Raw genomic sequence first — 53663 nt, 5'->3', positions numbered from 1 at the left:
CTTCGGCGGGGCGGGGATGGTCACCGGGGTCCCCGAGGGTGTCCTCGCGCCGGTCACCCGCGTCAGCTCGGCGTCGCCCGAGCGCACCTGCGCGGCTCCCTGACAGGCGGTCAGGGAGGAGCAGCGGCCCCGGGACGGACTGCGACTTCGCCGGGGTCGGCGGCCTGGGTCGGTGAAGGAGCTTGAGTGCTATTACGGCGTAATAGCCGTCGAGGACGTGCTGGCCGGAGGCGAGTCGGAGCGGTCCGGCCTTCGTGGGAGTGGCGCGGTAGTTATTACGGCGTAATAGCCGTGGGGGAGTGGGCAGCGCTTCGGCGGGCGGCCAGTGTGACGTGGGAGAAGGGTGATCGGCGGTCAGCAACTTGGGCTAACTAGCGCGTCGGTGACGACTCTGGCACCACGCGTTAGTAAGGTGTCTTCCATGACTTCGCCAGCCACTTCCAGCGACCGCGAGAAGGTCGTCTCCAAACTGCCGGGATGGCTCCGGCAGACCCTCAAGGTCCGGGCCGCCCAGCACCGCGTCGAGATCCAGGTCGCCGTGGAGCAGGGCATAGAGGCCTGGACCCGCCTCGCCTCCAACCCGCCCGCCATCGACACCTCCGGTGCCGACTCCTTCTCGACCTTCCTGCCGCAGGGGCAGTGGGACACCTTCCGGGCGACGGCCGCCGACCGTGGCGTCTCCCTCATCCAGGGCCTCGCGCAGTCCGTGCAGCTGTGGCTGGACACCAACCCCGCCCCGCACATCGAGCGCCCCGCCATCACGCAGCGCATCGTGGTCTGCAACCAGAAGGGCGGCGTCGGCAAGACGGCCATCACCGCCGGTGTCGGGGAGGCCTTCGCCGAGGACTCCGACACGCTGTATCCCGTACGTGTCGCCAAGCAGCTCACGAAGGCGCTGCGGGCCAGTGGCAACGCCGGGGACGATGTTCCCGGTGACGACCCGCTGGACGTGGAGAACCTGCCGGGGCTCGGGCTGCGCGTCCTCCTCGTCGACTTCGATCCGCAGTGCCACCTCACCAATCAGCTCGGCGCGACGCCGCTGCCGATGAACGGCGACAGCCTCACCAACCACATGGCGGGCGACCCCAAGGGCGACTTGCGGGACCTCATCGTCTCCATCGAGAAGGAGTCCTTCGACGGGCGCCTGGACCTGCTGCCGGCCTGCACCGACGCCTTCCTGCTCGATGTGCGGCTGTCGGCAGTACGGGCCAGGGAGGCCGCACTCGAACGGGCCCTGGCCCCGCTGGAGGACGACTACGACGTCATCCTCATCGACTGCCCGCCCAGCCTCGGGCTGAGCATGGACGCCGCGGCGTACTACGGGCGGCGGCGCGACGGTGAGCGTCCGGGCCGTTCCGGCGTGCTCATCGTCGTCCAGGCCGAGGACAGTTCCGCGGACGCGTACGGCCTCCTCACCGCACAGATCGACGACCTGGGCAACGACCTCGCCCTGGACATCGACTACCTCGGCATCGCCGTCAACCTGTACGACGGGCGCCGCGGCTACATCGCCACCTCCTCGCTCCAGGGGTGGGTGGACATCAAGGACCCGCGGGTCGTCGGCCTCATCGGAGACCTGAAGGAGCAGAAGGAGGCCGTGCGCATGAAGCGGCCCCTGCTGACCTACGCGCCCAAATCGCAGCAGGCCGTCGGCATGCGCGCACTGGCCCGGGAGATCGCATGAGCAAGGCCGACCAGCTCGGTGCCGGACGCTTCGGGACCGCCCGCGGCGTCAGCAGCCGACGAGCCGCGATCGGTGCCGCGACCGGCGTACCGACCGAGGGCGTCGCCCCGCCGACCACCCTTCCGGTCGGCCGGATCAGCCCCAACCCCGACAACCCGCGCACGAGCCTCGGCGACCTGACCGAGCTCGGCGGGAGCCTGAAGGAGCACGGGCAGAAGCAGGCCATCACGGTCATGAACCGCGATGCCTATGTGAAGGCCAACCCTGAACGTGAGGGTGAGCTTGAGCCCGACACGACCCATGTCGTCGTGGACGGCAGCAGCCGTCTGGCGGCCGCCAGGGAAGCGGGGCTCCCGCATCTGAAGGTCATGGTCGACGACGAGCAGGGCTCCGACGCGGACGAGATCCTCGAATCCGCCCTCGTCGCCAACGTGCACCGCCAGGCGCTGGAGCCCCTCGACGAGGCCCACGCGCTCCAGCGGCTGCTCGCCATCCACGGCACGCAGACCGCGTTGGCCAAGCGGTTGCACAAGTCCCAGGGCTGGGTGTCCCAGCGCCTCGCGCTGCTGAACCTGACGCCCGAGCTGAAGGAACGCATCGGGCGGGAGCCCGTCGACCTGCTGCGGGCCGTGGGCAACAAGCCCGCCGAACAGCAGGAGGCGGCCCTGGAGAAGCTGAAGCGGCAGCAGGCCAGGGACCAGGCCGAGAAGGCTGCGCGCCGGAGCGGGAGCGGGCAGGGGGGGCGCAGCGACGACAACCGGCCGCGGACCGCCGCCGTGCCCGCCGCCTCCGCGCCCGCCGCCTCCGGGAGTACGCAGCCTTCCGGCACGCAGCCTCCCACCACGCCGGCTTCCACCACGCCGGCTTCCAAGGTCTCCGGTACGGAGGTTTCCGGGACGCCGGGCCCGTCTCCGGTCGGCGAGGATTATTACGGCGTAATAGAGGAGCCGGAGAGGAAGGCGGCGGCCGAGGCGGTATCCGCGTCGGCGGGCGGGCGGGCCGCCGCGCCGGCTTCCGCCGAGGCCGTGCCCGAGCCGCGTGCCGGGGGGCAGCCCGATGCCGGAGCGCGGTCGGACGCCGAGGGACCGGCCGGCGCGGCGCCCGCCGCTTCCCCGCGGCTCCCTTATGACGACGGGTACTTCATCGCCCAGCACCTGATCCGCAAGATGCCGGCGCACGAGCTGGACAAGATGCTCGCGCTGCTCAACGAGCACCAGCAGCAGCGGAACAGCGCGAACGCCGAGGCCTAGCCGGGCCGCCCGGACGCGGTCGGTCGGCACCCGATCACTCCAGCCCGCTCCTCATGGCACGGGGAGCCGGCCGGACCGGTGCCGACGACCGGCGGCGACCACCTCGACCACCGCGGCGACCACGCGGTACCGCTCAGAGGCTGATCTCGATGTCCTGCACGTCCGTGAACTCCACCTGGAGGTCGTGCGCCCGGCGGCCGTTGTCGCGGAAGTAGTGTTCGCCGAGGCCCTGGGCGGCGATGTCCAGAAGTTGCCGTTCGTCGGCGCCCTCGTCGCGGGCCGCGAACAGGCGTTGGGCCCAGTGCGGGGCCAACGCCTGGGTGATGTCCCTGACGCGGGCGTCGTCGGTGGAACCGGGGGCCGCAGTATAGCCGAAGCGGGCCCGGGTGGAGACCACGATGCCGTCCGTGGAGGCCGCCTTCCGCTTCGCCCTGGCGCGGACCTGCGGCTGCCAGCGGCGCCTGACCTCGCGTTCCATGCGCGCGGCGAGATCCTTGCGGGGGCGTTTGAGCCTGCCGGTGACGTACCGCTCGACGGTTCGCTGTGAGACGCCGAGCACCTCCGCCGTGGCCTTCGTGCCCTTGAGCTGCTTGACCAGGTACTTCATCCGCGCCTGCGCGGACTTCGGGATCGGGCGGGTGAACGCCTGCTCCACCGCGCGGTCCAGGCCGTCCCCGAGCCGGTCCACCATCTGCTACTCCCCGTCGTCGGCGGCGCTGCCGCCGTCCTTGATGATGCGGGCGATGTTCACCAGGCCGTGCTTCTCGTACTGCTCCTCGGCCCACAGCGTGGTCTGGGTGCCCTCGTGCTTGACCATGCCGGGCGACACCCCGAGCCGGAAGCCGCCGGGCACCGGCTTGCCCTCCGGGGTGCGCGGCAGGAAGTCCAGCGGGGAGGGCCCGTCGGAGGGGTAGACGACGCAGTCCGTGCCGACCGCCACGGGGTAGAGGCCGGCGGCCGCCGCGACCTTCATCATCTTGCGGTGCATGTTGACGCGGGTCGTGGACAGGACGGCGGCCCGGATGTCGGGGCGCCACTCCTTGCGCTCCAGGGCCGGCCACGGCTCGAACAGCGGTGTGCCGCGCGGACGTTCGCGCAGCTTGCCGATGCCGCCCTTCGCGGTCGCCTTGATGGCCTTCAGTACGAGGGCCATCTCCGGGTCGACCTGCTTGTGCACGGCCATCGCCTCAAGGAACGCCTGTTCGTCCATGCCGGAGACGACGCCGAGGTCGGCCATCGTCGCCATGTAGGCGTCGCGCAGGCGCTGGTACCAGGCGTCCAGGTAGCCGCCGTGCTCCCGGCGTACGTACGCCTCGACGGGACGCACCTGGTGGCCGAGCTCCACCGCGTAGGCGACGGTGGGCGTGGCGTACCAGGCCGGGCCCTCCGGGCGCTCCCCGCGCGCCGTGAAGGGCGACGGCAGCCGCTCGTCCAGGTCGATGTGGGAGAGGTCCACGAGCCAGGAGCCCGGCAGCTTCGGGTCGAACTCCGGGTGGCGTACGTAGGTGGGGCCGCCGAGTCCCACGGTGAGGCGGTTCGCGGCGGCCGCGAACGCCATGTTGACGTCGATGCCGACGACGAAGGGCTTCATGCACTCCTCGTCCGTGAGCGGCCTGCACCAGTCGTAGGACTCCTCCATCAGCATCTCGGCGGGGGTGCGCTGGTGGTGTCGCGCGTACACGCCCTTCAGGAGAGGGTGCCCGTCGGGGACTTCGCACGGCACGTGCTCGTACACGGCCGTCAGCGCGCCCGGGGCCGGGGCGCCGCGCCACTCACCGGTCCTGTCGTCCTTCACCGCCATGGTGGGCGGGTGCAGGGCGGTCATCAGTTCCAGGCCCGTGACGGCGGTGGTGCCGCGCGGAGTCATCACGCGGTTCGCGTACGTGCCGAGGAACCGGGCGAGGTCGGCCGCGCCCATCGTGGGCAGCCTCGGGGCGTCCCTGTCGTCCCATTCGCGGACGTCGAGCGCGTTCCACGCCGGGACGCACAGCTGGACGCAGTTGCGCCTGGACCCGTCGGCGGGGCGGAAGATCCTGGCCCAGGGGCCGAAGCCGCGCCGGGTGAGCTGCCATTCGGCGCGCTCCAGCTGCTTGAGGACCTTGTGCCCGGCCGCCAGGCGTCCTGCGCGGCGTTCGTCCTCCGACAGGGCGGCGGGCAGGCCGTAGCGCTCCAGGGCGGACGGCGTCAGGACGAGGATGGGGTCGGCGTCCCTGCCGTTGCGGTGGAGCCTGGGCTGCCCGAGGCGGGCCTCGCGCAGAGTCCATTCCACCAGCGCGGGGAGCGACTTGGCGGGGACGTCGAGGACCAGGCCGTCGACGCAGTACGCCGATACGTGGCCGTCCTCGTCGCAGTCGACGACCGCGAGGGGGCCGTTCTCGAAGCGGGGGTCGACGGTCGCGGTCTTCGCGGTCGTCCTTGTCGCAGTCTTCGCGGTCGTCCTTGTCGCCGTCTTCGGCGTGGTCCTCGCCGTGGTCCTGGGCGCGGTCTCGGGTGCGGTCTCGGGTGCGGCGTTCCTCGTCGCCGGCTGCGGGCGCGCCTGCGGGACCGACGGCGGCGTCTGCGGGGCGGGTGGGGGTGCCTGGCTCGGCCGGGGCGCTTCCCGGAGCGCTTCCCGGGGGGCGGGGGGCGCCTCCGGGGCCGCAGGGGCTTCAGGGGCCGGGAAGCGGGCCGCGAGGCCTTCCAGGAGGCGGGCGTAGGCGGCCCGCTTCGGCGGGCGCGGCTCGGTCTTGCCGGTCTCCCAGTTGCCCACGGCCTCCCGGCGGGTGTCCAGCGCCTTGGCGATCTGCGTCTGGCTCAGCCCGGCGGCCTCGCGCAGGCGGCGCCGCTCGGCGGGTACGGGCAGCGGGTCCTGCGCGACCTGTTCGAGCAGCGCGTCCACCGCGCTGAACAGTGTGTATTCCTCGTCGGACACGGGCACCTCCGCGAGGGACGCTACATGAAACGAACAGTGAAACGCACGCGAAACGCGCACTGGTCCCCCGTGCTCAAGGGCTGTTCAAGGGCTACTCAAGGGCCGCTCAAGGGCCGCTCAAGGGAGCGCCCGCGGCACGTGCGGTCCGAGCCCTGTGCCCGTCATAGTCGCTGTCGGGTGCGCCGTATCCCTGTGGCCGTGAGGAGCGGCCGGTCGTCCTGCACCCACGGCTACACCGCCGCTGCCGTCCGATTGTGAGGCCATTCGTCCCATGCGGTGCGTCATGGATGAACTGAGCGTTCAAGATCCTCCTCCTCTGCCCTCGCAGGACAGGCGCGTGCCCTTCCCGCAGGGCCGCGCGTGTCCCTACCACCCGCCCGCGGGCTACGCCCCGCTGCGCGACTCCGCCCCCCTGGGCAAGGTGACCCTGTATGACGGCCGGTCGGCGTGGGCCGTCACCGGGCACGCGGTGGCGCGCGAACTGCTCGCCGATCCCCGTCTGTCCCGCGCGCGCACGCGGCCCGGGTTCCCGGAGCACGACGCCCGGCCGCTGCCGGCCCCGCACGTCACCTCCGGACGCGTCGCGTCCCTGCGTCCGCGCGTCGAGCGGATCGTGGACCGGCTGCTCGACACCGTGGTGGAGCAGGGCCCGCCGGCGGAGCTGGTCTCGGCCTTCGCCCTGCCGACAGCGGCGTCGGTGATCGGCGTGTTGCTGGGCGTGCCCGATGGCGACCACGGCTTCTTCGAGGCGTGCGCCCGACGGCTGCTGACCGCCCGGACGGCGGACGAAGTCGCCCGGGCCCGGGGTGAACTCGGCCGCTACATCGGCGAGTTGACTGACCGTGAGCGGCGGGAGCCGGGCGACGGCCTCCTCGACGAGCTGACGCACCCGGACGCCCCGGCCGGACCCCTGGGCCGGGACGAGCTCGTCGCGCTGTCGGGGGCGCTGCTGGCGGCGGGGCACGGGATCACGGCCGGCATGATCTCGCTCGGCGTGTTCACGTTGCTGGACCATCCCGGGCGGCCGGCGGCGCTGCGGGCCGGGGGGACGCCCATGCACGCCGTGGTGGAGGAGCTTTTGCGGTATGTGTCGGTGGCGGACGGTGTGGCGCGGGTCGCGGCCGAGGACATCGAGGTGGCGGGCCACACGATCCGCTCCGGAGAGGACGTCGTCTTCGTGACGCCGCTCATCAACCGCGACGGCTCGGTCTTCGCGCGGCCCGACGTGCTCGACTGGGAGCGTGCCGCGGGCCGTCACCTGGCGTTCGGTCTCGGCGCCCACCAGTGCCCGGCCCAGGATCTGGCGCGCCTGGGGCTGGAGACCGCCCTGCGAGGGCTGTTCGAACGGCTTCCGGGGCTGCGGCTCGCGGTCCCCGCCGCGGAGGTCCGCTCCGGGCCGGTGACCGCGGGGGTCGCGGGGCTGCTCGAACTGCCGGTCGCGTGGTGAGCCCGGTGAGGATCGAGGTGGATGGGGAGCGCTGCGTGGGCGCGGGCATGTGCGCGCTGACGGCACCTGCCGTGTTCACGCAGGACGACGACGGGCTCAGTGTGGTGCTCGCCGGGCAGGACGCGTCCGTCGCGGCACATCCGACGGTGAAGGACGCGGTACGGGCCTGTCCCGTCGGCGCGCTGTCCCTGCGGACCGAGGACTGATCCGTCCGCCGTGGTCACAGCGGGAGCGTTATGCCCAGCTCCTCCATCGCCGTGGAGGGCGGGCCGCCTTCGGAGCGCTCGGTCTTGTACCCCTTGACGCGGGGGCCGAGGGTGCGGGGGTCCACCGCTTCGGCGGGGGCGCCGGTGGTGTAGAGGCCCTCGGGCTGGCTGTCGCGGTCGTGGGGCAGCAGCCAGAAGACCCGCCGGCGGAAGGTTCCCGAGGCGCGTGAGGCCTTGGCGGTGGGGCCGAGCACCGCGTAGCCGACCATGCGTCCGTCGCGGTGGTAGGCGGGCTTGCCCTTGCGGGTGCGCAGGCGGTCCAGGCTCTGGCGGATGTAGTCGAGCCCGTCGATGTCCTCAAGCCAGATCAGGGTGGTCTCGTGGCTGATCTCATCCTCGGTGATCAGGGAGCTCATGAGGTGACGTCCCCTTCCTGGTCGGTGAGCAGGCCGATACCGGGATAGTGCTTGCGCTGGTTCGACAGGATCATCTCCTTGGGCGAACCCAGGCCCACGAGTTCGCGGGTCCGCGCGGCGAACGCGCGCGATGACATGACCGGTGCACCCTCATTGTGGCACCAGGCCTTGTACGCCGCGTACAGGGACGTCTGTTCGGCTCGCAGGTCCGCTCCGAGCACGCAGGCCTCTTCGTAGAAGCGGCCCGTGTGGTCCTCGGTCTCCGCGTACGCGGTGGTGGCGATGCGGACGCGTTCGGGGCCGGTGAGGTCGCGGTCCCCGGCGAGGTAGCGGCGGGCGCCGTCGATGAGCCAGCCGAGGATGCCCGGGCCCTCCTCGGTCACGAGGATGTCGGCGAGGTTGTCGATCTTCCGGTCGTCCGGGACGACGCGCTCGAAGGGGATCATGCGCATGCGGCGCCAGAAGGCGAACCCGCCGGTGCCCACCTCGGGGCGGTGGTTTCCCAGCAGCCACAGCTTGTGCGTGGGTTCGAAGCTGAAGAAGTCCTGCCGCATGCGGCGGGCCTTGATCCGGTCGCCGCCGGTGAGGAGCTTCACGCGGGCCTCGTCGAACTTGTCGCCGGGTTTGACCTCGGAGCAGACGATGACGCGCCGCCCGTGGAGTTCGGCGAGGTCGGTGGGGTGGCCTTCGTAGGGGCGGGCCATGAGGAAGCCGGGCGGCGCGGCGTCGGCGTAGTCGCCGAGCAGCTTCACCAGGACGTCGAGCAGGACGGACTTGCCGTTCTTGCCCGAGCCGAAGAGGAACGGCAGGATCTGCCCGCCGACGTCGCCGGTGACCGAGTAGCCGAGGAGCAGCTGGAGATAGCCGATCATCTCGCGGCCCTCGGGATCGTCGCCGAAGGTGTCGGTGAGGAACCGCTGCCAGCGCGGGGTGGCCTGCGCCCGGGGGCCCACCGAGGTGGAACGGGAGTGGAAGTCCTTGTTCGGGTCCGGGCTCTTGCTCAGCCCGGTGCGCAGATCGACGATCCCGTCCGGTGTGCACAGCGCGTACGCGTTGGCGTCCAGGCGGGCGGCGTTGAGGACCATGCCCGGTGCCGACTTGGCCTGGCTGAGCATGGCCGTGATGCCGGTCGTCGACAGTGCGCGCCTGCGGTGGGACTGCAGGGCGGTGGTGGTGAAGAGGCCGCGCGGGTCGTGCGAGGCGATGGTCTCGGCGAGGTCGCCCGCCGCCCACTGCACGCTGTCGTCCTCGTCGATCTGCCAGCGGGTGGTGTCCCACCGGTACCAGCCGATGCCGGGAACGTGCCGGTAGTCGTTGGCGTACAGCCTGACGAACAGTTTGGCGTTGCCGCGATCCGACAGGGTGTCGGGCAGGAGGCCGTTCGCGGTCGCCGTGCCGTCCGGGCCCTGGTGGGGGTCGGCGGGGGCCCGGGCCGGTGCGGGGACCGCCGTGCCGCCCTGGGCGCGGATCTGGGCGGCGACCGCCTCAGGATCGAACTCGAAGAGCGCTTCCGGCCGCGGGGAGGTCATGTCCGCCTCCCGCGGTCGTGGAGGGGCCGCTCGGTCCCTGCGGCGAGACCGCTGCGGATGATGGCGTTGATGCGCTGCTCCTGTCCGGGGCGTACCTGGTGCGCGGTGTCCCTCAGGAGTTGCTCGGCGTCCTGCCGTGGGAGCCGGCCCGCGGCCTGGAGCCCACCGAGGGTGTAGGCGGCGCGGTTGAGTGTGGCGGAGAACCCGGCGCCCTCGGCGGACCTGCCGCACGCCCGGACCGGGGCCAGGATCGTGGCGAGCAGTCCGGAGCCGCTCCCGGCGTCCGCGGCGGCGACGGCCTGGCGGGCGCGTGGAGGGATTCTGCGGGGCGCGGGGACGTCGGGGGGCAGGTGCCCGGTGCGCTCCAGTTCCCGGGCCAGCCAGGGGGCCAGTGGGGCGGGTTCCCGGACCGGGCCGAGCGGCGTGTAGGAGCCGTTCGGCAGGCGGGTGCCGGGAGCCACGATGTAGCTGCCGTGCGCGCGGACGTCGACCTGCCAGGCCAGGCTCCGGCCGGTGCCGGAACCGACGGAGGACTGCCAGCGGAGATCGGAGCGGTACCAGACGTGCATGCCGCCCGAGGGCGTGCGCACCCGCAGCGTGGAGGTGTCCCTGTCGGGGCTGGTGACCCCGCGCAGCGCCGCCAGGACAGCCAGCGTGTGGTAGCCGTTGGCCAGGCCGGTGAGGTCCACGCCGGCGCCGATGGGGATGCCGGGCAGGACGCGGTCGCGGGCGGGCGGCTCGGCGGCGTGGGCGTCGATGTCGATGACGACCAGCCCGGCCGGACCGCAGGACACCCCGATGCCGAAGTCGGGCCGCGCCGCCCACCACCGCCTGAGCCGGTCCTGGTCCAGCGTCGCCGCGTGGAAGCCGTGGCACCAGCGGCCGTGGTCCTGGCAGGGGCACTGCGCGGGGGAGTGGGCGCCGGTGCGGCAGGCGGGGCAGTTGCGCGCGGGAGTCTTGCGGCCGGGGGCGAGCGGAAGGACCGGCCAGCCGCGGCGGGCGCACCGGAGAGCGGCGGCGAGCGGCTCCCCGGACACCGGGGCCGCACCCGCGGGCTGTCGTGAGTCGCGGTGGGGGGACCGCGGCTCAAGAGGCATCCTCATCCCCAATCAGCGACTGAAGCGACTCAATGACGGACACAGACTAGCGAACGAGGCCACCCCGGCACGGCAACGCGGGTCGTCGTGAGTTGACGCCGGGGCGGTGGGGGAGACCTGCGGGCGGGCGGGCGCGCAGGGGTGAACAGGGCTCCCCGTACGGCTCCTTGACCGAACTCCCCGGAGGGCCGGGGCCCCTCGACACCTGCGGCGTCTTTGGTGACCGGACCATTCTGCTACGCCGCGCAGGTGCCCGGGGACCGGTTCCCGTTCCAGGAGGGGCCGAGCGCACCCGGAGCTTCGACGCTTGTCCCATTTGCTCGGGAATAGGCGCTAAAGAACAGCCTGCGGGCGGGCAGCGACTGAACGCGCGGGGCAGCTACTGGAGGCGTTCAGTAGCTGTTCAGTAGCTGCGAAAGTCTTCGCAGGTCAGAACTGGTCTGAGCGACCAAACAGCGACTGAAGCGACTGAAGGCCTCTATCTATGAGGCACACGCACATTCTCTAACGAGCTTATATATAGGACCCTTTGGTCGCTTCAGTCGCTGGTGGGTGTGAGGCACCCCTTCTGACCTGCGGTTTTTTCTGAGACTGAAGAAGCGACTGAAAGTCTGCCCAGTCGCTTCCTTTCAGTCGCTGCCGGGTGGACGGCCGTCGGCCGCCGGATCAGTGGTTGTGCGGCAGTCCGGGAGGGCGCCCGCTTGAGTAGCTGCGCCGTCGCGAGCGCGGTCGGGAGCCGGGTCAGGAGAGCCGCCCGGTCAGTTCCGTGCCGAAGACCTGGTGCCCGTCCTGCCACCCCGTGACGGCCACGCGGGCCGGTCTCCCGGCGGCACGGGGCGCGAGCGCGGCGTCTATCCGGCAGGGCGCGTCGTACTCCACGTACCGGTGGAACACCGTCGTGGCCCCGGTGGGGGCGAAGGTCCGGGGGGCCACCAGGGCGCAGGCCGCCTGCCGGGCTGCCTCGACGAGCACCATCCCCGGGACGTGGTCCCCGACGTGGTCGAACAGGACCGGATGGCGGGCGTCGGCGCTCAGCAGCCAGGAGCCGGGCCTGCCGCCCCGGGCGAGGACGACGTCGCGGGGGAGCGTGCGGCCCACCAGCCGCGGCGTGACGGGCCCTGGACGGGCCGCAGGCGGCCCCGAGGCCCTGCGTGCCTCCCCGCGCAGCCGGCGGTACGTGGCGGGCGCGACGCACGTGAAGCGGCCGCTCCCGGCCGCGGCGAGGTGCCCCTCCCGCCCGATCCGGACGTGCATGGCGAACCGGGCGAGGCGATTTCCCTTCCACACCAGGTCCGTGCAGTCCGCCTCCAGGTCGAGGTTGGTCGGCCCCCGGCCGACCAGGAGCCGGCCGGGGTCGGTGGAGTACTCCATGTCGTGGAGCAGGAACTGGTGGTCGAGCGGGACGCCGAACTGCGCGTGCGCCAGGAACAGCCCGACCTGGCGGATCGTTTCGGCTGCCTGCATGGGGTCATGGCTGAGCCCGTCCGCGCTGGTGAAGAAGGTGTGGGCGCGGGGCCATTGGCCGGTGAGGGCGAACCGCGTGCCGTCCGTCCGGCGGCACCCGGTGAGGAAGACCTCCGCCAGCGAGGCGCGGTGCACGTACTCGCGCGGCACGGTCGTGGTGAGCCGGGCCGGGAAGGCCTCGGGGCGGTCGGGGACCCCCGCCGTTGCCGCTGTCCGGTGGGTGAGCACTGTCATGGCATCTCCAGGGCGGCCGTCGAGAAGGGTGGGGCAGCAGGGGCAGGTGATGCGTCGGTCGCCGGGGCAGCCCGCCTGCTGTCGGCGACCACTAAGATACGGACCCACCGGTTTTGTTCAAGAGATTTCTGCCAACTGCGGGCGGAAGAAACCCGCTGGAATATGGGACTTCGGCACATCCTCCAGGGGCCCGCGTCGGCCCACGGCCAGGCGGATGGGGGCCGTACGTCTGGGTCCAGGCGGCCGCTCGGTGATAGCATACGGACCTGCCGGTTTTTTTGGGATGGAGCAAGAGGCTCCACCGAGCCAGTTCCTGGAGGTGAGGCGTGGCCCAGCAGGAGCGCGCGGTTCGAACGCGACAGGCGATTCTCGCGGCTGCCGCCCAGGTCTTCGACGAGGTCGGCTACGAAGCGGCCACCGTGTCCGAAATCCTCACGCGGTCAGGGGTGACGAAAGGTGCCCTCTACTTCCACTTCGCCTCCAAGGAACAGCTCGCGCAGGGAGTGCTGCAGGAGAACGCCCAGGTCGTTCCCCGGGTCCCCGCCCAGCGCCTGAAGCTCCAGGAGGCCATCGACCGCGGCATGCTGCTCGCCCACCAGATGGGCGTCGACCCCCTGCTGCGCGGCAGCGTGCGCCTGGCCCTCGAAAGGTCGGGCAACGACAGCCTCGACCGCAAGATCCCCTTCGAGGCCTGGACGCGCGAGAGCGAGCTGCTCCTGGAACAGGCGCGGCTGGCGGGCGAGCTCCAGCCGCACGTGGACACCGAAGAACTGGCCGGAGTGTTCGTCGGGGCGTTCGCCGGTGTCCAGCTGATGTCCCAGGCCCTGACCGACCGGCAGGACCTGTGCGAGCGGATCGCCGTGCTGTACCGCGTCCTGATGTCGGGCGTCGCCGTCCCCAGCGCCCTGGTCCAGCTCGACGTCACCGCGGGCCGCGGCGCCAAGGTGCAGGCGCTCATCGACCAGGGCCTCGACGAGCCGGCGGACCCGCACGGGGAACGGCCCTTTCTCGTAGGCCAGGGCTGACCGTGGGCCGTGCCGCGAGGCACGGCCCACGCGCATGTGCAGCGCACCCTCGCACACTCGGCCGGGGTGATGACCCAGGCTCTCAGAACCACAGCCGCGCACTCAGCACGTCACTTCCATGGACGGAGCGCACCACATGGCTACTTCTGTCTGCCCGTATGCGATAGACCTCTCCGGCAGCGACCTCGCCGGTGAGGCGGCCCTGCTGCAACGGGAGGGGCCGGCCGCGCGCGTCCTGCTCCCCGGGGGAGTGCGGGCCTGGGCCGTCACCCGGCACGACACCGCCAAACGCCTGCTGAGCGACCCGGACGTGTCCAAGGACGCGCCGCAGCACTGGCCCCCGCTGCGCGAAGGCCGCATCGACGACGACTGGCCGCTGTACCACTGGGTCACCGCCAAGAACATGCTCTCCGCCTACGGGGCGGAACACGCGCGCCTGCGGCGGCTCATCGCGGGAGCCTTCACGCACCGGCGCAGCGAGGGGCTCCGCCCACGGGTGGAGCAGTACGCGGCCGGGCTCCTGGAGTCCCTCGGGCGGCGCCCCGGCGGGGAGGCCGTGGACCTCATCGCGCACTTCGCGCTCGAACTCCCGATCCAGGTGATCTGCGAACTGTTCGGCGTCTCGGAGTCCGAACGCCCGCTGCTCAGGCACGGGCTCAGCGAGTCGTTCCGCACCTCCGCCACGGCCGAGGAGGTCCGCGCGGCCCAGGCCGGCCTCCACCAGGTGCTCGCCGAACTGATCGCGGCGAAGCGCCTGGCACCCACCGACGACCTCGCGTCCGCCCTCGTGTGGACACGCGACACCGACGGCGCGCGGCTGACCGAACAGGAACTGGTCGACACCCTCCTGCTGATGATCGGCGCGGGCCACGAGACGACCGTGAACCTGCTCGGCAACGCCATCGTCGAACTCCTGTCCCACCCCGCCCAGTTGCGGCAGGTCACCGACGGGACCATCGGCTGGGACGCCGTGATCGAGGAGACCCTCAGGGCCCGCGGCCCCGCCGGCTACGTGCCGATGAGGTTCGCCGTACGGGACATCACCCTGGAGGAGGGCCTCGTCATCCGCCAGGGCGATCCGATCCTCATCTCCTTCGCCGCGACCGGCCTCGACCCGCGGCAGCACGGCCCGGACGCCCACGCCTTCCGGGCCGGCCGCCAGGCCGGGAAGGACCACCTGGCCTTCGGGTTCGGCGTCCACCACTGCCCGGGGGCCTCCCTCGCCAGGCTGGAGGCCGCGGTGGCCCTGCCCGCCCTGTTCGCCCGCTTCCCCCGCATGCGTCTGGCACGGGCGCCGCACGCGCTCGAACCGACGCCGTCCTTCATCACCAACGGATACCGGGAGATCCCCGTCGTCCTCGGTCCGGAGAGCGCCGCGTGATCGTCGTGACGGGCGCCACCGGCACCGTGGGGGGCCACGTGGCCCGCCTGCTGGGCGCGCATCACCCCACCCGGGTCCTCGGCCGCTCCCCGAGCCGGTTACGGGCCGCCGCCCCCGGCGCCGATGCCGTCGGCGCCGACTTCACCGACCGCCGCTCGCTGGAGCGCGGCCTGGACGGTGCGCGGGCCCTGTTCGTGGTCACCACCGACCCCTCGCGGCCCGACCACGACACGAATCTGCTCGCCGCCGCCCGCACGGCGGGCGTGGAGCACGTGGTGAAGCTCTCCGCGCTCGCCGTCACCGACGACGGGGCCGACGACCTGATCACCACCTGGCAGCGCGAGAACGAGGAGCGCGTCCGCGCCTGCGGCCTTCCCTGGACGATCCTGCGCCCCCGCTCCTTCATGTCGAACACGCTCTCCTGGGCGGAGTCGATCCGGACCGGCGGCACCGTCCTGACGCCGCAACCGGACTCCCGCAACGCCTCGGTCGACCCGCGTGACATCGCCGCCACCGCCGTACTCGCCCTGACCTCCCCCGGCCACGAACAGCGGGAGTACGCCCTCACCGGCCCGGAGCCGATCTCGCCGGCCGAGCAGTGCGAGCACCTCGCCCAGGTCCTCGCGCGCCCCGTGCGCTGCGTCGGAATCCCCCTCGAACGTGCCTACTCCTCCTGGGCGCGGCGCTATCCCGAACCCATCGCCAAGGCCCTCCTGGACAGCGCCCGGCGCCAGGGCGACGGCGCCAAGCAGCATGTGGACCCCGCCGTCGAGAAGCTCCTGGGCCGCCCGGCGCGCGCCTACCGGGACTGGGCCGAGGACCACGCGGACCACTTCAGATGACCATGGCGGGCACGGGCGCGCAGCGACGGCCCGAACGCACCGGGGAAACCACCGCGAGCACCATCGAGCACCACCGAGCACACAAGGAGGGGGCGGACGTGCGGAGACGGCACGCCGAGGTTGTGATCGTCGGAGGGGGCCCCGTCGGCATGCTGCTCGCCGCCGACCTGGCGGCGTACGGCATCGGCGTCCGCGTCGTCGAGGCCAAGCCGCGGACCACCGACGAGCCCAGGGCGGGCACCCTGCACGCGCGCACCGTGCAGAGTCTCGCCCGCCGCGGCCTCCCGTACGGCGCGGCGGGACGCGCGGACCGCACGGGCGTCAACCAGGAGCCCTTCCACTTCGCCGGCCTGCCGGGGCTGAGCATCACCGCTCCGGCCACCGAACCCCCGGTCCTGGTCAAATGCCCGCAAGCCGAACTGGAGAGGCGGTTCGAGGCCGTCGCGCGGCGGCGCGGCGCCACGGTGCTGCGCGGCGGCGAGGCCGTGCGGATCGCCCAGGACCCGGACGGCGTCGAGGTGACGGTGCGGACCGCAGGGGGCCGGGAGCGGGTGCACGCCGCATACCTCGTAGGGGCGGACGGTGCGCGCAGCACCGTGCGGGAGCTCGGCGGATTCGTCGCGGACACCCATCCCGCGACGGTCTCCGCCCTGATGGGACAGGTACGGCTGACGGACCCGGCGGCGCTGCCCGCGGGCTGGCACCGCACCGAACGCGGCTGGACCGCCGCCAAGTTCGACGCGCGGGGGTACGGCAGGCTGATGACACTGGACTGCCGCGGCCCGCACCCCGACCGCGGCCGGCCGCTCACGCTGGAGGAACTGGGCGCGGAGGCCGCGCGCATCGTCGGCCACGCCGTCCCGCTGGCCGAACCGGCCCACCTGTCCCGGTTCAACGACTTCTCCCGCCTGGTCGGCAGCTACCGCCAGGGCAGGGTCTTCCTCGCCGGCGACAGCGCGCACGTGCACTTCCCCGTCGGGGGCCAGGGACTCAACACCGGCCTGCTCGACGCCGTGAACCTCGGGTGGAAGCTGGCACACGCCCTGCGCGGCACGGCCGGCAAGGACCTGCTCGACACCTACTCCCACGAGCGCAGGCCCGCGGGACAGCGGGTCGTCGACAACACACGGGCCCAACTGGCCCTCATGCGCCCCGACCCGCAGCTCGACCCGCTGCGCGAGCTGGTGGCCCGGCTGCTTCCGCTGCCGGACGTCGGCGCCCACCTCGGGGGCCTGCTCAGCGCTCAGGACACCTCCTACGGCCCGGCCGCGACGGGACCGGGCCGGCAGGGCACGTTTCTGCCGAACCTCGCGCTGGCCGGGCCGGGGGAGAAGGACCTCGTCGCACTGCTGGCCCGCGGCCGTGCCGTGCTGCTGCTCGGCGGCGGCACCGCCGACGCCCCCGGCGCGGTCCGGGGCTGGGCGCATGTCCTGACCACCGCGCGGGCGGCCGCCCGGCTCCCCGGTGGAACAATGGACTGCGCCGTCGTCCGCCCCGACGGCTATGTGCTGTGGGCGTCCGGTGACGGGGAGCCCGAGGGGGTGCTGCGGCAGTGGTTCGGCGATCCCCGCTGAGGCCGTCGCGGGTGGGGTGAGCGGGGCGCGAGGTGTCGTGCTGGGGTACGGCACTTTGCGCCAAATGAAATCCATGTGTCCATCGGACAGTACAAACCGCCTGTGCGGTTTGTTAGGGTGCTCCATAAGGGCGTCGGTCCTCCTTCGGGCGGGCCGATGACGGGGGTGTCGTCTCCGTCGTCCGCGTCATCTCGCGAGCGGCGGCCGCCTGGAGCGATGGAGCACCTCGATGGTCAAACAGGAACGCGCTGTACGCACCCGCAAGGCCCTGATCACCGCTGCCGCTGAGGTCTTCAGCCGGGAGGGGTACCGCACGTCCTCCCTCACGGTCATCAGCCGGCTCGCGGGAGTCAGCAGCGGGGCACTGCACTTCCACTTCCCGACCAAGTCGGCGCTCGCCCTCGCGGTGGAGGAAGCGGCCGCCGACCGCCTGCGCGCCATCATCGAACGCTGCGAGATGTTCGAACAGCCGCAGGGGCCCATCCAGCTCGTGGTCGACGCCAGCTACCGCGTGGTCGAGCAGCTGGAGGGCGATTGCGTGCTGCGGGCCGGCTTCGAGCTGGGAGGCCACACCGAGGGCCTGAGCAGCACCGGAAGGGTGTGCGACCTGTGGCAGGGCTGGGTCGCCTCCGCCCTCGAACAGGCCCACGGTGACGGGGGGCTGCGCGCGGAGGTCGTGCCCGGCCATGTGGCGGCGGTCGTGGTGGCGGTGACCGCGGGCCTGGAGGAACTGGGCCGGCGGGACTCCCGTTGGCTGTCGCACCCCACGCTCACGTCGTTCTGGCGCCTGGTGCTGCCGCAGGTCGCCCCCGCGGGGACGCACGTGCCGCTGTGACGCCGCGGGGGCCGGGGCGCCCCCGCCGCGCAGACGCCGCCTGACTGGTCATTCCATCCCCCCCGGTAAAGAACCAGTCAGGCGGTTTTTTTCATGGCCCTGTTGGGTCGGTCATCCCTGGAAAATGCCTATATGTGCAGTTCGGGCCCCGTCGTAGGCGAATCGTGGGTGGCTACGGTCTCTCTTGTGGAACCGCCAAGAAACCGACTATGCTGTTTTTATTCGGGGCCTCACGCCGGATCCCACACCCGGCGGCACGCGGCAGCAGCCCGTGCAGGCTCTGTGGACCGGGAGACGGACATGGACATTCAAGTGCTCGGCGGCTTTTCCGTACGACTGAACGGCGTGCCGGTGGTCCCGACGGCCCCCAAGCCACGCCAGGTCCTGGCCCTTCTGGCCCTCAACGCGGACCGGGCGGTGCCGTTGCGCACGCTGACCGAGGAACTGTGGGGCACGGAGCCGCCGCGCAGCGCGCGGGCCACGCTGCAGACCTACATCCTCCAACTGCGCGAACTGATCGGAGAGGCCCTCGCGCGCGAAGCGCCCGAGCGCCCCGGCGGCCGCACGGGCAAGGACGTCCTGGTCACCTCGCCGGGCGGCTACCGGCTCGAAACCGGCGGCGGCACCCGCGACTTCGGCGAGTTCGAGCGCCTGAGCAACGAGGGCTACCGGGCCATGGACAACGAGGACTACACCGGCGCGGCGCGGGCCCTGCGCGACGCCCTCGCCCTGTGGCAGGGGCCCGCGCTGGCCGACGTCAACGCGGGAATCCACCTCGACATGGAGGCACGCAGGCTGGAGGAGGCCCGCCTGTGCGCCCTCGACCAGCGGATCGAGGCGGACCTCGGCCTGGGACGCCACCGCGAACTGCTGTCGGAGCTCACCGTCCTGGTCGAGCGCCACAGCATGCACGAGAGCCTGCACAGCCAGTTCATGCTCGCGCTGTACCGCTCCGGCCGGGGCGGCGAGGCACTCCACGTCTACCAGCGGCTGCGCGGCACCCTCGTACGCAACCTCGGGCTCGAACCCAGCGCCCCGGTACGGCGCTTGCAGCGCTCCATCCTGAAGGCCTCCTCCGACGTCACGCAGGACGCGCTGTTCGACGGCCGCACGGCGCCGGCCGCGGTGAGCTGAGCACGAGCGCCGCACCGCACGCCCCGCATGCCCCTGCCCGCTCGAAGCGGAGCCGGAGGGAAGTCGAGGGAGAGCCGGGGAGAGAGCCGGGGATAGCTCGCGGGGCGGTCGAGGGATCTGCGGTTCTTTGCCGCCCCGCGAGAGACTCGCCTGACATGCCTTCGGCGCCGGGTCCACGCCTCGCGTGTCCAGCCGAGTAGCCGCCTCTCTAGTACGGCGGCAGGAAGGCTTCGAAACTCCGGACGCTCCTATGCGCAAGTTCGGCCTGGCAACCGAGAGGCCCCGCTCCAGAGGAGCGGGGCCCATCCGTGCCCCTGCGAAGCCGATCGCAGGGGTACCGTTCTGTTGTCGAAGCAGAACAGGAGCCAGTATGCACGCTCTGCCCGAAGACCACACTGGCGTGCGCATGGCGCGTCTGCGCCGCGAACGCCACCTCACACAACGAGCGGTCTCGGAGTTGTCCGGGATCCCCTACAGCACATACACGAAGACGGAGCAGGGTGTTATTGCTCCTACCCCGCACGTCGTCGCTGCTTTCGCCCGAGGCATGAACCTCGAGGTCGCCACGGTGATCGGCCAGCCCTACGTCGACGAACTGCGTGCTGACGAACTCGACATCTTGATACGGCCCATCCGGGAGGCCCTGGATGTCTACGACCTCGGAGCCGATCCCGATGTCCGGCCCCGCCGCCTGGAGGACCTGAAGGCCGACGCGGAGGGGCTACTCGTCTCCGTCCGAAGCGGTGACATCAAGCAGGCCGCCAGCAACGTCGCCGGCCTGATCGAGGAGGGCACCACTGCGGCGCACTCCCTGAACAGCACGGAGGGATGGCTGACGCTCGCAAGCTTCTACCGCACGGCGTACGACGTCGCCGCCAAGCTGGGATTTCCCGATCTCGCCCAGCTCGCGCTCGCCCGAGTGGACTGGGCGGCGCAACGCGGGTCCGATGCCGTCCTCGGCGGCCTCTACCAGTATCTGCGGGCTCTGAGCTACCTCCGGGAGGGCAAGTTCGCCATCGGGCAGCGTCTCATCGTTCGCGGGCTGGCTACGCTCGAACAGGCCGAAGCATCCCGCGAACGTGAGGTCGTCGCGGGGCAAATCCACCTCGGAGGAGCCGTGATGGCGGGCCGCGCCCATGACGAGGCTGGAGCCCTGTCCCACCTCACACAAGCCGAGGAGATTGCAGGGAGGACTGGGGAAGCGGTCAAGGTGCACTATCTGACCTTCGGGCCGACGAACGTGCACGTCCATCGGGTCTCTGTCCTCGCGGAACTCGACAAGTACGGCGAGGCAGTGGAGGCCACGGAATGCCTCGCCATTCCCGAGGACTGGCCGAAGTCCCGTATCAGCCACCACTACGCCGAATTGGCACGCGCGCAGATGTGGACCAACAATCTTGAGGACTCGTTCAAGAGCCTCCTCAAGGCGCGCAAGGCAGCTCCGCAGCAAGCCAAGTACCATCCGACCGTCCGGGAGACCTACGCCAGCCTTGAGGCAGCCCACCGGCGGCTGCCTGAGAACTTCCTGTCGTACGGATCTTGGCTCAGCGTCGCGGGCGGCCAGGTCACCTGACCTGTCATCACGCGCCATGAAACCTTGGCCCCAACTATCAGCAACTCGTGATAGTTGGGGCTCAGTTGTGGGCCCACCATGTCGTCACTGGCCATTTCGACATGGAGTCGACCATGACGATGAACCCCGCGGATCAGGAGCGCACCCGTCGACGCGTCCCCGCTTCCGCCGCTGATGTGCACAGCCCACCAGGCGCCTGTCCAGGGTTTGCTGTATCTATCGAACGCCGCCAGGGTGCGGCTCACGGCGACGCTCTGACGTCCGCAGACGCCGTCTGGCCGCGACGCCTTCGTCAGATAGTTCGCGCCCGCCTTACGTACAGCCGCCGCCCTGATCTGATCGAACTCACGGAACTACTGCTCACGGAGCTCAGTACTAACGCCCTCCGTCACAGCAGTGGCGACATCGACGTATGCGTCAGCACGCGAGGCCAGAGCCTGCGTATCGAGGTCAGCGACGGCTCCTCCGAGCGCCCGCAGCTCCGTCCCGCGGCGCCCACCGACGAGGGCGGCCGCGGCCTGTTCCTCGTTGAGGCATTGGCCGAGGAGTGGGGCGTGAGTGACGACGGCACCACCACCTGGTGCACCCTCCCCCTGACCGAAGGACCCCAAAGGCCGCTACGCACTCGTGATGCTGGGCTGGCCGGGAACGTCCACGCCACCGCCGACGTCACGGACCTCGATCCGACCTTCTGCGACTTCGACAAGGCGATCACCGGCGAGACCGGGGGCAGCCTGTGCGCAGGCGCAAGCCATCCTGACAGTTGCGGTCCGGGCCCAAGGCCCCATGAATCGAGCAGCAGTGATGACGAAGTCCCCGCTCCTTGGCGCCCTTGGCCTCAAGCTCTCCGCCGCCGTATGCGGGCTGCGGACAGTGTCCGGCCCCAGGCCCATGGCGCGTCTGCAGGAGATCGAGAGGCGGAACTTCAACGACCGATGCCGGAGAACGACTCATGCATGATCCTGCGGCTGACACGCATCCGACGCCCGAGCAGCGGAGAGACCAGACCCCCGGCGTGGGCCCTGCGTTCCCCCGCACGGCCCGCGCCGGGCCCCGTTCCATCCCGGAGCCGATCACACTGGAGGCCAACGGTCATGACCGATCTCGGATTGCCCGCCGTCCCCGCACCCCGGCACACAGCGATCGGAGGGGGCATCGGGTACGCCTTCACCGGTCAGCACTTCACCCTCGACGCGGACGCCGACGTCGCCACTGTGGCCGCGTCGCTCACCCATCCCCTGTCCGTGATCGTGCAGATCACGAAGCGCTGCAACTTCGGCTGCAGCTTCTGCTCCGAGGTCCTGGAGATCCCCGACCCGACGCTCGCCGAACTCGTCCTCATGCAGCAGAGCCTCGTCGGCGTGAACCGCGTGTTCCTCTCCGGCGGGGAGCCGCTCATGCGCAAGGACTTCGGCGACTGCATCGACATCTTCGCCGAGGGCGGGCACATCGTCGCCGTCCCGACGAACGCCGTCTACGCCAAGCAGCATGCCGCGCGCATGGCGGGGAAGGTCGCGTACGCCAACATCGGCCTTGAGGGGCCCCGCGCCGTCACCCACCGCATGCGCGGTGACTACGACGCGGTGATGGCGGGCGTACGGGTCTTCCAGGAGTACGGCATCCCGCTCGCGCTGTCCGCGGTCGTCTACCGCTCGAGTCTGTCCGCGCTCCCGTACACCGTGCAGATCGGCGATGTCATCGACGCCGGCAAGGTGAAGCTGATCCTGCCGCTGCGCAAGGGGAACGCGCTGGACCTGGAGGAGCACGAGTTCATCACCCACGACGAGGCGCAGGACGCGTTCACCCGGCTCAAGGCCGCCGCCGCGGAGATGCAGTGGTCGCCCGCGCTCCGCATGACGACGTGGACGCCGCAGAACGAGGGCCACATGATCGTCATCGAGCCGAATGGCACCGCCCGCGCGTGGCCGGTCTATGACGCCCCCGACCTCTGGGAGGACCTGGGCAACATCCGTGATGAGCCCATCACCGGAATCTGGAAGCGGTACCGCTTCAAGGAGAACCACGTCTCCAAGTACGTCGGGACGTCGATCCACACCACCACGCAGGGCGTCACCACCGGAAGGAAGTAGCCGTGCGGGACTACTGCAACTTCGTGCGCCCCGACACGCCGTTCGGGTCCGTCACCGACCCGTGGAAGAAGTCGCGGCAGTGGCTCACCGGCGTGTCCACGCTGTGGGCCGAGGCGGGAGGGGACGAACCCCCCGTCCTGATGGGCGCCGCCCTCGTGGTGCTCCCCATCCACCGCACGCGTGCCTGCACCGTGTCGGCTCCGCTGACCCAGTTCGGGTACCGCGCCATGGCCGCGGACACGGTCGGCGAGAACGAGGTGATCGTCAAGGTTCTCGACGACGCACTCGTGCAGGCCCGCCGCCAGGCGCAGGTCATCGCCTGGCACAACGGGACGGATGACCTGCACGTCCTGCAGCAGCTCCCCCGCCCCGCGACGGCGCCGCGCACACCCGGGATCGCCGCCCTCGCACAGGCGTGGCGCGACCGCAGGACTCCCGAGCGAGGAACTGCGCGCAACGTCGACACCGGCCTGGACATCGGCCCCACGGGTTTCATCAGCGACACCGCGGCGGCTCACGGCCTGGAGCCGAGGAAGGAGTTCGCCGGCGACAACCAGCAGACCGGCGCACAACTCGCCTGCGAGGCGCTGCTCGATGGTGAGGACTACCCGGCACCCCTCACCGCGACGAGCGTTCTGACGTCCGCCGTGATGACTGCCCTGGTGGGCGGCAAGGGCTCTGGACACCTGCTGTGGCAGCAGCCGCTCAGCGTCACCGACTACGTCGGGGCTGTCGCCTGGGACGTGGCACCGTTCCTGTTTTCCGGTGTTGCGCCGCCACTGAACGAGTAGCGTCCGGCGGGGCCGTGCGCACCCGGCGCGCGGCCCGTCCTACGGCAGGAACCACTTCCCCATGATCATCACGAGCAGCCGTGACGGTGCCCGCGCCCTGCAGCCCCCGACGCTGCGCTCAGGAGCCGTCCGGATCGCGTCCATCGACGTCGAGTGGACGAAGAACTACCGGGTCAAGAACGGACAACGGCCCTTCTGCTACAGCGTCGCCTGGCTCGACCTTCCCGCCGACCGCACACCGGACCTCGCGGACATGCCGTTCGAGTGGACCAGCGTGTACGTCGAGGAACCCGGCGAGATGGACGAGCTCGTCCGGCACGCGGCGGCAACCGTCACCGCGGCCGCGGACACGTCCAGCATCATCACCGGCCATCAGTTCTGCTCCGACCTCGCCGTCCTGGAGGCCAACGCGCCCACCGACGCGGCCCCCGCCCTGCGGTCCGCCCGCGCCCAGTGGAAGGAGCGCCGCGAGACCGACATCCGCGCAGGTCACTACGTCGACACCCGGTACGACGCCGGCCACCTCCTCACCGGAGCCTCACGCCGTCTCGTCGACGTGTGCACCGAGCTGGGCCTGGACGTCACCCAGCCCGAACTGCAGCGGATCACCATGCCCGCCTGGCACCGCCGATGGATCGACCACGGCGAGGAAGAGGGACGCGAACGCGTGAGCGTCCTCAACCTCCGGCACTCCCTGTCCACCGCGTACGTCGCCGCCCGCACCGCCGGACTCGCCAGGTGGTCGCCCACGGGCCTCAACGTCAACCGGGCCATCGCCCAGGCCGCGAAAGGCGCCTGGGCGTGGCTTGAGACCCCCACCTTCACCAGCCTTCTGGAGGACCCATGCCGATCCGAGAGTGCCGCGTCATCGCCGTCGAAGGCACCCAGGCCGCAGGGAAAACGACGTTCGTCCACGCGCTGACGCACGCCTGCGCGAACAGAGCATCAACGTCACCTGCACCGGGGAGCCCGCCCGGAACAGCCCCTTCATGGAGGACATCGTCATCCACGGCGAAGGGAACTTCGACCTCGTCGCCGAACTCGACCTGTTCGCCCAGCACTGCACCGTGCCCCTGCGTGCCGCGAGGCACCACCAGGTCCTCGTCACCGACAAGACACCCGCGAACGTCCTCGCCCTCGCCGGCCTGGTCCTGGACCCCACCGAGCGCGGCACCGCATCCGTCCTGACCGCCGCAGAGGCTCTGTGCCGCGCCTGGATGCCGATCGCCTACGACGCCATCGTGTACTGCCGCGACCGCTACGACCAAAAGGCAGGCGGCGACCGGATGCGGGAGAAGGTCCTCGCCCTGCAAGATGAAGCCGACACCGCCATCTACGACGTGTGCCGCGCCACGGGCGTGCCGATGCTCGAGCTGCCCACGGGCCTGAGCGTCGACGAACGTGTCCAGTGGACTCTGCAACGCGTTGAGAGCATGGGATTGCTGGCCGCCTGACCCGGCTGGAGTCCTCACCCGGCAAGCGCCCCACCGGTCGAAGGACTCAGCACAGTGCCACAGCAGCCCGTGAACGACGTGATGCTCATCCTGGAACGCGACGGTGCCGTATGCCTCGCCGAGAGACGAGGCACCGGATACGCCGACGGCCAGTTGAACCTGCCCTCCGGAAAGCTGGACGAGGGCGAAGACGTCTTCACCGCCGTGATCCGCGAGGCCCTGGAGGAGACCGGCCTCGTCATCGAGCACGAGGCCCTGCAGATCGTGCACGTCATGCACTTCCGCAACCCCGAAGAAGAACCCCGGGTCGGCTGGTTCTTCACCGCTCGGCACTGGGAGGGCGAGCCCCGCAACATGGAGCCGCACAAGTGCGCAGGCCTGACCTGGCACCCCGTTCACCACCTCCCCAGCACCACCGTGCCGTACAACGCGCTGGGCATCGCCCACTACCTCAAGGGCGAACCGTTCTCCGTGCACGGCTGGTAGCGCCGGCATGCGCAGCGAGCCCGGCTTCCTCCGAAGCGGCCGGGCTCGTGACGTACCCGCGCGAGCAGCGTGTAACAGAACCGGGCCGTTGACGTTCCGGCAGTGAAGGGGGCTGCGCTTCGCGTCAACCCCGTCTTGAACCGGAGGTACGCTGACGCCCGCAACAGCTCCTCTTACGGCCCCGCCCATCCGCTCGCACATGCAGCAGAGCCTCTTCGCCCGGCTCGAACCCGTGACAGCCGCGCCCACCGGCTCACAGACCAAGACGCTCAAGGAGTCCGACCTGCACGGCCCACCGGCCCCTCCCGAGCCGGAGAAGAAGCCGGACCTCTCCCACGTCTGGGTCGTCGCCGCCGAAGTCGACGTCACCCCGAAGACCGCGAGCCTCGCTCGTTCTGGGCCGGCCACCAACTCCTCGTACCGCCGGAGCGTGACACTGCCGACCTTGGTACTTGCGGGCATACGGCCCACCCCCTGCGGCCGGGGCGTCGGCTCTCCCTGCCGGCGACAAGCCCCGGCCCCTCTCCACGAGGTTCTCAGAGCCAGTGTGCATAACCCCGGCCGGGCGCGCGACGCCTGGCACACACTGCCCTGCACCTGAAGGGCGCGGGGGGACCCCATCGAGGACGTGCACGTGATCGACGGGCAAGAGGCGTACACGGACGGACCGAGCGGGGGCCGCGCGGTGGGCGATTAATTTCTCAAGGCCGCACATGGGAAATGCACGAACAGGCATGTGGAAACACCGTTCCGTATGGCAAACCGTGGCTGCTAGCTTCGGGACCGTCGGCGCCGGGCAGTCGGCTCGGTCTTTGCCTGGAAGGACGGTCTGTGTCACCTCTAGCAGTGAAAACAGATGCGCGTGCCTGGGAGGACGTGGCGAATTCGATCGAATTCGTTCCTGCCGCGTACTCCAGCAAGACCCGGCCGGAGTCAGCAGCGCAGGAAATGCTGAGGTGCGGCCCGGAGGACATCGAAACGCTGATCGCCGCGGGATTGCCGTTCGATGTGCGGTCAGGGGTGCGGCACTTCGACGTCAATGACCTGTACAACCTCGGAATGTATTCCGGCAGGTCGAACACGCAGCCGGAGCTGGCCTTCAGGATGCTCTTCCGCTTCGCGGGACGTCCGGTGGAGGACCTGCTGCGCCCGCGGACGTGGGACTTCCAGGTCCGGCTGGAGTGCGAGGACTGCCGCGGGGCCGCGCCCTGGCACTTCGAAGCGCCCGACGCGGGCCGGTTCGGCGGGGCCGTCACCGATGTGGTGGCGCCGGCGCGGGCGAGCGGGAAGACGGCCGCGTACACGGCGACCGTCACCACGACGGGCGTGCGCACCCCCCTGGTCTCCCCCGAACTGCGGCGCCTGACCCGCGACTACCTCGCCGCCGGCTACCGCTGGCAGATGGTCCCGGTCGCCATGCAGGCCGACTACCGGCTGGTGCACGACCTGGGGTCGACGAGCTGCATCGCGGCGAGCCTGCTGCTGGCCGAGCGCTTCCGCGAGGCCGGTCACCGCGCCGAGGCGAAACGCGGCTGGTTCTGCGGCGTCCTCGGCGGCGCGCTCGACCTGCCCCACGCCAGCGTGGAGGTCGAGGACGACGACGGCGTGCTCAAGACCGTGGACATCGCCAAGGCGCAGCTCGCCGCCCGCCTCTCGGCGGACACGGACGCCTTCCAGGAGCTCTGCCTCGGTTCGGTCTACAACAAGGTGATCCCCTCCACCGCGTCCGGAAACGCGGCCTTCGCCACCCACGACTGCGGGTCGCGGACGCCGGTGCATGTGCGCGCGGACATCCGCTCGCTGCGCTGACCCCGATTTCCCGCGCCACTCATTTCGGAAGGACGAGTGTCAATGGCGGTACGTGAGATAAAACCGGTCGTCCTCGACCTGGACCGGTTGGAGAATCTCGCCGAGTCCGGCTACTACAACCCGTACACGATGTTCGACTGGCCCGATTCCATCGAACCGGACCTGCCGTGGATGTCCGAGAACCTGACCACGCTCGCCGGCACCCCGATGTGGGACGAACTCACCCGGGAACAGCAGATAGCGCTCACCCGGTACGAGGCGATCAATTTCTTCAGTCTCAACATTCACGGTATCCGTGAACTGATGAGTGAAGTCGTGATGCGCATTCACGAGCGTACGTACGCGGACGTCTCGGAGTTCCTGCACCACTTCATCGGTGAAGAGAACGAGCACATGTGGTTCTTCGCGCAGTTCTGCCTGCGCTACGGCGGCAAGCTCTACCCGGCCCAGCCGACGCTGAAGGCCGACTCGGTGGACCACCTCTCCCCGGTGGCCCGCGAGCTGATCGTGTTCGCGCGCATCCTGATCTTCGAGGAGATCGTCGACTACTTCAACGCGCACATGGCCACGGACCAGTCGCTGCCGCCCATCGCCCGCGAGATCAACCGGGTGCACCACCAGGACGAGAGCCGGCACGTCGCGTTCGGCCGGATGATCTTCACCCATCTCCTCGGCCAGGTCGCCGAGCGGGACCCGGACGAGGTGCCGGTGGTCGCCGAGTACCTGGAGAACTACCTGCAGTACAGCATCGGCACCCTCTACAACCCGGCCGCCTACCGCGACGCGGGCATCCCCGACGCGCTGACCCTGCGGCGCAGGGCGCTGGCGCACCCCGCGCGGGTGGAGGCGCACGACCAGGTGCTCAAGCGCACGAGGAAGTTCCTCACCAAGGCCGGCGTGGGACGGGAGGCGATCAAGTGATGTCCGAAGCGATGCAGGCGGTCCGCGACTTCATCCAGGGCCGCAACCCCAAGGTCGGGCCGCTCACCGAGGAGCTCGACCTGATCGACAGCCGCGCCATCGACTCGCTCGCGTTCGTCGAGTTCATCTTCCTGCTGGAGGAGCTGAGCGGCGAGGCGATCGACCCCGAGGACCTGGACCTCGACGACTTCCGCACCCTCAAGGCACTCAAGAACCGATTCTTCGTGAAGGAAGCGGCATGCTGACGACGACCGACAACGGCCTCGGGGTTCTCGACGGCAGCCAGCTCAGGCTGCTGCGGGCCATCGACGCGACGTTCCTGCGCCTGGCCGGAGACTGGCGGGCCCCGGAGTTCCGGTTCCCGTTCCTGATGCGGTGCAAGGACCTCGACACCTTCGACTACTACGACAACTTCCCGCACCTGGGCCTCGCTGCGACCCGGCTCGACCCCGCGCTCCTGGCCGCCGAGCTGGCCACGACGGCGCGGCCGACCGAGCGGATACCGGCCCAGGTGATGGAGCCGACCGCCTTCGCCCTGCCCTCCGCGGCCTGCTACTCCATCTACGTCGACCTGGCCGGCTCCGTACTGCCCGACGAGGGAGTCCTGCGCACCACCGTCGGCACGTGCTTCCGCAACGAGGACCACTACGAGGGGCTGCAGCGCCTGCTGGGCTTCTCCATGCGCGAGATCGTGTGCGTCGGACCGGAGCAGGCGGCCAAGCACCACCTGGTCCGGGCGAAGGAAGCCGTGGTGGCCCTGTGCACCGAACTCGGCCTGGACCTGCGCATCGAGGCGGCCACCGACCCGTTCTTCGACAAGAACAGCGGCAAGGCCAAGATGCAGCGGCTCTTCCCGGTGAAGGAGGAGTTCGTCGTCGGCGGCCTGGCGATCGGCTCCGTCAACTACCACCGGAACTTCTTCGGCGACCGCTGCGACATCAGGGCCGGCGCCGAGACCGCGCACACGAGCTGCCTGGCCTTCGGCCTTGAGCGCTGGGTGCACACCCTGACGGACCGGTTCGGCGGGGCGGACGCCGCGGCGTCCGCCGTCGAGAGCCTGAGTTGATGCGTACCACCGCGGCCGGGGCGCTCGGCCTGGAGACGAGTCTGCTGCAGTCGGGCATGGGCGGCGTCGCGGGCACGGAACTGGCCTGCGCGGTGTCCGAGGCCGGGGCGGCCGGCTGCGTGGGCGGCTACAAGCTGGCCGGCGGCGCGCTGTCGGCCGTGCTGGAGCGGTTGACCGCGGGCACCGGCCGGCCCGTCGGGGTGAACCTGATCCCGGAGGTCGTCGGGTCCGCCGAGCTCGACCGGCAGGTGGCGCAGGTGCTCGACGAGACACCGCGGCGCGTGCACCTGTCCTTCTTCGGGATGCCGGAGGACGCGGTGCTCGCCCGGGTCGCCGCGGCGGGGCGCCGCTCGGTGGTCCAGGTGGGGACGGTCGACGACGGGGTGCGCGCCGCCGCGCTGGGCGCGGTGGTGGTGGCCCAGGGCACCGAGGCGGGCGGCCACCTGCTGGGCACGTCGCTCCGCGACGACCTGGTGGGCGCGCTGCGCACCCTGCTGCCCGACGCCTGCCTCGTCGCCTCGGGCGGCATCGGCTCCCCCGAGGAGGCCGCACGGGCACTGGCCGCGGGCGCCGACGGGGTGCTGCTGGGCACCGCCTTCGTCGTCGCCCGTGAGTCGCGGGCCCACGCCCGCTTCAAGTCGGCGGTGACCGGCGCCGCGGAGAGCGACACCGTCATCACCGACGTGTACGAGATCGGCTGGCCGGGCCGGCGGCACCGCGTGCTGGCCACAGCCGTCACCGCCGACCCGCACCAGCCCGCGAAGTTCATCGGCAGGACGGTGGTCGAGGGCAAGCCCTACCTGGTGCCGCGCTTCAGCGCGGCGGTGCCCACGGACGCGACCAGCGGCCGCATCGAGGAGATGGCGCTGTACTGCGGCAACTCCTGCGGGGCGATCACCGACGAAGTTCCGGCGGCCGACGTCGTCGCCGCCTACGCACGGGTCCTTCCGGGGGCCGAAGTGGTCAAGAATCGAGAGAGGGCGGAGAGCCATGCCGGCTGACGAAGCGCACGACGAGTACCACCACGACCTGAGCTACCGCGAGGGCGTACCGCCGGTACGCACCCGGGAGGGCGTCGAGCTGTACTGCGAGTCCACCGGCGAGGGCATCGCCGTCACGACGCTCAACAACTTCTTCTTCTCCGCCCCGTTCTGGCGGGACTACACCGACGAACTCGCCAGGCACTACCGCGTCGTCAGCTACGACCTCTGCAACCACGGCCGCTCCACGCGCCTGCCGCAGGAGCCGACCTGGGAGGAGCACACGGCGGACGTGATCGGGCTGCTCGACGGCCTGGAGATCGAGTCGACGTACCTGCTCGCCTCGTCGGCCTCCACCCAGCTCGCCCGCGACGTGGCCCTCGCCCACCCCGACCGCGTACGGGGCCTCGTGCTGGCCGGACCGGTCCTCGGCCCGCAGGGCATGCGGCGTCACCGCGGCCTTCAGCGCGCGTGGCTGCGCACACTGAACGACCATGACATCCCCACCCTGTTCAGCCACATGTACCCGGAGTTCATCAGCACGGAGATGAACGAGGAGTACGGCGCGGCGGGCTACCTCGGCCTCCGGGAGAGCTTCCTCGCCATGTCGACGCCCGAGGAGCTCAACAACGGCCTGACGCTGGCGCAGAAGGGCGACTCAAGCCCCGAGCTGCTGACCCGCATCCAGGCGCCGACGCTGATCGCCCTGGGCGACGACGACATCCTGCTCAGCCCCACGGGCGGCCACGAGCTGGCGGCGCTGTTCCCGAACGGCCGCTGCGAGATCATGCCGAAGGCCGGCCACGTGCCCTTCCTCGACGACCCCGCGGGCTTCCAGGAGCTCGTACGGAAGTTCATCGACGAAGCGGAAGCGCATGTCTGACACGGCGGTGGTGGAGGTGCGGCAGCGCATCCGTGAGCTGCTGGTCGACGTGTTCGGCGGCCCCTCCTTCGTCGGCGGAGTGCCCGACACCGTGTCGCTCCGCGAGGCCGGGGTCCCCTCCACCGCGCTGGTCGCCCTGCTGGTCGCGATGGAGGACGCGTTCGGCTTCGAGTGGGACGACGACGTCCGGCCGGAGGTGCTGCGGTCGATCGACTCGCTGGCGGGCCATGTCGTGGCGCTGCGCGGCTGAGGGCCTCGCCGTCCCCGGCGGGCGGGCCGTTCTCCGGGACGTGGCGCCGCGGACGTCGATGGCGACGTCTCCGGTGCCCGCCCCCCACGGGCCGGCCGAGCAGTTCGCGGCCGGCCGCCGCGCGGCCGCCGCGGCACTGGCCGCGGCCGGGTCGGCCGAGCGGGCCGTGCCGCGGGCCAGGGACGGCAGACCGCTCTTCCCCCCGGGGTTCACCGGTTCGATCTCCCACACCGGCCGGCTCGCCGCCGCCGTGGTGGTCCCCGGTGCCGAGGCGGTCGGCGTCGACATCGAGTCCGCGGTCATCCCCCCGCGTGTGGCCGCGTTCGTCCTGCGGGAACGGGAGCGGCGCCGGCTGCTCGCCCCGGCGGGCCCCTACACCGCGCGCGACCTGTTCGCCGCCAAGGAGGCCGCGTTCAAGGCGATGAACTGCATCGGCACGCTGGGGGAGTTCCTGTTCTGGCAGATCGGCCTCGGCGGGACCGGCGGCGAGCTGACCGCGACCCACCGGGGCGAGTCGGTGCCCCTGTGGGTCCGCTCGGAGGCGGATCTCTCGTTCGCCGTGGCGGTCCGGTACTGAAGCCCACGCGGGCAGGCAGCGCGACGCCCCGGTCCCCCCGCCCACCCGCCCTCGTACGAGCGTGATCCGCCGCTCGGCCCGGGCCGACGTCCTCATCTGGAGACCTTCGTGACCAGCACACCTCCATCCGAGGGGAGCGCACGCTTCCAGCGCACGCTGACCACCCCGAAGATCGTGTTCATCATCATCGCCGCGGCCGCCCCGCTGGCCGCGATGGTGTTCACCGTCCCGCTCGCCTTCGCCATCGGCACCGGTCCCGGCGTACCGGCCATGTTCCTCTTCGCGGGCCTGACCCTGCTGTGCTTCTCCGCCGGCTACGCCGCCATCGCCCGGCGGATCAGCCACATGGGCGGCTTCTACACCCACATCGCGCACGGCCTCGGCCGCCGCACGGCGGCCGGGTCGGGACTGCTCGCGGTGCTCGCCTACAACGCCGCCACGGTCGGGGTCCTCGGCGCCTTCGCCTACTTCACCCAGAACGTCGCCGCGGCCCACGGCCTGGACCTGCCCTGGCAGCTGTGGGCGGGCCTCGGCCTGCTCCTGGTCGGCATGCTCGGCTACCGGGAGGCCGACCTCAGCGCCCGGCTGCTGTCCCTCTGCATGGTGTGCGAGATCGCCATCCTGGTCGCCCTGGACATCGCCGTCCTCGTCCGCCACGGCGGCGCGGCGCTGCCCGCGGCCTCCTTCGCCCCCCACGAGATGCTGGCCCCCGGGCTCGGCGTCTCCGTGATGTTCGGCTTCGCCTCCTTCCTCGGCTTCGAATCGGCCGCGCTGTACGGCGAGGAGGCCAAGGCACCGCACCGCAGCGTGCCCCGCGCCACCGTCGTCGCCGTGCTCACGGTCGCCTCGTTCTACGCCCTGACCAGCTGGGCCGCCGTCGGCGCCCTGGGGTCGGAGCGGGTGCGCGCCCAGGCCGAGAGCCATCTCGGCGACCTCTTCTTCCTGCTCAGCGACGACTACCTGGGGCACCCGGCCACCGTCACCATGCAGATCCTGCTGTGCACCAGCCTGTTCGCCGCCTGGCTGGCGCTGCACAACGCCGCCAACCGGTACATGTACGCCCTGAGCCGCGACGGGCTGCTGCCGCGCGCGCTGCACGCCACCCGCGCCGGGCACGGCTCCGTGCACCGGGCCAGTGTGGTCCAGTCCGTCCTCAGCACGGCGGTGGTCACCCTGTTCGCGGTCGCGGGCCTCGACCCGTACGTGAACATGTCGACCAGCATGCTGGGCCTCGGCACCCTCGGCATCATCCTGCTGCAGGCCGTGGCCTCGGTGGCCGTCATCGGCTACTTCCGCCATCAGCGCGAGGGACGCTGGAAGACCGTCGTCGCGCCCGCGCTGGGAGCCATCGGGCTGATCTCCGCGGCGGTACTCGTGGTGTCCAACTTCGATGTGCTGACCGGTACCGACGAGCCGCTCGTCACCGCCCTGCCGTGGCTCCTGCTGCTGGTCGCGGGCGTCGGCGTCGCCCTCGCCTCCTGGCTGCGCTCGGCCCGGCCCGGCCGGTACGCGCGCCTGGGCGGCGTGTCCGCGCCGGCGTCGCCACCACCCCCCGTCCCGGTGCCCGCCGTCCCGGCCGGGGACCCCTCCGGCAGCCTCTCCCGAGCCGCGCCGTGACCGCGGGCCGCTCCGGGGACCGCGCAGTGAAAGGACCAGCCTCCATGGCTCGTGAAGCCGAAACGCACGCGGACATACCCTTCGGTCCCGAGGACACACCGTGGCAGAAGACCTTCAGCGGCCTGCGGGTCGTCGGCGGCCGGCCCTACGGCACCCCGCCGTCCTCCGACCCCAGGGAAGCCTACATCGGGGTGCCCGAAGTGCCCCACCACAAGGTGCAGTTGCCGCCCACCGGACTGGACGCGGACCAGTACACCGAGGCCGAGGCGCTCTTCCGCAGCCACATCGACACCCAGACGCGCAACTTCGCCGGCTACCAGGTCACCAGCGCCCTCGACTACGAGGGGCGCCTCGGGCACTACCTCAACCGGCACCTCAACAACGTCGGGGACCCCTACCAGTCCAGCTCGTACACGCTCAACTCCAAGGTCCTTGAGCGGGCCGTGCTCGACTACTTCGCCTCGCTGTGGCACGCCAAGTGGCCGCACGACCCGCAGGACCCCGAGTCGTACTGGGGCTACGTCCTGACCATGGGCTCCAGCGAGGGGAACCTGTACGGACTGTGGAACGCGCGGGACTACCTGTCGGGCAGGCCCCTGCGCACCGACCGCCAGCGGCCGGGCCCGGCGGCCGACGCCGGACGGGCGCCGCGCGGCGCGGGACCGCACGCCTTCCACCCGGTGGCGTTCTTCTCCGAGGACACCCACTACTCGCTGACCAAGGCGGTCCGGGCACTGGACATCGACACCTTCCACGCCCTGGGTTCCACGCGCTACCCCGACGAGAACCCCCTCGCGCCGGGCACCCCCTGGCCGCGGCAGGTGCCCTCCACCGAGCACGGTGCCATCGACGTCGACCAGCTCGCCGTCCTGGTCCGGTTCTTCGCGAGCCGCGGCCACCCGATCCTGGTCAGCCTCAACTACGGGTCCACCTTCAAGGGCGCCTACGACGACGTCGAGGCGGTCGCCCGTACGGTGCGCGGCATCTGCGCCGAGTATGGTCTCGACAGCCGGCGGGTCGCCGGCGGCCGGGGCGAGGACGGCGGCCCCGGCGAACGGTCGGGGTTCTGGGTCCACGTCGACGGGGCCCTCGGCGCCGGATACACGCCCTACCTGGAGATGGCCAGGGACGTCGGCATGGTGGAGCAGACACCGCCGGTCTTCGACTTCCGGCTCCCCGACGTGCACTCGCTGACCATGAGCGGCCACAAGTGGATGGGGACGCCGTGGGCGTGCGGGGTGTTCATGACCCGTACCGGACTGCAGATGGCCCCGCCCGGGTCGGCGGAGTACATCGGCGCCGCCGACACCACCTTCGCGGGCTCCCGCAACGGCTTCTCCTCGCTGCTGATGTGGGACTACCTGGCCCGTCACTCCTACGACGACCTGGTCGGGCTCGCGGCCCGGTGCGACGGCCTCGCCGCCTACACCCACGCGCGGCTGCTCGCGCTGCAGGAGCGGCTCGGCCGCGACCTGTGGGTGGCGCGCAGCCCGCAGTCGCTGACCGTGCGGTTCCGCCAGCCGCGGGCGGACATCGTGCGCCGCTACTCCCTCTCCGGCGAGACCGTGCACGTCGACGGCGCGGCCCGCGCCTACGTCCACCTCTACGCGATGCGCCACCTCACCAGGGAGCGCGTCGACGAACTCATCGGCGAGCTGCGCCGGCCCGGTGCCTTTCCCCGCTCGCCCTGACCGATGTGAACCCGCGACCGACGTCCACGACGTGACCCGGGGCCCCCGGCGGGGCCCCGGAACCGTCCCGAGCCATCACCGAGGAGAGACATGTCCGCTCGACAGCACGGCTTCCGGTTCACCGCCGAGGAACTGGCGGCGTTCCACCGGAACGGCTACGCGGGCCCCTTCACGCTCTACCGGCCCGACGAGATCGAGCGGAAGTGGGCCGAGGCCCGCCAGGCACTCGCGGACCGCAGCGCCGCGGTGTACCGGGACGAATCCGACGGCTCGGGGGCGGCGAACCTGTCCAACTACGACCGGCACCTCGACAACGCCTTCCTCGCCGAGCACATCACCCAGCCGGGCATCGTGGACCGGGTCGCCTCCGTGCTCGGCCCCGACGTGCTGTGCTGGCGCTCGGACTTCTTCCCCAAGTACCCGGGGAACGAGGGCACGGACTGGCACCAGGCGGCCACCTTCGCCAACGCCTGCGGCCGGCCCCAGATCCAGTGGCCGCGGGGCGCGGGCCAGGGCGGCTCCCTCACGGTGTGGTGCGCGTTCACCGACGCCACCGCCGACATGGGCGGCCTGCAGTTCATCCCGGGCACGCACCGCACCATGTACTACGACGAGACCAAGCGGATGCGCTACGACCCCGACCGGAACATCTCCGTGGAGAAGAACGGCGTCCGGCGCGGGTTCTTCGGCTACGACTACCGCGAGCTCCAGATCGACCCGGGCTGGCAGCCGGACGAGTCGAAGGCGGTGTCCCTGGACATGCGCGCCGGGCAGTTCGTCATCTTCTCCTCGCGTCTGCTGCACGCCTCGCACCCGCATGCCGGCCGGACCAGACGCATGCGCATGGGCTTCTCGGCGCGCTACGTCCCCACCTGCGTGCGGGTCTACCCCGGTGCCTCGGAGGTCGAGGAGTACGGCGGCAGGGCGAGCCTCGAACGGTACGGGACGGTCCTGGTCAGCGGCGCGGACCGCTTCGGCCACAACCGCGTCGCCACGAGCACCACCACCGGCCGCGCCTTCCGCCGCCGCGGCGGTGTGCCCGCCGGTTCCTGAGAGCCTGTGTCATCACCCCGGCCGGGCGTGCGACGCCTGGCACGCACGCTCGCGGCGTTGCCGAAACGCCCACGTGGCTCCGCCACGAGGACGCTCCGGCGCCTTGCGATCGCACGCACCAGACGCCGCACGCTGATCCGGCCGGGGTGATGACACAGGCTCTGAGACCCGGACGTGCGGGACGGGCGCGCGGTCCGCCGACGGCCGCCGCGCCCCCCGCACCCGTCACGCCGGCGCCGCGGCCGCGGGCACGCCGACGACGGGCAGGCCGCCGTCCTCATGGCGCCGCTTGCACGCCCGGCGCTGCACCTTGCCGCTGGAGGTCTTGGGCACGGTGCCGCGCCGGACGACGAGCACCTCGTCGGGGGTGATCCTGTTCCGCTCCCGTACGGCGTCGTGCACCCGGCGGCGCACCTCCTCGGCGCCCAGGGAGTTCAGGAGCCGGCCGTCGGCCTCGACGACCACCACGAGCCGCTCCCGCTCACCGTCCTCGGTGGAGAAGGCGGCGGCGCAGTTCGGGTGCGAGCCGGGCAGTGCCAGCTCGGCGGAGAGCTCGATGTCCTGCGGGTAGTGGTTGCGCCCCTTGCGGATGATGACGTCCTTCAGGCGCCCGGTGACGAACAGCTCGCCGTCGTGCAGGAACCCGAGGTCCCCGGTGCGCAACCGCGGTCCGCCGGACGGCTCCGGGCCCGCGACCTCGGCCCGGAAGATCTCCTCGCTCGCCTCGGCGCGCCCGTGGTAACCCCGGGCCACGCAGGGGCCGCTGATCCAGATCTCGCCCACCTGGCCGTCGAGCAGGAGGCGGTGCGTGGCGGGGTCGACGACGTCCACCCGGGTGCCGCCGACCGTGCCGCCGCTGCCGACCAGGGGGACGGCGTCGGCGGCGCGGTCGCCGACGGGCTGCGCGGTGCCGTTGCGCAGGGCCTCGGCGGACAGCCACAGGACCGTGGGCTCCCGGTCCTGGCGGGAGCCCGTGGCCTTCAGGGTGTTCTCCGCGAGGCCGTACCCGGGGCACATGGCGCGCGGGTCGAAGCCGTGCGGCGCGAAGGCGTCGGTGAAGGCGCGGACGGTGCTCCAGCGCACCGGTTCGGCGCCGTTGGCGGCCACGCGCCACCGGGAGAGGTCGCCGACGGCGCCGGCCTTGCCCTCCGCCGCCGCCCGTACGCACAGCTCGTAGGCGAAGCTGGGCGCGGCGGCGTGCGTGCCGCCGAAGCGGGCGATGGCCTCCAGCCAGCGGGCGGGGCGGCGGATGAAGGCCTCCGGCGCCATCAGGTAGGAGGGGATGCCCGCCCACAGCGGCATCACGACCCCGAAGAGCATGCCCATGTCATGAAAGAGCGGCAGCCAGTTGACGACCGCGCCGTCCGGCCGGCACGGCCACAGCTCGTCGGTCTCGACCACGTTGGCGAGGAAGTTGGCGTGGCTGACCATGACGCCCTTGGGGTCGCCGGTCGAGCCGGACGTGTACTGGAGCAGCGCGATGTCCTCGGGGCCGGGAAAGGCGGGCGCGACGGCGTCCGGGTCGTGGCGCGGCGTGTCGGTGGCGACGAACCTCAGCCCGGTCAGCTCCGGCATGTCACCGAAGCGGGCCCGCACGTCGTCCGCGACCTCCGCGGTGGTCAGGACGGTCGAGGTCCCCGCGTCGTCGGCGATCCGGCGCAGCCGCTCCACCTCCTCGCGGCGCCGCGGCACCTGGACGGGCGCGCCGGCCACCCGCGCGTACATGCACCCCAGCAGGGTGCGGACGAACTCCGGTCCCGCGGGGTAGAGCAGCACGGCGCCGTGCCCCGAGAGCCCCTCGGCGGCGAACGTGGCCGCCCGCGCGGTGGCGTCGCCGTGGAGGCCGCCGTAGGTGAGCGTCTCGCCGGGGTCCTCGCCGTCGCGCAGGAAGACGTAGGCGGTCTTGCCGGGCTGTGTCTCGCCGCGCAGCCGCAGGGCGTCCGCCAGGGTGCGCACGTCCACGGTCGCATTCGGTCCGGTGCTGGTCACGGGTCGGATCTCCTCAGGCATGCGGGACTTCGGGCGGGTGGGGGTCGGTGAGGTCTCGGGACTACTGCGCCGTGGGCATCGGGGCCAGCAGCTGTTCCACCGCCGTCAGCACCTTCCGCGTCGCCACCGCGGCGGCCGGGACGATGCCGGCCATGAGGAGGTATCCGTGCACCAGACCCGGAGCGGGCACGTGGTGCACCTCGACGCCGCCGGCCGCCAGGCGCACCGCGAGCCCGACACCCTCGTCGTGCAGCGGGTCGAACTCGGCCGTGCCGATCACCGTGGGCGGCAGCCCGCGGTGATCGGCGCCCAGCAGGTCGATCTCCCGGTCCGCGCGGCGAGCCGGGTCCGGTACGTACTGGTCGTAGTACCAGCGCAGGTCGTCGACCTCCGACAGGTACCCCGTGCCGTATCGGCGGACGGACTCCGACCGAAGGTACGGGTCGGCCGGCGGATACACCAGCAGTTGCGCGGCGAACCGGACGCCGCCGTGGTCACGGTGGTGCATCGCGGCCCCGACGGCCAGGGCCCCGCCCGCGCTGTCCCCGGCGATCACGTGGTGGCGGCCGGGGAAGGCGCGCTCCGCCCACTCCGAGGCGGCGATGCCGTCCCGCAGCGGGCCGGGGTGCGGGTGCTCCGGCGCACGCCGGTAGTCGACGGAGACGACGACCGCGCCGAGGAAGGAGGCGATGCGGCGGCAGACCGGGTCGTGCGTGTCGACGTCACCGACCACCCAGCCGCCCCCGTGCAGATACGTCACCAGACGCCCCCGGTCGGCGGGCGGCAGGTACGTCCGGACGCCGAACTCGCCGTCGACGGCGTCCAGCACGTGGTCCTTCGTCTCGATGCCCGCGTTCCGCGCGGCACCGCCGCGGGCGTGTGCCGCCTGCGCGGCGTAGCGGGCGCGCACCTGTGCCACGGGGAGGGTGCGCGCCGGTTCGGGTCGCCCGCCGGCCTGCCATTTGATCAAGGCGCGGACGAAACGGTCCATGGCCAAGGGGCTCTCCTTGCGTCACACCAGCGAAGGACTCAACGGTTTGAATCCGCGTAGCCGGCTGTACATGTGGTACGGGTACGGCGCGGTGACCGCACTGGCCTTGTCGAGCCGGGACAGCTGCTCGGCGTCCAACTGCCAGCCGACCGCGCCCAGGTTGTCCCGCAACTGCTGCTCGTCACGCGCACCGATGATGACCGTCGCCACTGTCGGCCGGGTCAGGAGCCAGTTCAGCGCCACTTGAGGCACGGTGCGGCCCGTCTCCGCGGCGATGTCGTCGAGCACGTCGACCAGGTCGTAGAGCCGTTCGTCGTCGATCGGCGGCGCGGCCGCGGCCGTCCGGTGCAGCCGGCTCGCCTCCGGCAGCGGCTGTCCGCGGCGGACCTTCCCGGTCAGGCGGCCCCAGCCGAGCGGGCTCCAGACCACCGCGCCGACGCCCTGGTCGTGGGCGAGCGGCATGAGCTCCCACTCGTAGTCACGGCCGGCGAGCGAGTAGTAGACCTGGTGGGCGACGTACCGGGTGAAGCCGTTCCGGTCGGCGGCCGCCAGGGACTTCATCAGCTGCCAGCCGGCGAAGTTCGACGCGCCCACGTAGCGGATCTTGCCCGAGCGGACCAGGTCGTCCAGGGCCGCGAGCGTCTCGTCGACCGGGGTGCCGGAGTCGAAGACGTGCAGCTGGAACAGGTCGATGTGCTCCACGCGCAGCCGGCGCAGCGACCCCTCGACCGCCTTGATCAGCCGCGCCCGGCCCGTGCCCATCTCGCCGGGCCCGGAACCGGTGGGGGTGCCCGTCTTGGTGGACAGCAGCACCCGGTCCCTGCGCCCGGCGATCGCCGCGCCGAGCAGCTCCTCCGACTTCCCCTCCGAGTAGACGTCGGCGGTGTCGAACATCGTCACACCGGCGTCCAGACAGATGTCGACCATGCCCCGCGCCTGCTGCTCGTCGGTGTTGCCCCAGGCGCTGAACAGGCTGCCGCGGCCGCCGAACGTGGCCGCGCCCAGACTCAGGACCGGGACGTGCAGACCGGAGGCTCCGAGCCGTCGGTATTCCATGACCGTCTCCTCTCCGGCGACTCCGTCACCAGTCGATCAGCGTCAGGGAGACGGCGAACCCGCCGCCCATGCCGAGCATCAGCACCCGGTCGCCCTCGCGCAGCTCCCCGGAGCGGGCCGCCTGGTCGAGCGTGAGCGGGACCGACGCCGAGCCGACGTTGCCGAACGCGCCGACGGTGCGGTGCAGCGTGGCGCTCGGCAGGTCGAGCTTGGCCCACAGGTCGTCGAGCATGACCCCGTTGGCCTGGTGCGGGATCAGGTGGTCGATGTCGGTGGGCAGCACCTCGCAGTCGTGCAGGAACTGCTTCACGAGTCCGGGCACCGTGTTGATGATGAAGTCCCGGATGGTGCGCCCCTCCATCGAGAAGTACTGCAGGCCGGCGGCGTGCGTCTGCGGGTCGTGCGGCAGCCTGCTGCCGCCCGCCGGCACGATGACGAGGTCGGACAGGTCGCTGTACATGTGGAACGCCGTCGTACGGATGCCATGGCCGGTGCCGCCCGCGCCGATGACCGCGGCGCCGGCGCCGTCACCGAAGAGGATCACGGTCTTCTTGTCCGTCGGGTCCAGGATCCGGGAGTACAGGTCGGCGCCGATGACCAGGCCGTAGCCGCCGGACTTGGCGATGATCCCGTGGGCGACGTCGAGGGCGAAGGTGAAGCCGGCGCAGACCGCGTTCACGTCGAACGCCGAGACGCCGGGCGCGGCCCCGCCCAGGTTCCGGTGCACGAACACCGCGGTGGCCGGCTGCTTGTGGTCGGGGGTCGAGGTGGCGACCACGATGGTGGACAGCTGGTCCGCCGTGATCCCCGCCGCGTCGAGGGCTCTGCGCGCGGCGCCGGTGGCGAGGTCGGAGGTGGCCTGCCCCGGTGCGGCCCAGCGGCGCTCCCGGATGGCGGTCTTCCGTACGATCCAGGCGTCGTCGACCCCGGCGGGCGCGCCGACCTCGGTGTTGGACACGACGCGGTCCGGGACGTAGGCCCCGGTGCCGAGTATCGCGACAGGTGCTGAGGGCACGGGCATGGGCGGCCTCATTCCGTGACGTCGGCGGGCAGGGCGAAGTCCGTGGTGGCCTCGGGCCACTCCGGAACCGACTCGATCTCCAGCACCGCCACGGTCAGCGAGTAACCGCCGCCGGCGCTGACCAGGAGCACCAGGTCGCCCTCGCGGATCAGCTTCTTCTCCACGACGCGGGCCACCCCCGCGAGCAGGTCGCCCGCGCCCAGGTGCCCCGTGTAGCGGCCCCAGTCCATCAGCGAGCGGTCGGCGGTGATGCCCAGCGGCTCCAGGAACTGGGCGGTCATCAGGCCGTGGCCCATGTTGGGCATCAGGATCTTGGCGAAGTCGTCGAGCTTGTGGCCGGTCTTGTCCAGCACCGAGCGGACGATGTCCTGCAGCGCCACCTCGGCGCGCTGCATCACCGACTCCTTGCCGACCTTGGCCAGGTAGGACTTCTTGGGCGCGCGCAGGTCGTCGACCTTCGGCTGCGGGGACGTGGTGAAGGGGTGGTTGCCGCGGTGCAGCGGCTCCAGCGAGGCGTCGGTGTACGACGCGATGGCGTGGATGCGGGCGAAGCCGCCCGCGGTGGAGAGCACCATGGCCGTGGCCCCGTCGCCGACGACGATGCCGTACGCGCCCCGCCACCGGTCCATGCCGGGCAAGCAGAACCGGTCCGAGGTGGTGACCAGGGCGCTCGTCCCGCGGCCGGCCTGGAGCTGGGACACGGCCAGGTCCATCGCGACCATGCCGCCGTTCGACAGCTGCTGCACGTTCACCGCGAAGGCGCCGGTGATGCCGAGCTCCCGCTGGATGTACGGGCCCGAGGTCCAGCAGTAGTCGCGGCCCTGGTGGTAGACGGACGCGTGCACGAGCGCGTCGAGTCTGCCGCCGACCACGTGCGCGGCACGGTCGAGCGCGCGCCGCGCCGCATAGGCCGCCATGTCCGGGACCGAGGTCTCGTCGGCGACGACCGGCAGGCAGAGCATTTTGTTGACTTCGAAATCCTCGGCAGCGTACTTGCCTTCGGCCACTGCTTCTCTGGCCGATTCGGCGGGCGGAATCCAGGCGGCTGCCGACGTGATGTAGACAGGAGCGGTCATTCTTCACTTCCTCCGAGTTCGATGCCCGCGGATAGAATTCCTCCGCCGGAATGGATTTCACGCTACCAGCGCCGCCCGGATGGTCCGCATATTAAATTCTCACGCCTTGCACTCAATAGTGCACAGGTGTGATGCGGCGGCCGGCCGCATTGTGCGGCGGGATCACAGGGGGATGTTGCCCCGGTGCGTCCGCGGCGCGGGGACCGCTTCGTTGCGCAGCGCGCGCAGGGCTCCGGCGACGTGCTCGCGGGTGTCCGAGGGAGTGATGACCCCGTCGATGTAGCCGAGCTCGGCCGCCACGTACGGCGTGCAGTAGCGGTCCTGGTACTCCCGCTCCAGTTCGGCCCGGACCGCCGCGACGTCCCCGCCCTCGTCGCGCACCTGCGCCAGCCGGCGGCGGTGCACGATGCTCGTCGCGCCCTGTGCCCCCATGATCGCGATCTCCGCGCTGGGCCAGGCCAGGTTGACGTCCGCGCCGAGGTGCTTGGAGCCCAGCACGTCGTACCCGGCGCCGTACGCCTTGCGCGTGATCACGGTGACCATGGGGACCGTCGCCTCGGCGTAGGCGTAGATGAGCTTCGCGCCGCGCCGGATGATGCCGCTCCACTCCTGGGTGGTGCCGGGCAGGAAGCCGGGCACGTCCACGAAGGTCAGGATCGGCACGTTGAACGCGTTGCAGGTCCGCACGAAGCGCGCCGCCTTCTCGGCGGCGTCGATGTCGAGGCAGCCGGCGAAGTGCAGCGGCTGGTTCGCGACGATGCCGACGCTGTGGCCCTCGACGCGGGCGAACCCCACGAGGATGTTCCGCGCGAACAGCTCCTGGACCTCCAGGAACTCGCCGTCGTCGACCACGCCCTCGATCGCCTCGTGCATGTCGTAGGGCTCGGTCGGCGAGTCCGGGATCAGCGAGTTCAGCTTCTTCTCCAGGTCCAGCGGGGCCCGGTCGACCAGCGGCCTGCCCGTCCAGTCCATGGCGTCGAAGACGGGGGCCTCGCCGGCGCTGTTGTCCGGCAGGTGCGAGAGCAGCACCCTGACGTAGGAGATGGCGTCCTCTTCGTCGGCGCCCAGGTAGTGCACGTTCCCCGACTTGGTGCTGTGCGTCCTGCCGCCGCCGAGGTCCTCGAAGCCGACGTCCTCGCCGGTGACCGTCTTGACCACGTCGGGGCCCGTGATGAACATGTGCGAGGTCTGGTCGACCATGACCACGAAGTCGGTGAGCGCGGGGGAGTACGAGGCACCGCCCGCGCAGTACCCCATGATCAGCGAGATCTGCGGGATCTGGCCCGACGCCTGTACGTTGCGCTGGAAGATCTCCCCGTACATCGCCTGGGACTCCACGCCCTCCTGGATGCGGGCGCCGCCCCCGTCGTTGATGCCGATGAGGGGCCGGCCCGTCTTCATCGCCAGTTCCATGATCTTGAGGATGCGGCGGCCGTGCACCTTGCCGAGCGATCCTCCCTTGTAGCTCGCGTCCTGGCTGAAGACGCAGACGGTGCGGCCGTCGATGTCCCCGTATCCGGTGATGACGCCGTCGCCGTACTCGCCGCCCGCTTCCGCTTCGGACTCGGGGCGCGCGAACCGGTCGATCTCGACGAAGGAACCGGGGTCCAGAAGGAGATCTATGCGTTCCTGCGCGGTCAGCCTGCCTTTTGCGTGCTGCTTCTCGGCCATCCGGACCGTACGTGCGTCAATGGCTTCACGGCGTCGATGCAGGTCGTCGATCGCATCCCGCATGGTGCCCATTCTGCCTCCTCAACCGGGTCATCAATGCCCCAGTCATGACGGGGATTCGGATGATATATCCCGGAGGCGGTGATGGTGCGTGAAAATGAATGACGAATATGGACGCCTGAGAAATTCATAAAAGGCTGTGCGGAATTCACGCAGGCGTATGCGGATGAAATCGAGTCCGGCCCGCGGGCCCGTCCGGCCGCCCGGCCGTTCAACTGCCCGGGCGAGACGGTTGAACGGTCAGGCCGGTTCCGGGGGCTGGGCGAGCAGGCCGTCGACGAACGCGCGGAGCCCCTGGGCGAAGGTGTCCTGCCCGGCCAGCGTCCCCCACCGGCCGGCGACGGCGGCCAGGTGCGGGAGCCGGGCCCGGCCGCCGTCGGCGTTGCCGAAGTAGGCGTTGAGGCGGGTGGGGTCGCGCTCGTCCATCTCGCGGTGGCGGGTGTGGGTGCGTACGAGGATCTCGCCGACCGTGTAGTACCAGATGCTGCGGAAGATCCGGACGGAGTCGTCCGGCGTGCGGCCCGCGTCGACGACGCCGCTCAGGACCGTCTCCACCAGCGACAGGAACGAGTCGCCGAGCCGGGCGATGAACCCGTCCGTGGTGAGGACCTCCGCCGCCCAGGGCCACGCCGCGAGGCCGTCGTGGATCGCGACGACGGCCGCGACGATCCGGTCCCGCGGCATGCTCGGCAGCTCGGGGTGCGGGATCTGCTCCGCGTACTCGTGGATGAGCAGGAACAGCAGGTCTTCCTTGCCCGACACATGCGTGTACAGCGTCGTCGATCCGAGGCCCATCTCCGCCGCGAGCCTGCGGATCGTGAGCTTCTCCCAGCCGTGCTCGTCGATGAGCACGCGGGCCGCGGCCAGGATCTGCTTGCGGGAGGTCACGGGGGGCCGTCCGACGGGCCGGCGCGATGTGTTCGATCGGGGCATCGCTCCATCATGCCCCCTGGTGAGAGCCCGGGTACGAGCGGTCCGGTCGACACCTCGCCGCCTCCGCTGCTAATTTCTGAGCACTGTCCGGAAATTCGACCGGTCGACAGACACAGAGAGGCTGGGTGCGGTGGCAAGCACGCAATTGACGAGTCGGAAGACGGCCGCCGCGAGCGGCGCCCGGCCGGGGACCACCCTCGCCGCGGTCTCCGTGGTGCAGTTCATGGTGTCGCTGGACCTGACGGTGGTGAACGTCGGACTTCCCCGCATCGCCGACGGGCTCGGCTTCAGCGAGGTGGGCCTGACGTGGGTGATCCACGCCTACGCTCTCACCTTCGGCGGCCTGCTCCTGCTGGGCGGCAAGATCGCCGACCGGTACGGGCACAAGCGCGTGATGCTGATCGGGCTCGGCCTGTTCGGGCTCGCCTCGCTCGTCGGCGGCCTCGCGCAGGCACCGGGGCAACTGGTGGCCGCCCGTGCCGCCCAGGGCGTCGGCGCCGCCGCGCTGGCACCGGCCGCGCTGGCCCTGCTCGCCTCGACCTTCCCCGGCGGCAAGGAGCGGGTGCGGGCCTTCGGCATCTGGAGCGGGGTGAACGCCGCGGGCGGCGCCGTCGGCGTCCTGGCCGGCGGCCTCCTCACCCAGTACGCGGGCTGGCAGTGGGTGATGTACATCAACCTGCCGATGGCCGCCCTGGCGCTGGCCCTCGCCTGGCGCGGCATCGTCCGGGACGGCCCCTCGGCCCGGCGCGGCAGCCCGGATGTCCTGGGCGCCGTGCTCGCCACGGCCGGCGCTGCCCTGCTCGTGTTCGGTGTGGTGCGCACCGAACAGCACCCGTGGACCTCCTCGACGACCCTGACCACCCTGGCGGTCGCCGTCGTCCTGCTGGCCGCGTTCGTCCAGGTCGAGCGGACCACCAAGCGCGACCCGCTGATCCGCCTCGGCCTGCTGGCCAACCGCTCGCTCGCGGGCGCCAACCTCTTCGCGCTCCTGTTCGGCGGCGCCATGGCCTCGCTCCTGTACTTCGTCTCCCTCTACCTCCAGCGGGTGCTCGACAGCAGCCCCGCCCGCACCGGAGTGGAGTTCCTGCCGTTCACGGTGGGCGTCATCGCCGGCTCCACCCTCGCCGTCCGGCTGGGCTACAAGTTCGCCCCCCGGACCGTCCTGATCACCGGCGGCACGCTGGCCGCGCTCGGCTTCGCCTGGTTCGGCCTCATCCGCGCCGACGGCTCCTACCTGGTCGACGCGCTCGGCCCGTCGGTCGTCGCCAGCGTCGGCATCGGGCTCTGCCTCGCGCCGACCGTCTCCATCGCCACCGGGGGCGTCGCACCCCACGAGGCGGGCGCCGCGTCCGGCGTGCTCAACAGCACGCGCCAGATCGGTGCCGCGCTCGGGCTCGCCGCCCTCGGCACCGCCGCCAACGACCGCACCGGCGAGACGGTCACGCCCGGCAGCCTCACCGACGGGTACGCGCTCGGCATGCTCGCCGGCGCCGGCCTCCTCGTCTGCGCCGTGCTCATCGTGGTCCTCGTCCTGCCCCGCCCCGAGCGGGCCGCCACCGACGGAGCGCGGAAGCCGTGAGGTGACGGCTCGCGCGGCCGGCGGCGGTCCCGGTGCGCACCCGGTGCATTCCTTTCCCGGAAACATGGTGCAAGCGGCCTCTGTGGAGCGGGTTCCCCTCACCCCGTTCCCGTACAGGGGCCGCTTTTCGTGTGCCGCCGACCGTCGGGGCCCGGTCTCCTACCGCGAACGGAAACGGGTCCTCTCAAGACGCGGTCACGCGTCGCGCGGCGGGAATCCAGTCGCTTCTATAGACGGCATACAGAGTTCGCCCAGTCACCCTGCCCACAATGACGAGTTGTCCGAGGAACTAGTCAGGGGGCATGCATGGGAATCGATGTCCTGGTCTCTGATGACCTGCATCTGTCCGGCTTCGCGCTGGCCGCACTTCTCGACCGGCACGAGGAAGTCCGCGTCGTCGGCCCCGTGGAAAGCACCTATGCCGCGCTGCGGTCCGCCGAGACCTACCGGCCCGATGTGGCGGTCATCAGCTTCGAGGGTGAGGACAGCGACGCGATCTCCGTCGCCGAGAAAATCGCGCAACTCGGCTGCCGGAGCATGCTGCTGGCCACCGCGGTGACGCGTTCGGTGGTGCGCCAGGCGTTCGCGGGCGGCATCGCCGGCATCGTGGAACGCAGCGTGTCACCCCGTCAGTTCGTCGAGGCCATCCACCGTGTGCACCAGGGTGAGAGGGTCTTCGACCCGGAGCTGACCGTGGCGGCGCTGAACAACAGCGACTGCCCGCTCAGTCCGCGCGAGTTCTCCGTGCTCGAACACGTCGCCCGGGGCGACACGGTGCCCGAGATAGCGGCCCGCATGCATCTCTCCCAGGGCACCGTGCGCAACTACCTCTCTTCCATGGTGACAAAGCTGGGTGCGCGCAACCGAATAGACGCGCTGCGCCTCGCGCGGGATTCGCGCTGGATCTGAACAGCCTCGCCGTGACCGGAACCGGCTACCCGGAAGGGAACACGGTCCGGGAGTCGCTGACAACTCCGTATGCGCTTCAACAGTCTTTCGCGGGCGTTCAACCATTCAGTGGGGAGCAGTTGAACATCCGCCTCCGTAGGGCCGGTGCGAGAGGGCTGGAGAAGCCATGACGGGTGTGCGTCTAATGGGGGCGGACTCGGCCGGGAAACGCGCCGGCCACCCATGTCACGAATAACGCTGCGTACGGTCCGAAAGGGCGTGCGCGCCCCAGGGCGTCCTCTCCGGTATTCACGGCGCCCCGGTGAAGCGCGTCGCACGGTTGCCCGGCCCTCCGCCACGCGCCCGTGATCGGCGTGCCCGCGCACGCGCCCCGGCCACCTCATCGCCAAGGAGAGCCCATCGCGAACCGTCACGTCCGGCACGTCTCAGGAGGTGGTGATCCATGGCGACCACGGGAGCGGTCCTGCGCATTCAGCTCCTCGGGCCGGTGCGTGCCTGGCGCGACGGGGCGGAGACGGCGCTCGGCCCGCCCAAGCAGCGGGCGGTGCTCAGTCTGCTGGCGAGCAGGCCGGGCGACATCATGGGCGTGGAGAACATCGTGGACGCGGTGTGGGGCAGCGACGTCCCGCGCACGGCCGCGAACGGGGTGCACACCTATGTGGCCGGGCTGCGCCGCGCGCTGGAGCCCGGACGGGCCGGCCGCTCGTCCGGCGCGGTGCTCACCTCCGAGTCCGGCGGCTACTGCCTGCGGGTGGACCCCGCCGACGTGGACGTCACGCTCTTCCACCGGGCCCTGCACGCCGCGCGCGGGTCACGGGGCCGGGGCGACGCCGGTGCCGCGCTGCGGCTGTACGGGCAGGCCCTGTCGTACTGGCGCGGCGAGGCGCTGTCCGGGGTCCCCGGGCCCTTCGCCGCGATGGAGCGCGACCGGCTGCGGGACCTGCGGCTGACCGTGGTGGAGGAGTGGGCCGCCGACATGCTGGCGGCGGGCCACCACGCCGAGCTGGTCACCGAACTCCCCGCGGCCATCTCCGAGGAGCCGCTGCGCGAGAAGCTGCGCTGGCTGCTGATCCTCGCGCTCTACCGCAGCGGACGCCGGGCCCACGCGCTGTGGATGTACGAGGAGACCCGCGACCTGCTGGTCCGGGAACTCGGCATAGAGCCGGGCGCCGACCTGCGCACGCTCCACGAGCACATCCTGACCGGCCATCCGGAACTCCTCGCCCCCGCGGCCGGCGCCGGCGCACCGCTCCCCGTCTACCCCGGCGGCCTCCCGCCGGGTACGCAGGGACCGGTCCGGCTGCCGCCCGTGGCCCGCGACTTCGTGGGCCGGACCGAGGAGCTGGCCCGGCTGGAGGAGGTGATGCGGGGCGAGAGCGCCCGCGGCGGCCCGGCGACGCCGGTCGTCGTGGTCGGCGGCACGGCGGGCGTCGGCAAGACGGCGCTCGTGCTGCAGCTGGCGCACCGCCTCGTCGACCGTTTCCCCGACGGCCAGTTGTACGCCGACCTGCGCGGCGCCGACCCGGAGCGGGGCCCGGCGAGCGCCGCCCACGCCCTGGAGCAGCTCCTGGGCGGCCTGGGCGTGGACGGCGCACGGGTGCCCGCGGACTCCGCCGCCCGGACGGCCCTCTACCGGAGCCTGCTGCACGGGCGGCGGGTCCTCGTGGTGCTCGACGACGCGCACAGCGCCGAGCAGGTGCGCCCGCTCATCCCGCGGGGCCCCTCCGGCGTCCTCGCGACGAGCCGGCGGTACCTCGGCGAGCTCGCGGCGCGCGACGGGGCGCGCCTGGAGACGGTCGGGCCGCTGACCGCGAGGGAGGGGACCCGTCTGCTGGCGATGCTCGGCGGGCGGCGGCTGGACGAGCGGAGCCCGGCCGCCGAGCGGGTGGTGGCGCTCTGCGGAGGGCTTCCGCTGCCGCTGCGCGTCGTCGCCCAGTGGCTGGCGGCCAACCCCGACGCGCCGCTGAGCGCACTGATCGAGCAGCACCCGGCCGTACGGACCCGGTTCGGGCCGGCCGAGGGCGCGGACGGCGTGCCGACGGCCCGGTTCCGCGTCATCGAGGCCTCGTGACCAGGCCGTAAGACGAAGTAGACGAATTCCGCTCCAGCGCCGCTTGAGCCCGGCTAGTATAAACAGGGCGGTCGGTTTCTTTATGGGTATCGTCTTGCCCCGTGAATCCGGAACGGGAGATGCCCCAGGAGGCGCTCATGCTCGACGTGTTGACGGCAGCAGCCCAGCCCGCGTCACCGGTGTCCGGTGCCACGCGTCCGCCGATGACGGAACGGGTGCCCATCGAAGCACTGGTCACCTCGGACTCGCCACGCGTCGCGGGGGAGAACGCGGAACACGTCGACCTGCTGGCGCAGACGGAGAAACCACTGCCGCCCGTGGTGGTCCACCGCCCCACCATGCGGCTGGTCGACGGTCTGCACCGGCTCCGGGCGGCCGTGCAGCGCGGTGAGGACCACATCGAGGTCCGCTACGTGGAGGGGTCGAGGGAGGACGCCTTCGTGCTGGCCGTCCGGCTCAACGCCGAGCACGGCATGCCCCTGTCGCGCAGGGACAGGACGGCCGCCGCCGAGCGCATCATCGGCAGCCACGCCTGCTGGTCGGACCGGCGCATCGCGGAGGTGACCGGCCTCTCGCCGACCACGGTCGCCGCCCTGCGCAGACGTTCAACCGGCCAAGGCGACCAATTGAACGCACGCACCGGACGCGACGGCCGCTCCCGCCCGGTCAACAGCGCGGTCGGCCGGCAGCGCGCGGGGCAGATCATCGCCGAGCGCCCGGACGCCTCGCTGCGCGAGATCGCGCACGAGGCGGGCATCGCCCTGGCGACCGCGCGGGACGTGCGGCTGCGCGTCCGGGACGGCAAGGACCCCGTCCCGCCGAGACTCCGCGACGTCGCCAAGGACGTCGTGCTCCGGGACCGGCGCACCGTGCGCGGGCGCGTGGAGGCGGACACGGCCGGGCGTGGCGGCCGTGCCCGGCCGGAGAGCGCCGAGGTCTCCGACGCGGACCGGTTCGCCAATCTCCGCAAGGACCCCTCCCTGCGCTTCTCCGAGGCGGGCAGGACGCTCCTGCAGCTCCTGTCGAGCAACGTGCTCGACGACGAGAAGTGGCGGTGGCTGATGAGCGCGGTGCCGGAACACCGGCACGCCGACATCGCCCGTGCCGCCCGGCGCTGCGGGGAGCGGTGGCTCAGCTTCGCCGACGGGCTCGAACACGGCGGCGGCGTACGCGACGGCCGGGCGGTGTGAGCCGGCCGGTTCCGGCGCACGCCCTGCCGCTCGACCGCCCGCGACGGTACACCGTGGCTGTTAGCATACGAACTTGACGGTTTGTTTGGGTAAGGCGGGGGTCTTCGACGAAGGAGAGCTTGTCTTGGTGCAACAGGAGCGGGCGCTCCGTACCCGACGCGTGATCCTGACGGCGGCGGCCCAACTCTTCGACGACTTCGGGTACGAGGCCGCGACCATGTCGGAGATCCTGCGGCGCGCCGGGGTCACCAAGGGCGCGCTGTACTTCCACTTCACCTCCAAGGAGCAGCTCGCGCGCGAGGTGCTCCAGGAGAACGCCCGGGTGCCGGCCGTTCCGCCGCAGCGGCTGAAGCTCCAGGAGGCCGTCGATCAGGGCCTGCTGCTCGCCCATCTCCTGGTGCGCGACCCGGTGCTGCGCGGCGGTGTCCGGCTCGCCCTGGAGAGGGTCGGGCAGGACCAGCTGGACCGCAGCGTGCCGTTCCAGGACTGGGCCGAGGAGAGCCTGAGCCTGCTCGTGCAGGCCAGGGAGGCGGGGGAGTTGCAGCCCCACATTGATCCCCGCGAGCTCTCCGACGTGTTCGTCGGGGCGTTCGCCGGCACGCAGCTCATGTCCCACGCCATGTCGGGCCGCACGGACCTCAACGCGCGTGTCGTCGCCCTCTACCGCGTCCTGCTGGCGGGAATCGCCGTCCCCGGCGTCCTGGTCGAACTGGACGTCACCGAGGACCGGGGCGCCCGCGTGTACGAGGCGACCGGGCTGGCGGACCGTGCGACGGCGCGCAGGCAGCCCGCGTAGGGAGTTCCCCGGCACTCGGGCACTCCTTCCCGCTTTCCCCTGCTTCGCATAGAAAACCGCCGGTGCGGTTTGTACTGTGGAGTACGTAGTGGCGAGCGAGTTCTCCCGTTCCCGGACGGAGCCGCTGCGCCAGGGAGCGGCACGGAGCTTGGGAGAGCGCCCGATGGTCAAGCAGGAACGTGCCGTGCGCACCCGCAAGGCGTTGCTCACCGCCGCGGCCGACGGCTTCAGCCGTGCGGGCTACGCCCCCGCCTCGCTGCTCGACATCAGCCGGCGGGCCGGCGTGACCAGCGGGGCGCTGCACTTCCACTTCCCCACCAAGGCGGCGCTCGCCTCCGCGGTCATGGCGGCCGCGGCGCAGCGGCTGCGCGAGGTGGTCCAGCGCTGCGAGACGCGGACGCGCTCCGGTGACGCGCTGCAACTGCTCGTCGACGTCGGCCACGAACTGACCCTCGCCATGCGGGAGGACGCGGTCCTGCGGGCCGGGTTCGACCTCGACGGCGACCCCGGGTGCCCCCAGGGCGTCGGAGACATCAGCTCCTTCCTGAGCCGGTGGATCAGTACGACGCTGCAGAAGGCGGAGACGGCGGGGGAGTTGCGGCACGGGGTGCCGGCCGACCAGGTGGCGCGGGCCGTGTTCGCGTGCACGGTGGGGTTCCAGATGCTCGGCAGGCGGGACCCGGCGTGGGTCTCCCGGCGCATGCAGACCCGGTTCTGGGCCCTGGTGCTCCCGCAGATCGCGGCCGGTCGGAGGGGTTTGAGCGCCGCGGGCTCCTGAACGCGGGCGCGTCCGGCGTCGAGTGTTCAACTTCTATGTGTCGGAAAAGAAACCGGTGGACCCGTATATTTTGTGGCACCCTTTCGCACCACGCTCATCCATCGTTGAACTGCTGCCGGGAAGAGGGAAACCCATGACCCTGCTCGTTCACCAGCAAGGGCACACCGCCGCCCCCGCACCGCGGGCCCCACAGGGCCTGCCGCGGCTCACCACCACGGTTCCCCGGGAGTACGTGCACCGCGCCGGACACGCCGAGGTGTTCCTCACCGGCTGCCGGCGCCTGGAAGGAGACCGGTTCGCCCTCACCGGGCAGTGGCCGCGCGCCCACACCTTCTTCACCGACGCCGACGGCACGCGGCACGACCCCACGCAGGCGGCGGAGACGATCCGTCAGGTGGGGCTGCTGCTCGCCCACTCGGAGTTCGGGGTGCCCCTGGGGCACCAGTTCCTGCTGCGCGACATGGAGTACTCCGTCTCCCTGGACGAGCTGGAGATAGGCGCCGGTCCCAGCGAGCTGACCCTCCAGGCCGTCTGCACCGACGTGAAGTGGCGGGGCGACCGGGTCACGCAGTTCGCCATGGCGATCACCATCGAGCGCGACGGACGGCACGTGGCCGACGGCAGCGGGCACTTCTCCTGCATCGCCCCCGCCGCCTACCGCCGGCTGCGCGGGGCGGAGCGCGTCACCGCGGGGGCCGCGCACAAGCCCCGCTTCCTCACCATGGACCCGCGGCGCGTGGGCCGCTCCGGCCACGCCGACGTCGTCCTCGCGCCGACCGGCCGGCCCGGCCACTGGCTGCTCAGCCCGGACCGCGGCCACCCCGTCCTCTTCGAGCACGGCGGCGACCACGTACCGGGCATGGTGCTGATCGAGGCGGCGCGGCAGGCGGCCTGCGGTCTGCAGGGCGACGTGTTCGTGCCGGTGCGGGTCGCCACCGAGTTCCACCGCTACACCGAGTTCGACACCCCGTGCTGGATCGACGCGGTGACGGTGCCGTCCCCGCTGCCGGGCCTGCTCGGCGTCCACGTCACCGGGCACCAGGAGGGGGAGGAGGTCTTCAGCGCCCGGCTGGCGGGGCACTGCGGCGTGAGCACCGGATTCCGCGCGGCGTCATGACGGCGGGGCCCGGGGCGGCGCGGCTCCAGAGCCTGTCTTTGAACCCTCGCCTGCGCAGCGGCGCCCGGCACGCCCGCTCGCCGCACGGCGCCCCCGGACAGGTGGCTCCGCCACATGACCGGGGACGCCGCACGCCGATCGCACGCACCGACCGCC

Annotated in this window: 47 protein-coding genes and 1 pseudogene; 35 read left to right on the top strand and 13 right to left on the bottom strand. The window is 71.5% G+C overall.

Translation table 11 applies throughout. From position 1 onward, the window contains the following. Positions 1–421: 421 nt before the first annotated feature. Positions 422–1684 (top strand): AAA family ATPase, encoded by a 1263-nt coding sequence (locus AB0I16_RS30190; RefSeq protein WP_363252800.1) that lies wholly within the window; start codon positions 422–424, stop codon positions 1682–1684. Beyond that, the gene (locus tag AB0I16_RS30185; RefSeq protein WP_363252799.1) at positions 1681–2934 is read left to right on the top strand and encodes a ParB/RepB/Spo0J family partition protein; all 1254 of its coding nucleotides are present in this window, start codon (positions 1681–1683) and stop codon (positions 2932–2934) included. Before AB0I16_RS30190 ends, AB0I16_RS30185 begins: the two co-directional genes overlap by 4 nt. Before the next feature lie 133 nt (positions 2935–3067). Here the strand turns inward: AB0I16_RS30185 and AB0I16_RS30180 are convergent, their stop codons facing one another. Both AB0I16_RS30180 and AB0I16_RS30175 read right to left on the bottom strand, forming a co-directional pair. Continuing rightward, positions 3068–3625 carry an XRE family transcriptional regulator gene (locus AB0I16_RS30180; RefSeq protein ID WP_363252798.1) on the bottom strand — a complete coding sequence of 186 codons (558 nt, stop codon included), beginning with the start codon at positions 3623–3625 and terminating at the stop codon, positions 3068–3070. A 3-nt stretch (positions 3626–3628) separates the two neighbouring features. Continuing rightward, entirely contained in the window at positions 3629–5845 is a 2217-nt protein-coding gene (locus AB0I16_RS30175; RefSeq protein ID WP_363252797.1) for a helix-turn-helix transcriptional regulator, read from the bottom strand. 283 nt (positions 5846–6128) lie between these two features. On the opposite strand from AB0I16_RS30175, the gene AB0I16_RS30170 reads away from it, so the two are divergent. Further along, positions 6129–7292: a cytochrome P450 gene (locus AB0I16_RS30170; RefSeq protein WP_363252796.1), complete on the top strand. Its 1164-nt coding sequence runs from the start codon at positions 6129–6131 to the stop codon at positions 7290–7292. Continuing rightward, complete coding sequence (locus AB0I16_RS30165; RefSeq protein WP_363252794.1) at positions 7289–7498, top strand: ferredoxin; 210 nt, start codon at positions 7289–7291, stop codon at positions 7496–7498. Before AB0I16_RS30170 ends, AB0I16_RS30165 begins: the two co-directional genes overlap by 4 nt. Before the next feature lie 14 nt (positions 7499–7512). Here the strand turns inward: AB0I16_RS30165 and AB0I16_RS30160 are convergent, their stop codons facing one another. The 4 genes from AB0I16_RS30160 to AB0I16_RS30145 form a co-directional block, all read right to left on the bottom strand. Next, the gene (locus AB0I16_RS30160; RefSeq protein WP_363252793.1) at positions 7513–7914 is read right to left on the bottom strand and encodes a DUF6009 family protein; all 402 of its coding nucleotides are present in this window, start codon (positions 7912–7914) and stop codon (positions 7513–7515) included. Beyond that, positions 7911–9443, bottom strand: a complete 1533-nt coding sequence (locus AB0I16_RS30155) for a phage/plasmid primase, P4 family (protein WP_363252792.1) — start codon at positions 9441–9443, stop codon at positions 7911–7913. Before AB0I16_RS30155 ends, AB0I16_RS30160 begins: the two co-directional genes overlap by 4 nt. Beyond that, positions 9440–10480: a bifunctional DNA primase/polymerase gene (locus AB0I16_RS30150; protein ID WP_363252790.1), complete on the bottom strand. Its 1041-nt coding sequence runs from the start codon at positions 10478–10480 to the stop codon at positions 9440–9442. Before AB0I16_RS30150 ends, AB0I16_RS30155 begins: the two co-directional genes overlap by 4 nt. Positions 10481–11281: 801 nt before the next feature. Next, on the bottom strand, positions 11282–12238 hold the full coding sequence (locus tag AB0I16_RS30145) for a ScbA/BarX family gamma-butyrolactone biosynthesis protein (protein ID WP_363252789.1): 957 nt from the start codon (positions 12236–12238) through the stop codon (positions 11282–11284). Between the two features lie 326 nt (positions 12239–12564). Between AB0I16_RS30145 and AB0I16_RS30140 the strand changes: the two genes are divergently transcribed. From AB0I16_RS30140 to AB0I16_RS30025, 24 genes and pseudogenes are all read left to right on the top strand, one after another. Then, the gene (locus AB0I16_RS30140) at positions 12565–13263 is read left to right on the top strand and encodes a ScbR family autoregulator-binding transcription factor (protein ID WP_363252788.1); all 699 of its coding nucleotides are present in this window, start codon (positions 12565–12567) and stop codon (positions 13261–13263) included. Positions 13264–13399: 136 nt separating this feature from the next. Then, on the top strand, positions 13400–14644 hold the full coding sequence (locus AB0I16_RS30135; RefSeq protein WP_363252787.1) for a cytochrome P450: 1245 nt from the start codon (positions 13400–13402) through the stop codon (positions 14642–14644). Next, on the top strand, positions 14641–15486 hold the full coding sequence (locus tag AB0I16_RS30130) for an NAD(P)H-binding protein (protein ID WP_363252786.1): 846 nt from the start codon (positions 14641–14643) through the stop codon (positions 15484–15486). The genes AB0I16_RS30135 and AB0I16_RS30130 overlap by 4 nt, the downstream gene beginning before the upstream one ends. Before the next feature lie 98 nt (positions 15487–15584). Continuing rightward, positions 15585–17060 carry an FAD-dependent monooxygenase gene (locus tag AB0I16_RS30125; RefSeq protein ID WP_363252785.1) on the top strand — a complete coding sequence of 492 codons (1476 nt, stop codon included), beginning with the start codon at positions 15585–15587 and terminating at the stop codon, positions 17058–17060. A gap of 229 nt (positions 17061–17289) precedes the next feature. Next, the gene (locus tag AB0I16_RS30120; protein ID WP_363252784.1) at positions 17290–17895 is read left to right on the top strand and encodes a ScbR family autoregulator-binding transcription factor; all 606 of its coding nucleotides are present in this window, start codon (positions 17290–17292) and stop codon (positions 17893–17895) included. Positions 17896–18195: 300 nt separating this feature from the next. After that, entirely contained in the window at positions 18196–19029 is an 834-nt protein-coding gene (locus AB0I16_RS30115; RefSeq protein WP_363252783.1) for an AfsR/SARP family transcriptional regulator, read from the top strand. Positions 19030–19399: 370 nt separating this feature from the next. After that, complete coding sequence (locus AB0I16_RS30110) at positions 19400–20602, top strand: helix-turn-helix transcriptional regulator (protein WP_363252782.1); 1203 nt, start codon at positions 19400–19402, stop codon at positions 20600–20602. A 101-nt stretch (positions 20603–20703) separates the two neighbouring features. Further along, positions 20704–21189: pseudogene (locus AB0I16_RS30105) on the top strand (ATP-binding protein); the annotation flags it as partial. A gap of 507 nt (positions 21190–21696) precedes the next feature. Next, on the top strand, positions 21697–22692 hold the full coding sequence (locus tag AB0I16_RS30100) for a radical SAM protein (protein ID WP_363252803.1): 996 nt from the start codon (positions 21697–21699) through the stop codon (positions 22690–22692). A 2-nt stretch (positions 22693–22694) separates the two neighbouring features. Further along, positions 22695–23483, top strand: a complete 789-nt coding sequence (locus tag AB0I16_RS30095) for a hypothetical protein (protein ID WP_363252781.1) — start codon at positions 22695–22697, stop codon at positions 23481–23483. A 61-nt stretch (positions 23484–23544) separates the two neighbouring features. Further along, the gene (locus AB0I16_RS30090) at positions 23545–24405 is read left to right on the top strand and encodes a hypothetical protein (RefSeq protein ID WP_363252780.1); all 861 of its coding nucleotides are present in this window, start codon (positions 23545–23547) and stop codon (positions 24403–24405) included. Between the two features lie 67 nt (positions 24406–24472). After that, on the top strand, positions 24473–24937 hold the full coding sequence (locus AB0I16_RS30085) for a hypothetical protein (RefSeq protein WP_363252779.1): 465 nt from the start codon (positions 24473–24475) through the stop codon (positions 24935–24937). Positions 24938–24991: 54 nt separating this feature from the next. Beyond that, complete coding sequence (locus AB0I16_RS30080) at positions 24992–25423, top strand: NUDIX domain-containing protein (RefSeq protein WP_363252778.1); 432 nt, start codon at positions 24992–24994, stop codon at positions 25421–25423. A gap of 1059 nt (positions 25424–26482) precedes the next feature. Continuing rightward, entirely contained in the window at positions 26483–27232 is a 750-nt protein-coding gene (locus AB0I16_RS30075) for a hypothetical protein (protein ID WP_363252777.1), read from the top strand. Between the two features lie 42 nt (positions 27233–27274). Continuing rightward, positions 27275–28153: a diiron oxygenase gene (locus AB0I16_RS30070; protein ID WP_363252776.1), complete on the top strand. Its 879-nt coding sequence runs from the start codon at positions 27275–27277 to the stop codon at positions 28151–28153. Continuing rightward, positions 28153–28398 (top strand): acyl carrier protein, encoded by a 246-nt coding sequence (locus AB0I16_RS30065; protein ID WP_363252775.1) that lies wholly within the window; start codon positions 28153–28155, stop codon positions 28396–28398. The genes AB0I16_RS30070 and AB0I16_RS30065 overlap by 1 nt, the downstream gene beginning before the upstream one ends. After that, the gene (locus AB0I16_RS30060) at positions 28392–29219 is read left to right on the top strand and encodes a hypothetical protein (RefSeq protein WP_363252774.1); all 828 of its coding nucleotides are present in this window, start codon (positions 28392–28394) and stop codon (positions 29217–29219) included. The genes AB0I16_RS30065 and AB0I16_RS30060 overlap by 7 nt, the downstream gene beginning before the upstream one ends. Next, positions 29219–30220: a nitronate monooxygenase gene (locus AB0I16_RS30055; RefSeq protein WP_363252773.1), complete on the top strand. Its 1002-nt coding sequence runs from the start codon at positions 29219–29221 to the stop codon at positions 30218–30220. The genes AB0I16_RS30060 and AB0I16_RS30055 overlap by 1 nt, the downstream gene beginning before the upstream one ends. Continuing rightward, positions 30210–31082, top strand: coding sequence for an alpha/beta fold hydrolase (locus AB0I16_RS30050; RefSeq protein WP_363252772.1), 873 nt, complete (start codon positions 30210–30212; stop codon positions 31080–31082). Before AB0I16_RS30055 ends, AB0I16_RS30050 begins: the two co-directional genes overlap by 11 nt. After that, positions 31075–31332 (top strand): hypothetical protein, encoded by a 258-nt coding sequence (locus AB0I16_RS30045; protein ID WP_363252771.1) that lies wholly within the window; start codon positions 31075–31077, stop codon positions 31330–31332. The genes AB0I16_RS30050 and AB0I16_RS30045 overlap by 8 nt, the downstream gene beginning before the upstream one ends. A 73-nt stretch (positions 31333–31405) precedes the next feature. Continuing rightward, the gene (locus AB0I16_RS30040) at positions 31406–31909 is read left to right on the top strand and encodes a 4'-phosphopantetheinyl transferase superfamily protein (protein WP_363252770.1); all 504 of its coding nucleotides are present in this window, start codon (positions 31406–31408) and stop codon (positions 31907–31909) included. 108 nt (positions 31910–32017) lie between these two features. Next, entirely contained in the window at positions 32018–33526 is a 1509-nt protein-coding gene (locus AB0I16_RS30035) for an APC family permease (protein WP_363252769.1), read from the top strand. Between the two features lie 44 nt (positions 33527–33570). Further along, positions 33571–35217, top strand: coding sequence for a pyridoxal-dependent decarboxylase (locus AB0I16_RS30030; protein ID WP_363252768.1), 1647 nt, complete (start codon positions 33571–33573; stop codon positions 35215–35217). Positions 35218–35307: 90 nt separating this feature from the next. Further along, complete coding sequence (locus AB0I16_RS30025; protein WP_363252767.1) at positions 35308–36270, top strand: chlorinating enzyme; 963 nt, start codon at positions 35308–35310, stop codon at positions 36268–36270. 225 nt (positions 36271–36495) lie between these two features. On the opposite strand, the gene AB0I16_RS30020 is transcribed toward AB0I16_RS30025, so the two are convergent. From AB0I16_RS30020 to AB0I16_RS29990, 7 genes are all read right to left on the bottom strand, one after another. After that, positions 36496–38259: a fatty acyl-AMP ligase gene (locus AB0I16_RS30020; RefSeq protein WP_363252766.1), complete on the bottom strand. Its 1764-nt coding sequence runs from the start codon at positions 38257–38259 to the stop codon at positions 36496–36498. A gap of 61 nt (positions 38260–38320) precedes the next feature. Next, positions 38321–39250, bottom strand: coding sequence for an alpha/beta hydrolase (locus tag AB0I16_RS30015; protein WP_363252765.1), 930 nt, complete (start codon positions 39248–39250; stop codon positions 38321–38323). Between the two features lie 21 nt (positions 39251–39271). After that, a complete protein-coding gene (locus tag AB0I16_RS30010; RefSeq protein WP_363252764.1) occupies positions 39272–40306 on the bottom strand; it encodes an aldo/keto reductase in 1035 nt (344 codons plus the stop codon). A 25-nt stretch (positions 40307–40331) separates the two neighbouring features. Then, the gene (locus tag AB0I16_RS30005; RefSeq protein ID WP_363252763.1) at positions 40332–41327 is read right to left on the bottom strand and encodes a ketoacyl-ACP synthase III; all 996 of its coding nucleotides are present in this window, start codon (positions 41325–41327) and stop codon (positions 40332–40334) included. Positions 41328–41335: 8 nt separating this feature from the next. Continuing rightward, positions 41336–42403 carry a ketoacyl-ACP synthase III family protein gene (locus tag AB0I16_RS30000; RefSeq protein ID WP_363252762.1) on the bottom strand — a complete coding sequence of 356 codons (1068 nt, stop codon included), beginning with the start codon at positions 42401–42403 and terminating at the stop codon, positions 41336–41338. A gap of 162 nt (positions 42404–42565) precedes the next feature. Further along, a complete protein-coding gene (locus tag AB0I16_RS29995) occupies positions 42566–44146 on the bottom strand; it encodes an acyl-CoA carboxylase subunit beta (RefSeq protein ID WP_363252761.1) in 1581 nt (526 codons plus the stop codon). Positions 44147–44374: 228 nt separating this feature from the next. Next, complete coding sequence (locus tag AB0I16_RS29990; RefSeq protein ID WP_363252760.1) at positions 44375–45022, bottom strand: TetR/AcrR family transcriptional regulator; 648 nt, start codon at positions 45020–45022, stop codon at positions 44375–44377. Between the two features lie 175 nt (positions 45023–45197). On the opposite strand from AB0I16_RS29990, the gene AB0I16_RS29985 reads away from it, so the two are divergent. The 7 genes from AB0I16_RS29985 (at position 45198) to AB0I16_RS29955 (ending at position 53507) form a co-directional block, all read left to right on the top strand. After that, positions 45198–46646: an MFS transporter gene (locus AB0I16_RS29985; RefSeq protein ID WP_363252759.1), complete on the top strand. Its 1449-nt coding sequence runs from the start codon at positions 45198–45200 to the stop codon at positions 46644–46646. Between the two features lie 306 nt (positions 46647–46952). Beyond that, positions 46953–47555: a response regulator transcription factor gene (locus AB0I16_RS29980; RefSeq protein WP_363252758.1), complete on the top strand. Its 603-nt coding sequence runs from the start codon at positions 46953–46955 to the stop codon at positions 47553–47555. A 442-nt stretch (positions 47556–47997) separates the two neighbouring features. Beyond that, a complete protein-coding gene (locus AB0I16_RS29975) occupies positions 47998–49626 on the top strand; it encodes an AfsR/SARP family transcriptional regulator (RefSeq protein WP_363252757.1) in 1629 nt (542 codons plus the stop codon). A gap of 101 nt (positions 49627–49727) precedes the next feature. Continuing rightward, entirely contained in the window at positions 49728–50816 is a 1089-nt protein-coding gene (locus AB0I16_RS29970) for a ParB N-terminal domain-containing protein (RefSeq protein WP_363252756.1), read from the top strand. A 127-nt stretch (positions 50817–50943) separates the two neighbouring features. Beyond that, positions 50944–51612 carry a ScbR family autoregulator-binding transcription factor gene (locus AB0I16_RS29965; protein ID WP_363252802.1) on the top strand — a complete coding sequence of 223 codons (669 nt, stop codon included), beginning with the start codon at positions 50944–50946 and terminating at the stop codon, positions 51610–51612. A gap of 163 nt (positions 51613–51775) precedes the next feature. Further along, the gene (locus AB0I16_RS29960; protein WP_363252755.1) at positions 51776–52390 is read left to right on the top strand and encodes a ScbR family autoregulator-binding transcription factor; all 615 of its coding nucleotides are present in this window, start codon (positions 51776–51778) and stop codon (positions 52388–52390) included. 133 nt (positions 52391–52523) lie between these two features. Then, positions 52524–53507, top strand: a complete 984-nt coding sequence (locus AB0I16_RS29955) for a ScbA/BarX family gamma-butyrolactone biosynthesis protein (protein ID WP_363252754.1) — start codon at positions 52524–52526, stop codon at positions 53505–53507. Positions 53508–53663 lie beyond the last annotated feature (156 nt).

The organism is Streptomyces sp. NPDC050703 (genome assembly GCF_040654435.1).
In the GTDB taxonomy this organism is placed as follows: Bacteria; Actinomycetota; Actinomycetes; order Streptomycetales; family Streptomycetaceae; genus Streptomyces.
Note: the sequence above shows the minus strand (reverse complement) of the source record. Positions and strands in the feature narration are given on the sequence as shown.

Coding starts and splice junctions, on each gene's coding strand:
- AB0I16_RS30190 (WP_363252800.1), top strand. CDS start 422: ATGACTTCGCCAGCCACTTCCAGCGACCGCGAGAAGGTCGTCTCCAAA.
- AB0I16_RS30185 (WP_363252799.1), top strand. CDS start 1,681: ATGAGCAAGGCCGACCAGCTCGGTGCCGGACGCTTCGGGACCGCCCGC.
- AB0I16_RS30180 (WP_363252798.1), bottom strand. CDS start 3,625: ATGGTGGACCGGCTCGGGGACGGCCTGGACCGCGCGGTGGAGCAGGCG.
- AB0I16_RS30170 (WP_363252796.1), top strand. CDS start 6,129: ATGGATGAACTGAGCGTTCAAGATCCTCCTCCTCTGCCCTCGCAGGAC.
- AB0I16_RS30160 (WP_363252793.1), bottom strand. CDS start 7,914: ATGAGCTCCCTGATCACCGAGGATGAGATCAGCCACGAGACCACCCTG.
- AB0I16_RS30155 (WP_363252792.1), bottom strand. CDS start 9,443: ATGACCTCCCCGCGGCCGGAAGCGCTCTTCGAGTTCGATCCTGAGGCG.
- AB0I16_RS30145 (WP_363252789.1), bottom strand. CDS start 12,238: ATGACAGTGCTCACCCACCGGACAGCGGCAACGGCGGGGGTCCCCGAC.
- AB0I16_RS30135 (WP_363252787.1), top strand. CDS start 13,400: ATGGCTACTTCTGTCTGCCCGTATGCGATAGACCTCTCCGGCAGCGAC.
- AB0I16_RS30120 (WP_363252784.1), top strand. CDS start 17,290: ATGGTCAAACAGGAACGCGCTGTACGCACCCGCAAGGCCCTGATCACC.
- AB0I16_RS30115 (WP_363252783.1), top strand. CDS start 18,196: ATGGACATTCAAGTGCTCGGCGGCTTTTCCGTACGACTGAACGGCGTG.
- AB0I16_RS30110 (WP_363252782.1), top strand. CDS start 19,400: ATGCACGCTCTGCCCGAAGACCACACTGGCGTGCGCATGGCGCGTCTG.
- AB0I16_RS30100 (WP_363252803.1), top strand. CDS start 21,697: ATGACCGATCTCGGATTGCCCGCCGTCCCCGCACCCCGGCACACAGCG.
- AB0I16_RS30090 (WP_363252780.1), top strand. CDS start 23,545: ATGATCATCACGAGCAGCCGTGACGGTGCCCGCGCCCTGCAGCCCCCG.
- AB0I16_RS30085 (WP_363252779.1), top strand. CDS start 24,473: ATGGAGGACATCGTCATCCACGGCGAAGGGAACTTCGACCTCGTCGCC.
- AB0I16_RS30075 (WP_363252777.1), top strand. CDS start 26,483: ATGTATTCCGGCAGGTCGAACACGCAGCCGGAGCTGGCCTTCAGGATG.
- AB0I16_RS30070 (WP_363252776.1), top strand. CDS start 27,275: ATGGCGGTACGTGAGATAAAACCGGTCGTCCTCGACCTGGACCGGTTG.
- AB0I16_RS30065 (WP_363252775.1), top strand. CDS start 28,153: ATGTCCGAAGCGATGCAGGCGGTCCGCGACTTCATCCAGGGCCGCAAC.
- AB0I16_RS30060 (WP_363252774.1), top strand. CDS start 28,392: ATGCTGACGACGACCGACAACGGCCTCGGGGTTCTCGACGGCAGCCAG.
- AB0I16_RS30055 (WP_363252773.1), top strand. CDS start 29,219: ATGCGTACCACCGCGGCCGGGGCGCTCGGCCTGGAGACGAGTCTGCTG.
- AB0I16_RS30050 (WP_363252772.1), top strand. CDS start 30,210: ATGCCGGCTGACGAAGCGCACGACGAGTACCACCACGACCTGAGCTAC.
- AB0I16_RS30045 (WP_363252771.1), top strand. CDS start 31,075: ATGTCTGACACGGCGGTGGTGGAGGTGCGGCAGCGCATCCGTGAGCTG.
- AB0I16_RS30030 (WP_363252768.1), top strand. CDS start 33,571: ATGGCTCGTGAAGCCGAAACGCACGCGGACATACCCTTCGGTCCCGAG.
- AB0I16_RS30025 (WP_363252767.1), top strand. CDS start 35,308: ATGTCCGCTCGACAGCACGGCTTCCGGTTCACCGCCGAGGAACTGGCG.
- AB0I16_RS30015 (WP_363252765.1), bottom strand. CDS start 39,250: ATGGACCGTTTCGTCCGCGCCTTGATCAAATGGCAGGCCGGCGGGCGA.
- AB0I16_RS30010 (WP_363252764.1), bottom strand. CDS start 40,306: ATGGAATACCGACGGCTCGGAGCCTCCGGTCTGCACGTCCCGGTCCTG.
- AB0I16_RS30005 (WP_363252763.1), bottom strand. CDS start 41,327: ATGCCCGTGCCCTCAGCACCTGTCGCGATACTCGGCACCGGGGCCTAC.
- AB0I16_RS30000 (WP_363252762.1), bottom strand. CDS start 42,403: ATGACCGCTCCTGTCTACATCACGTCGGCAGCCGCCTGGATTCCGCCC.
- AB0I16_RS29995 (WP_363252761.1), bottom strand. CDS start 44,146: ATGGGCACCATGCGGGATGCGATCGACGACCTGCATCGACGCCGTGAA.
- AB0I16_RS29980 (WP_363252758.1), top strand. CDS start 46,953: ATGGGAATCGATGTCCTGGTCTCTGATGACCTGCATCTGTCCGGCTTC.
- AB0I16_RS29975 (WP_363252757.1), top strand. CDS start 47,998: ATGGCGACCACGGGAGCGGTCCTGCGCATTCAGCTCCTCGGGCCGGTG.
- AB0I16_RS29960 (WP_363252755.1), top strand. CDS start 51,776: ATGGTCAAGCAGGAACGTGCCGTGCGCACCCGCAAGGCGTTGCTCACC.
- AB0I16_RS29955 (WP_363252754.1), top strand. CDS start 52,524: ATGACCCTGCTCGTTCACCAGCAAGGGCACACCGCCGCCCCCGCACCG.